This window comes from Janthinobacterium sp. LPB2021202312-11-4 (genome assembly GCF_037049705.1).
Lineage (GTDB): Bacteria > Pseudomonadota > Gammaproteobacteria > Pseudomonadales > Pseudomonadaceae > Aquipseudomonas.
The window spans coordinates 1-48468 of record NZ_JBAGKV010000040.1 but is presented as its reverse complement, the minus strand read 5'-3'; the positions used below and the strand labels follow the sequence as shown (position 1 = coordinate 48468).

The following is a 48468-nucleotide window of genomic DNA, read 5'->3' as shown; positions in this document are numbered from 1 at the left end:
ATTGAGCTCTTTCAACTGGGCCTTGTCGCCGGAATTGCCGGTGAACGTTATGCGCACCGTCACGCCGCTGGCGTAGGTCAATACCTCAATCGGGTTGGTAGCGGGTGCGACCAGCGTCGGTGGGTCCAAGTGCAGTTGCGCACTGCCCACACGCCACACCCGCTCCCGGGAAAACCGTGTCATCTCAACCCCGCGCTTACGGTAGTAATCCACCGTCACCGTGCCATTCACGTTGGGGTGGATATGCTCCGCCCGAACCAGAAAAGGCACTGGCCGGCCAGCAGTTTGATTGGTCAGCGTAAGTTCGTAAGTTGGATGCGCGCCGGTGACCGAACCGACCCAGCGCAGCCCAACGATATCCCCCGCACGGGTGTCACTCGGCACGTTGAACGGAGCGATGATGTTGGCGCCGTTTGGGGTGTTTTCCGGCAGCAGCACGTTGCCCTCGGCTTCGGTGATTTCTGGTGCATTGAAGTCGGGCGCCGCCACGCCGACGTTGAGTTCCAGCGGCAGGGATTCGCGTTCGCTGCGCGCGGCCAGGTCATCGTTGGCGACCACGTAGTAGAGCTTCAAGGTACCGCCGTCCAGCGGTGCGATCTGGCTGCCGGGCAGGTCACGGCTGATCGGCGCCGTGCCGTCGCTGTCGGCGACGATGATGCGAATTGAATAGTAGGTTTCACCACCACCGGGACGCCGGCCCTGGCAGTGGATGGTGATCAGGTCACTGGGTTTTCGACCTTCAAAATACGGAACCGAAATCGTCGCATAAGGCGAGTTGGCCGGCAGGGTGCCGCCCGGGGCCTGGGCCACGCTGGGCGCTGGCAAGCGGCTGATGTCGCCCTTCACGTTGACGCTGGCGTTTTTCGAGGGGCGGTCCGGTTCGCCGTCACGCACCCGCGCGTAGGACACCGTGGCCCAGCCCTGGGCGATGGCTTTGACGGCGGCGTTGGGGATGATGAAGTCATAATGAAACGGCACGGCGTCTACCAACTCCACCAGCGGCCCGACGACGATGGGCGAGCCTTGGGCGGGGGTGCCGGTCCAGGTCAGGCGCAGGCTGTCACCCACCTTGAAATCGGTGGTATTGGTGTAGACCCGCACCTCGACATCGTCGTTGCCTAACTGGTCCAGATCGATGTTGTTGGTGGGCCGGCCGCCCATCAGCACCAGCGGCGCATCCAGCCGATTGCCCCCCAAATCCACCAACACGTAGCTGAACGGCGCCCAGGAATCGCGCTCATCCGGGTAATTACCGACGCAATCGATGACCTGATACGTCACCACCACCCGCGAGCCATCGCCGGCCCGTTCAATGACCTCGCGAGTGAAGGTGATGACGATCGGGTTGTTCAGCGGGTCATTGACCTGCGCCTGGGTCACCGGGTAATGAATCACCTCCTGACTGCCCCAGCGGCAGACGATACGGTCAAACTCGGTCATGTGTTCATAGGGCTCGATGCGCAGTTGCACGCCCTGGTCCGCCATGCCGGCGTCGATGCCGTTGGAAATGTCGGTGAGGAAGGTGTACTGGAGGCCTGAGTGCCCCGGTTCGGGGTTGTCATCGTAGCCGCCGGGGCGGGTGGTTTTGACCAGGTAGGTCAATTTCGGCTCGGAGTCTTCCGGTGTCTGATTGCGGCGTATTACCCGATAAAACACCGGTAGCGCGTCCCCGTCCAGCACCTGGCTTTTCGCGACCCGGAGCACCACCGGCTTATCGACTTCGTCGTCTAACTGGATGGTTTTTGTGGCGACGGGCGAGGTGAGGTTTTGCCAATACAGCTGAACCTCATCGCCGATGTCCATCATCTCCCACGGCGAGATGATGCATCGCAGCCCATCCTCAAGGGCCCGAATCGGAATGCCGCCGTCATAGTTCGGTGGGTCGATCAGGGAGGTGCTGGCCGGAAATAATGGCGGGCGCAGGGCCCGAGGTTTGACGGTCATGCTGGATTCAAGTGCGGGTAAACGGGTCATGGGAACGCTCCTTTGCCGCAGGGCGGAATGGAGGTATCACACGAAAAAGGGCGGGGGTTTGGCTACTGTCAGATCTGACAGTTGCGACGAATGGTCACCGCCCATTACCCCTCTCCCCAGGCCCGACCCGGCCCCTGTAGGAGCTGCCGAAGGCTGCGATCTTTTGATCTTGCCTTTCACAATCAAGGTCAAAAGATCGCAGCCTGCGGCAGCTCCTACGGGGGAGTGTCAGGTTTCATTTTCTGTGTCAGGTCGTGATCACAACTCTGTGGCGAGAGAGCTTGTGGGAACGCCGGGAGCCATCCCGCGCCGTCTGGTTTTGCGGCCGCTCCTACGCCGACCGCGTTCACTCGACTTAACGCGATTCCGGTAGGAACTGCCGAAGGCTGCGATCTTTTGATCTTGCCTTGCACAATCAAGGTCAAAAGGTCGCAGCCTGCGGCAGCTCCTACGGGGGAGTGTCCGGTTTCTATTTTCTGTGTCAGGTCGTGATTACAACCTGTGGCGAGAGGACTTGTCGGAACGCCGGGAGCAATCCCGCGCCGTCTGGTTTTGCGGCCGCTCCTACGCCGACCGCGGTCACTCGACTTAACGCGACTCCTGTAGGAGCTGCCGCAGGCTGCGATCTTTTGATCTTGCCTTTCACAATCAGGATCAAAAGATCGCAGCCTGCGGCAGCTCCTACGGGGGAGTGTCCGGTTTCTATTTCTGTGTCAGGTCGTGATTACAGCTCTGTGGCGAGAGGGCTTGTCGGAACGCCGGGAGCAATCCCGCGCCGTCTGGTTTTGCGGCCGCTCCTACGCCGACCGTGTTCACTCGACTTAACGCGATCCCTGTAGGAGCTGCCGAAGGCTGCGATCTTTTGATTTTGCCTTTCACAATCAGGATCAAAAGATCGCAGCCTTCGGCAGCTCCTACGGGGGGAGTGTCCGGTTTCCATTTTCTGTGTCAGGTCGTGATTACAACTCTGTGGCGAGAGGGCTTGTCGGAACGCCGGGAGCAATCCCGCGCCGTCTGGTTTTGCGGCCGCTCCTACGCCTACCGTGTTCACTCGACTTAACTCGATCCCTGTAGGAGCTGCCGAAGGCTGCGATCTTTTGATTTTGCCTTTCACAATCAGGATCAAAAGATCGCAGCCTTCGGCAGCTCCTACGGGGGAGTGTCCGGTTTCCATTTTCTGTGTCAGGTCGTGATTACAACTCTGTGGCGAGAGGGCTTGTCGGAACGCCGGGAGCAAATCCCGCGCCGTCTGGTTTTGCGGCCGTTCCTACGCCGACCGGTATCTCAGGCGACATTGATTTTGACTGTGCCGACGCCTTCGCGAGCAAGCTTTGCTCCTACGAGGATTGCGGCGGTCAAACCCTCGACTGATCGGCATTGTGCAGGTTGAGTGCCCTGATGTAGGCGCAAAACATATCCGCCATGGCATCGGAGTACACAGCAATGTCGTCATGGGTACGCGGACTCCCCGAGAAAGACTTCCCCACCGAACTCAGCGTGGTGGAGATCAAGTCGCAAGCCAACGCGCGCGCTTCTTCGCCCGCTTCGGGCAACGCTTCAAGGATAAAGTCCTGAAAAATCTGTTGTCCCGCCGCTCGAACCTCATGGGCCTCGGGCGCATCACGGTAGAGGGGCGCGGCGTCGCTGAGCGCGACTCGCATCTGGGCCTCTTCGCACTCTGAGTGAATGAAGGCATGGACCAGCGTGCGAAGCCGCTCAAGCGGCGGTTTACCCGCGTCCTCCAGAATCCCGCGCAGCATTTGCGTGGTCTGCTGCCATTCATCGCTCTGCAGCCGGAACAGGATCGCGGCCTTGTTCGGAAAGTATTGGTACACCGAGCCGATGCTGACGCCGGCCTTTTCCGCCACTCGGGCAGTGGTGAAACGCGCCGCGCCTTCCTTGGCCAAAACCTGAATAGCCGCCTCCAGGATCGCCGCCACCAGTTCGGTTGATCGGGCCTGCTGGGGCTGTTTGCGTGAGGAAATCTGCGAGGTCTGGCGGGTGGTCATGGGGGCTGCGGGCCTCGGGGCGAATGCGAATAGCGAATGTGACGAATGGCTCGCATAATTTTAATGCGACGGATTAGTCGCATCTTAGCCCCGCGCCAACAGGCGCTCAACTTTCAAACGGAAGCTCCCATGACCACCATCACCTCGGCCCCGCTGGCCCCACTGATTGAACGCCTGTACGCACAAGCCAATGCCGCGACCAGTCCGGTTTTCAGTGACTTTTCCAATGAGGAACGCGAGCGCCTGATGCGCAGCAAGACCGACTACCTTGAACTCTATGGGCTGCTCAAAGACATGTGGCTGCCCGTATCGCGCGACACCGGCAAGCTGCTGTACATGCTGGCGCGCAGTTCAAAGGCGCGGGCCATCGTCGAATTTGGCACCTCGTTCGGCCTTTCAACGTTGCACCTGGCCGCTGCATTGCGGGACAACGGCGGCGGAATCCTGATAGGCAGTGAATTCGAATCGTCGAAGGTCGCCCTGGCCCGCCAACACCTTATCGAAGGCGGGGTCAGCGACCTGGTGGAAATCCGCGAGGGCGATGCACTCACTACCCTGGCAACCGACCTGCCCGAGGCCATCGATTTGCTGTTGCTCGATGGCGCCAAAGCCCTGTATGGCGACGTCCTGAGCCTGGTGGAGAGTCGCCTCAAGCCCGGCGCGTGGGTGGTGGCCGACAACTCCGATTACTGTCCGGAATACCTGGCCTATGTGCGTTCGCCAGCAAACGGCTACCTGTCCGTGCCGTTCGGGGAAGACGTTGAACTGTCAGTGCGTTTGGGCTGACACCCATCACTCGAGGATTTAACCCGCAATCGACCTTTTGTCGCCTCCCCACCGGCCACGCCTTTTAGGGTCTCTACTTCTAACTAGACTTTGTAGCTATACGTGGAGCGCGCCATGAGCATCGAGCCGGCGGCACCTGAAACGAAAGGCGTTACGGTGAAGTTGCTGGCAACGATTGACCTCGGTCCCGAGATCGAGGGCATGGCGGGGCGCCAACTCAGAATGCGCAGGGTGACCATCGAGCCCGGAGGCGTCTTCGGGCCGGTGCACAACCACATCGACAGACCCGGCACCGTCTACATATTGCAAGGAACGATCACGGACCATCGCAATGGCGTTGCCACGGATTACGGGCCGGGATTGGGTTGGCCCGAGGACAGGAACACCACCCACTGGCTTGAAAACAGAGGCTCGGAGGTGGCGGTGGAGATCTCGGTGGATATTGTCAGGCAGGCCTGAACACCGGGCTTTCCTGACCATTCGTTCAATCGATAGTCATCATCAAAAAATGCGAGTTCTGTTTTTTCCTCAACGGAGGAGGATAGCGACATACCGATTTCGCTTTTGAAGGAACCTGCGCGATGAGAATCTCAACTGTTTTGGCCCTTGTCGCCGTGCTCACCGGTGGTTTCGCCGCCACCGCCCCGGCTTACGCCGCCGACCCACAAGCCTGTCATTTCCTGCCGATGGGCGACAGCAGCGCCGAGCTGAAGCACTCCCAATCGGTGGGTGTGCTTTACAGCGAAAACACCGTCAACACCCTTGAATACCTTGAGCGTTACCACGAGGTGGCGGTGAATGGTAGCAAGAACCCTGCGCTCGATTCGCGGATCAGCAACGCGTTCGTCAACAGCTCCGATCCGACACTGGCGATCAACTGGTTGAAGGGTTCGTTACAGAAAGAATTCTCCTCGGTCACTGTCTACGACAACCTCGACGCGCTGGTGCAAGCGCACCCGGACGTGGTGGTGATGCTCGACACCTACAGCCGTCTGGTCAGCAAGCGCAACAACCAGGTTGAAGCGCGGTTCATGGCTAAGTTCTACGATTCGAACCTGCAATACATCGGCAAGGCTGAAGGCTCCCGTGCACAGCAGATGCCTTCGGTATGGGTTCACGGTAAAGCGGCGCCGGAGATTGCCGCGCAGATCGATCAGCAAACCGAGCTGCAAGTGAATGCCTTGAAACAGTTCGACGCGTCGCTCAAAGCGCTGGTGACTTCAGGCAATACAGCTCGGGTGGCAACCAACTGATCTACTTCTCGACGATGGGTAACCACACCGACACCCGCAGCCCGCGCTGCTCAGTGGCGTCGGCATACCCCAGCTCAACCCGTGCGCCATTGCGTTGTGCAATCGCCTTGACGATGGACAGTCCCAGCCCGGACCCAGCCTCGTCAGTCCCCAGGCTGCGATAAAACGGATCGAATACCCGCTCTCGCTCCTCCGGCGCAATCCCTGGCCCCGAATCCTTGATTTGCAACAGCGCCGCGCCGTGTTCGGTGGTCACTGAAAGGTCGATCCGGCCACCCGACGGCGTGTAGCGAATTGCGTTGTCCACCAGGTTCTTGACCAGTGTCAGCAGGTCCGTTTCGTTGATCAGCACCTGCACGTCTTGCGTGCTTTCGACGCCAATGTCGAGGTGTTTGATCTCGGCCAGCGGCAGCAGATCCTCCAGCACCTGTCGATAAACGGCATGCACCGAAACCGACGAGGTCGGCGCGCCGCTGTCGGAGTGTGCCTTGGCCAGGGTCAGCAGTTGATCGATCAGGTTGCGGCCGCGCTCGATGCCCCGGCGCAGTGGCACCAGACGCTCATGGGCCACGGGTGACATGTCGGCGGCCGCCAGGCGTTCGGCTTGCAAGGAGAGGGCGGTCAGCGGAGATCGAAGTTCGTGGGCCGCATCGGCGACAAAGCGGCGCTGGGTTTCCATGGCACTCGCCACGCGTGCGAGCAAGCGATTGATCGCCACCACAAAGGGCCGGATTTCGGTCGGCAAATGGTTTTCGTCGATCGGATGCAGTTCCTGTTCGGCGCGTTGGTCGATCTCGCGAGACAGGGCCGCGATGGGGCGAAACAGCTTGCGCACCAGATCGCCAACCACCAGCAACAACACCGGGAATAAAACCAGAAAGGGCAGCAGGCTGCGCCAGGCGCTTTCCCGGGCATCCTTGTCGCGGGCGCCGGTTTCCTGGGCGACGGCGATGCGTTCGCCACGGGCGGTGGTCCGGACCAGTACACGAAAGGCTTCGCCGCCGACGTTCAGCGTGGACAAGCCGTCGGCCAGGGTTGTCGGGAAGGGCAGCGGCGTTGCGTCATCATCGGTTCCGGAGGCTTGGCTGCCGTCGGCCAGGTACTGAATCGTCAGCCTGGATTCTTCATCGTCGCCGGTGATCGTTTTGCCTTGCGGATACTTCAGGGTCATGTGCTGGCGATCAAACAACACAGCCACCTGGCGCAACGTGTCGTCCTGCATTTCATGGGCTTCGTCGAACGCGGAGACGAAGGCGAAGATGCCAGCCACTATCGCCACGATCAGGATCGCCAGCGACAGGGTCACGGACAGCCTGAGTTGCACCGATTCACTCAAGCGTTTTTTGAAACCATCCATCCCATACCCCTGACGTTCTTGATGACGTGGCTGCCCAACTTGCGCCGCAGCGCATGGATCAAAAACTCCACAGCGTTGCTTTCCACTTCGTTGCCCCAGCCATAGAGGCGGTCTTCGAGCTCGCTGCGCGAGAGGATCGCGCCCGGTCGGATCAGCAATGCCTGCAACAGCGCGAACTCGCGGGCCGAGAGCTGGACACCGGGAGACTCAGCGGTCGAGGCTTCTTTGGAAACCAGGTCCAGCGACACCACGCCGTTGTCGAGCACAGACAGGGCCGTGCCGCCCTTGCGCCTTAAAACCGCACGCATCCGCGCCAGCAACTCGGCGATGTCGAAGGGCTTGAGCAGGTAGTCGTCGGCGCCACCATCGAGGCCACGCAGTCGGTCGTCGAGGCTGTCCCGGGCCGTGATGATCAGCAACGGCACCGGGTTATTGTTGGCGCGAATGCGGGCCAACACCTCCAGGCCATCCTTGCCGGGCAGGCCGAGGTCGAGCAGCACCAAGTCGTAGTGTTGTGTTTCCAGTGCCGACAGGGCGGTGAGGCCGCTCTTCACCCAATCGGCGGCGTAACCCGCGTCGTTCAGCGCACCGTGGATCGCATCGCCAATCATCGGGTCGTCTTCGACCAGCAATATCCGCATGTCTCGCTCCGAAAAAAAGGCGCGAGGGTCATGACCCTCGCGCCTGTATTGAAGCACCTGTGCCCGCTTACTGCTTCCCTTTCATCGAGTCGAACGCCTTCATCAGCTCCGCCATCATGGCTTGGCAGTCCGCCTGTTGCGGCTTGTTGGCACGCAAGGCGTCGAGGGCGCGGTCGATGGCTTTATCGACAACATGCCAGTCGCTCGCGGCGCGGGGCTTGAGCCCGGCTTCAGCCGAATCCCAGCTCGTTTCCAGGTCCTTGATCCGCGTTTTCGCAGCCGGCAGATCATTTTTGTCGACGAGGCCGGCAACGTCGGCGGCGATGCTGCGGAACTCGGACAAGTCGCCCAGTTTAGAGCCTGAGCCCTGGGTCATTTCCACCGCCGAGGTCGTGCCCGCCTTGGGCTTGTCCGCCGGTTTCGAGCAACCGGTGGCGATGCTCAGCATGAAAATGGCCGAGACGATGCAAACGTGACGAATAAGGTTTTGAACGCGCTGCATAAGTGATTCCTTGAGTGGCTTTTGAACGGGTTATTGAGTGATGGTTTTGCGATTGCCAACGCTGATTTGCGCCACGGCCACCAGGATGACGATGACGCACAGGAACAGCGCGCTGGTCCAGGTAGCGCCCATGCCGAGGCCGCCATAGGTTTTGGCTTGGGTCAGCAAGTCGCCCAGAGACGCGCCGAACGGGCGGGTCAGGATGTAGGCGATCCAGAAGGTCAGCACCACATTGCCGCCCATGCGCCAGGCCAGCAGGGTGGCGGCGATCAGCGCGCCGAAAATCACGGCGCCGACGGTGAATCCAAGACCCAGTGCTTCAGTGGCCAGGTCACCCGCCGCCGTGCCGAGGGCAAAGGTGCAGAGCACGGTGGCCCAATAGAACAACTCGCGGCGTGGGGTGACGATCTCGCGGATCGACAGGCTGTTTTCCACTCGGTACCAGACCCAAAAGTTGACCGCCAGCAGTACCGAAAAAATCGCTGTGCTGGTGTACAGGCTGACGTCGAGCTTGTCGGTCAGGATGTCGGTGATCTGTGTGCCGACGATGCTCACCAGCACCACGGTCAGCCAATAGATCCAAGGGGTGTAGGCCTTGGTGCGCAGTTGACAGAACAATGCGATGGCCAACAGGGCGGCCATGCCGATGCTGGTCCAGCCCGCGCCGAAGCCGGCATCGACGGCGAGAAAGTCGGCGCCGGTTTCGCCCACGGTCGTGGACATGATCTTGATCACCCAGAATGACAGCGTGACCTCGGGGACTTTGTTGAGCCAGCCGGCTAGCGTCGGGTTCATGTGGGGTGTCTCTCCTGAGCAAGTGCTTTAAGTGCGTGAGGGAGAGGCTACGGGCCGAAACTTAGCCGGGACTGAGGAGCGGGAAATAAATCGGCAAAACGCTCGATTGAGTTTAAGCCGCGTTTTGGCTAATCTCGCACAAACCCGCAAAAACAGGCATAAGCATGCATTCTGTCCTTGAGCTTCCTTCCCTGCGCCGGCAAAAAATCCTCTTGATCCTGGAACGTGACGGCAAGGTCATGGCCTCCGAGCTCAGCCAGCATTTCGCCGTGTCCGAAGACACCATCCGCCGCGACCTGGCGGAGCTGGACAGCGCCGGTCTGGTGCAGCGGGTGCACGGTGGGGCGCTGCCGCGACCCAAGGACACCGGCAAGGACTTTCTCACCCGGGTCAACGAAACCGATGAGGTGAAAACCCGCCTCGCACAACTCGCGGCGCAGCGGGTGCAGGACGGCCAGATTGTGCTGTTCGATTCCGGCTCGACGACGCTGCAAATCGCCCGCTCGCTGCCAGCGGACATCGCCATCACGGCGGTCACGGCCTCGCCAATGATCGCGATTGCGCTGGCGGCCTACAAAGGTATTAAGGTGATTCTGGCCGGCGGCCAGCTCAACCCGGCGACGATGTGCGCCAGTGGGCATGAAACCCTGCGCCTGCTCCAGGGCATCAAGGCTGACCTGCTGTTCACCGGCGTCTGCGCGATTCATCCGGACGTGGGCATCAGCTCCCTGCATTTCGATGAAGTGCCAGTGAAAGCGGCGATGCTCGAAAGCGCCGCCCACGTGGTGGCGGTTACCATGGCGGACAAACTGGGCGCGGTGGAGCCTTTTGTGGTCGCGCCGTGTGAGCGCATCCATACGCTGATCACCGAGCGTCAGGTGGCGCTGGAGATTCTTGAGGGTTATCGCCAGTTAGGGATTGAAGTCGTCCAGTCGGACGTATGACCCGCCTGCTCCCGTCGGACTGCGAAGCAGTCCCAAAACCGGAAAAAACCGTAAACGCTTCCCGTAGGAGCTGCCGAAGGCTGCGATCTTTTGATCTTTCTTTGGTGCGAGTCCTGAAGATCAAAAGATCGCAGCCTTCGGCAGCTCCTACATCGAGTCGGTACACTCGGAGAAATGGCTGCCTTCGCGGGCAAGCCTCGCTCCCACAGGGGATTTGTGACAGGCACAGAAGGTAGGTCACAGGGAGACCAACTGTGGGAGCGGGCTTGCTCGCGAAGAACGATAACGCGGTCTACCTGATGAACACCGACTGTAGCGAGGGAGGCCGCAAGCCCAGGTGAAACACGCGTCGAACTGAGGACGTGCCCCGGCGTCCATGCCTTTGAGGTGTGGACGCTGTGGGTGATCCGCTACCGCAGTAAATGCACCGCCAACCCGACCAGCCCACAACCGATCAACACCTCGATCACCCCGCGCTTGAAGCGAAACAAGGCAATCGCCGCCGCAATCGCAATCAGTAACGACGGCCAGTCGAGGTAACCGCTCAAGCCGCTCGGCCAGAGCACGTGGTAGCCGAAGAAACACGCCAGGTTGAGGATCACCCCGACCACCGCTGCGGTAATCGCGGTCAGTGGCGCGGTGAACTTCAGTTCGTTGTGGGTTGATTCCACCAGCGGCCCGCCGGCGAGGATGAACAGGAATGAAGGCAGGAAGGTGAACCAGGTCACCAGCGTGGCGGCGAGGGCGCCGGCCAGGAATAGGTGGTCTGCACCGAACACTTGTTGCACATAGCCGCCGACAAAGCCGACGAACGCCACCACCATGATCAACGGTCCGGGGGTGGTTTCGCCCAACGCGAGGCCGTCGATCATTTGCGTCGGCGTCAGCCAGCCATAGTGGCCGACCGCGCCCTGATACACGTAGGGCAGCACGGCGTAGGCACCGCCAAACGTCAGCAATGCGGCTTTGGTGAAGAACCAACCCATCTGGGTGAAGGTGCCGTCCCAGCCGAAAAGTGCGGTGAGCGCAGCCATCGGCACTAGCCACAAGATGGCGCCAATCAGGGCCAGGCGCAGCAGTTTTGTGGCGCTGAAGCGTGCATGTTCAGGCGTTGGCGTGTCGTCATCGATCAGCGCCGGGCCGTAGGATTTGTTTGCTGCGCGATGGGCGCCGTTGCTGAACTTCTCTGGAGCGAATCGTCCACCGAAGTAGCCGATCACCGCAGCCCCCAGCACGATCAACGGAAATGGCACGTTGAAGGCGAAAATCGCCGCGAACGATGCGGCTGCGATCCCCCATAGCCAGTTGTTCTTCAGGGCCCGCGAGCCGATTCGATGGGCGGCTTGCAGCACAATCGCGGTCACCGCCGGTTTGATTCCATAAAACAACCCGGCCACCACCGGCACGTCGCCGAAGGCGATGTACAGCCACGACAACCCGATCAGGATGAACAGCGACGGCAACACAAACAGCCCGCCAGCGATCACGCCGCCCCAGGTCCGGTGCATCAGCCAGCCGATGTAGGTTGCCAGTTGCTGCGCTTCGGGGCCGGGCAACAACATGCAGTAGTTGAGCGCGTGCAGAAAGCGCCGCTCCGAGATCCAGCGCCGACGCTCGACCAGTTCCTGGTGCATGATCGAAATCTGCCCGGCCGGGCCACCGAAACTGATAAAGCCGAGCTTGAGCCAAAACACAAAGGCTTCGCGTAGGGGAATGGCCTGGGGTTTTGATTGCGCCGGCTCGGTGGCGGAGTAGGGCATGTTGCTCATGAATCACGGCGTCCCGAACATCGCGGTCCAGTAAATCCCCGCGTCACTCTTCGGGTCCACGGCATACGCGGCGCCCAGTTCGCGGAACTGCGGGTTCATCAGGTTGGCGCAATGTCCCGGGCTGCCGAGCCAGCCATCGACGACTTTGCGCGTGGTGTCTTGCCCGGCGGCAATGTTTTCGCCGATCTGCTGGTAGCTGTAGCCGGCCAGTTCGGCCCGGTCGCCGGGTGTGCCGCCCGTGCGGTCCTTGTGATCGAAGTAATTGTTGTTGGCCATGTCGCGGCTGTGGGCTTCGGCGGCGGTCCCCAGCGTGGCGTTCCAGGCCAGCGGCGTGGTCGCGGCAAACGGTTGGCCACCGCACTGACGCGGTTGGGCTCGGGCGGCGTTGAGCAGTTCCAGGAGTTTTTGGCCTTCGACCTGCGCGTCGGCCAAGCGCCCGCTCAGCAGCGGACGGGCGAGCACGATGCGCCATTCGCTGCCGGCGCGGCTGACCCCGACATCGATGAATTGCGGGTTCAGCACCACTTGGCAGAAACTCTCCTGCACCGCCTTCATGGCCGACTGCGCATCGCGCGGCCCGGACAGGGTGATGGCCTGTACATTAACCATCGGATAGCCCGCACGGGCCATCGACTGTTGCAGGTCAACGAAGCCGTTGGCGGGCAGGATCAGGCGCGGGTCGGCGGCCAGTGGTGGCAACTCGGGCGAGGCCTGGCCGCCGCAACGCTGCACCTGGCTGCGGTAAGTGTTGATCGACTGGACCAGTTCGCTCTCGTCGGTAGCCTGGGCAGAGGTGGCGAACACCAGGCCCGACGACAACGCAGCAACATACAAAACGGATGATAGAACGCGCATGAAAATCCCCCTTGAACGGACTGCGCCCATGATGCGCGATTTCGTCCGGTTCAGGGCAGGGGCTTTTTGCAGTTTTTGGGGCCTTTGAGGGCGTGATTTGCCGACTACAATGAAGCGAAGTCGCCCGCCGACGCCCTACAGAGTCTGCCCATCATGCGCTTTCCGTGGATAGCCACCTGCCTCGCCATCACCCTGTTCGCCGGCCAGGTCATCGCTGATGATCAGGAGCAAAAAAAAGAAGTCGCCGTGGACAAGGCCCAGGTCCTGGAGCAGAAAGCCGCCGATAAGGGCGCTGAGGCTCCGGCGCCGAAAAAAGCCGAGACAATCACGCAATCCGAAGTCCAGGCGGTCGACCCGGCCGGCACCGCGCCGCTGGACGAAGCCATCACCTGCCTGGCCCGCAGTATTTACTGGGAAGCCAAAGGCAAGGATGCCGCCGACATGGAAGCCGTTGCCAACGTGGTGATGAATCGCTTGGGCCACGAAGGCTTTCCGGACACGGTGTGCGGGGTGGTCAAGCAGGGCTCGGAAAAGCATGCCTGCCAGTTTTCCTGGTGGTGTGACGGCAAACCGGACACGGCCCAGGAAGAGACGCCTTACGCGATGGCCAAGGAAATCGCCCGAAAGGCGTTGAACAAACAGCTACCGGATGCGACCCACGGCGCGATGTATTTTCATGACAAAACGGTGAAACCGGATTGGGCGCATGAATACATCAAGACTGCGCAGATCGGGCTGTTCACGTTCTACAAACCCCATGACGGGTCGGCGAAGTAGGTCAGGCGTGACCCAATGCAATGGCAAAGGACACCACGATCATGCACGCGATCGCCAGATTGATATTCATGAGGGGTTCGTCCGGACTGTCAGAAGTGTTGCCATCCTGAACAGGTCAAGGCGAATTGAAAAATTCGCTTTGGTGATTTTTATGATCGAAAGAAATGATGGGTTGAAGGGCAAGATCAAAAGATCGCATGCATCCGTGATCCAGGGGCATACACGATCCCTGTAGGAGCTGCCGAAGGCTGCGATCTTTTGATTCTCAGCCTCTACTCAATAACCCCGCCAATGCCCCGGCACCCACATCCACTGGTTATGCCCCCAACGATAATGCCCGGCCACCCAGTGATAACCCGGTGCAGGCATGACCGGGACGACTTCAACCAGCGGTGGTGGCCGGTGCGGGCGTACCGGTTCGACGATGCAGCCTGAGAGTGTGATCGCCATGAGACTGGCGATCACGGTGGTCTTGAATACTCGTGACATCAATGAGTTCCTTGATTCATAGAGCCGGCACCTGGATGGCGGGCTCACGGGCTTAATTTTTATTGGCGGCCTTACCTTTGGCGTTACCTCGCGCATACAGCGAGTCGGCGAGGGTTTGCCGCTCTTGGGTCGGTAACGTGGCGGCGAAGTCCGCGAGGTTGGCGTCGACCTTGGCCCGCAACGCGATGTCCGCGTCCCGGGCCTTGGCCAGATCGCTGTCCAGCGCCGCGCGGTCGAGCGTCGGCGCCTGGAGCTGACGCACCACGTCGAGCCGGGCCTCGCGGCTGGCGGCGATCAGCGACTGATTGTCGTCACGGGTCTGGCGCAGCAATTGGCGCAGTTGATGACGTTTGGCGGGCGGCAACTGCATCATCACCTGACGCACGCCATGTTGCGGCAACACCAGTGCGGGTCTGGCCTGGCTGTGCCATTGATAGAAGCCGCCGACCGCGCCGCCGATCAGGAACACATTGAGCACCAGCGACACCGCCAGCAGGGCTTTGAAATGCTTGGGTGGCTGGCTCACTGGTCACTCTCCTCGGCGTTGATACTCAGGACGATGTCGGCATCGCTCTGCTCAAAGATGCTGGGCAGGGTTTCGGACGCGGACGGCAGCGGCAGGCTCAGTGAAACCACCAGCATCCCCGCCGCAATACCGGCCAGACCGGCGCCGACAAAACCAAGGCGAGACAACCAGCCAGGATGCCGGCCCCAAAAGGATGGCGCGGGCACCGGGGCCGAGGCGACGATGCGTCGGATCAGTTCCGGCGTTGGCGCCAGCACTTTGTGGCTGTCGAGCAAGCCGTCGAGCCAGCGTGCTTCATTCAGCGCTTCAACCAGCTCGGGATTACCCTCGGCCAGCAACGCCTGGGCGCCGGCGCGCTCGGTGGCGGGCCAGCGTTGCAGGTCGGCGCCGTAGGCGTCGGCCAGGTGAGTGAACCGTTCGGGCGTCATCGTTTTCCCCTCCTTAGGAGCGCTGGGTCGTGGGCATCGACCAGATGAGTGCGCAGGTTGCGCCGCGCCCGCGACAGCAGGCTTTCCAGTGCATCGACGGTAATGTTCATCAGCGCCGCCGCCTCGATGTTCGACAGTTCCTGGTAGTACACCAACACGATGGCTTCGCGCTGACGGTCGGGTAGCGCGGCCAATGCCGCGTCCATCAATTCGCTGCGGGCGCTGGCTTCCAGTTGCTCTTGCGGCAGCGGCGCAGGGTCCACCGACTCGGGTAACTCGTCGTTGTCCGCCAGCGGTTGTTCCTTGCGGCTGCGCAAGCGGTCGTAGCACAAATTGAGCACGACCCGATGCAGCCAGGTGTCAAACCGCGCCTGTCCACTGCGCCAGTTCGCGGCTTGTTTCCAGATCCGCAGAAAGCTTTCCTGGGCCACGTCCTTGGCTTCCTCGGCATCGCCCAGCAAGCGACTGGCGAGTGCCAGCAACCGGGGCAGCTTGCGCGACACCATCTCGTTCACGGCCTGGGTCTCGTGGTTGCCGATACGGGCCAGCAACTCGACGTCCGGATCAGTTTCGTTCAAATGGCAGGTCTCGGTCCGGTGGCAGGATCAGCGTGTGCCGGGCAGGGAAGGGGACGAACCCGGTTCGTCCCGTGCCGTGTCAGCCGTGGGCTCAACGGACCCAATGCCCTTCGATCCAGTACCAGTTCGGCCCACGCGCCTGCCAGTGCCCCGGCATCCAGCGGGCGTTGTGCCGCATCGGTTGCCAATGCCCGGGCGCCCAGACATAACCACGACCATCCCAGCGCCAGTGACCGTTATCCCAGGCATAACCGGGTCGGGCCATGGGCACCGGCTCCATGCGCATGGGCGGCGGCGCCTGGCGAATGATGATCTCGGGCTGAGCAAACACCGGCGTGCTCGCCAGCGCGGCCAGCGCCAGGGGGACGAGCAACAAATGCCGCAACTTGATCAGGGGGCGCACAACGTTCATGACAACTCCTCAGGCATCCGAAAGTGGATGTTGCTGATGAGTTGAACGCCAGATCGAGGAAAGATCCGTCGCGGCCAATATGAAATTTTTTTCAGGTTGGGCGACGACGGAAATTCGAGGGTGCCACGTTCAATCAATAACCGCCCACACAGCGTTTGTACGGGTAGTTACCATTGAGCCATGAGGATTCGACCATGTCCCGCCGTTTGAAATTACTTGCCTGCGTAGCCGTATTCCTGACCTTGAATGGCTGTGTCTTCGTCGGTCATCCGCACCGTTGCTGCTGGCGGTATGACGCTGTCGAAGTGCGTTGAATCAAATGAGTTGAGTGAGCTGAAGGTGTGGCGAGCGAGCTCCCTCGCCACACAAGCACGCAACGGCAGCGATGAGTGTACAGTGCAGATCAGGCCGGCCTGAAAACCCTTAAGGCCACCTTTCCGGTCAAAAGAGGCTGCCGCCATGCACACCATCGGACTCATCGTGTACCCCGGTTTCCAGGTGTTGGGCCTGGCGATGTGCGCCACCTTCGAACTGGCGAACAGCGTCGCCGATGAACCGTTCTACCGCATTGCCTTGCTCTCCGAACAGGGCGGGGCGGTACAGACGTCGGCCGGGTTTGGTGTTGAAACCACGGCGTTCGATCAACGATCCTTCGATACCTTGCTGGTGATGGGCGACAACCTGATCCGGCCGGTATCGCCCGGCCTGGTGGATTTCCTGCGCCACGCCAGCCTGACCACCCGGCGCCTGGGCTCGATCTGCACCGGCGCCATCGCCCTGGCCGAGGCCGGTTTGCTCGATGGCCGGCGGGCGACCACACACTGGTGCCACGCCCGGGCCTTGCAGCAGGCGTACCCGAAGGTCATCGTCGAAGAGGACCGGATCTTCATCAACGACGGCAATGTCTGGACCGCGGCGGGCATGAGTGCTTGCGTCGATCTGGCCCTGGCCCTGGTGGAAAAGGACCTGGGCGCGGAGATCGCCCGGCTGGTGGCGCGGCAACTGGTGGTGTATCACCGGCGTGCGGGTGGCCAGTCGCAGTTTTCGGTGATGCTCGAACTCGAACCCCGGAGCGACCGCATCCAGGCAGCGCTGACCTATGCCAAGCACAACCTCAAGTCCGCGCTGTCGGTGGAAGAACTGGCAGGCGCAGCCCATCTCAGCCCTCGGCAGTTCAGCCGGGTGTTCCATGCCGAAACCGGCCAGTCACCGGCCAAAGCCGTGGAAAACCTGCGGGTCGAAGCGGCGCGGTTGATGATGGAAACCGGGCGACATTCCATTGATGTGGTGGCCACCGACACCGGTTTTGGTGATCGCGAGCGTATGCGTCGGGCATTTATCCGTGCGTTCGGGCAGCCACCCCAAGTGATTCAGCGAGCCAATCGCGCATGACCTAAAAGGTGGTGTATTCGGCATTTAAGACAAAATATGATTGCCGTAATCTGGACCTCGTTGAAGCCCAATCCCTCAATGAGATCGCCACCATGTCCTTCGTCAAAGCCGCCGCCGTCCAGATCAGCCCGGTCCTTTACAGCCGTGAAGGCACCGTCAATAAAGTCGTGCAGAAGATTCTCGAACTCGGTGACAAAGGCGTGCAGTTCGCCGTGTTCCCGGAAACCATCGTGCCGTACTACCCGTACTTTTCCTTCGTCCAGTCGCCGTTTGAAATGGGTGCCGAGCACTACAAATTGCTGGATCAAGCCGTGACCGTTCCTTCCGCGACGACCGATGCCATCGGTGCCGCCGCGAAGCAGGCCAACATGGTCGTGTCCATTGGCGTCAACGAACGTGACGGCGGCACGCTGTACAACGCGCAGTTGCTGTTCGATGCCGACGGCACCCTGATTCAGCATCGCCGCAAGATTTCCCCGACCTACCACGAACGGATGATCTGGGGCATGGGCGACGGCTCCGGCCTGCGTGCCACCGACAGTGCCGTGGGGCGCATCGGCCAACTGGCCTGCTGGGAACATTACAACCCGCTGGCCCGTTATGCCTTGATGGCCGACGGCGAACAGATCCACGCCTCAATGTACCCCGGCTCGTTCGCCGGCCCGCTGTTCACCTCGCAAATGGAGGTCAACATCCGCCAGCACGCGCTGGAGTCGGCGTGCTTCGTGGTCAACTCCACGGCCTGGCTCAACCCCGAGCAGCAAGCGCAAATCATGGCCGACACCGGTTGCCCGATCGAACCGATTTCCGGCGGTTGTTTTACCGCGATCATCAGCCCCGACGGTGAGGTGCTCGGCTCCCTGCAAGAGGGCGAAGGCGAGGTGATCGTCGACCTCGATATGTTCCTGATCGACAAGCGCAAACGCATGATGGACACCCGGGGCCACTACAGTCGCCCGGAATTGCTGAGTTTGCTGATCGACCGCACGCCGACGGCTCATGTGCATGAGCGCAGTGCGCATCCGAAACTCGCAGCGAACGAAACCCCGGAAGAAGTCAGTCGCTGATTTTGATGTCTCGGGAGCCGATCACTCATCGGCTCCCGGGCCCGAAAACATCACGGATCGGTAATTGTCAGAACAGGGGCTCGAAGCTAGACTCCCACCCCATGAAACGCTATCTGCGGTTTTGTCTCATTTTCCTGATCAGCCTCGCGCTTCCCCTGAGTGGAATGGCGGGCGTTCCGGCACCCGCCGAACCCTGCCCGATGAAAGCCATGGGCATGTCGATGATGGGTGACATGGGCAAAGACTGCTGTCAGGACATGGGCATGCCCTCCGATCATGGCAAGCCTTGCAAGCCAGGTCAGGAGTGCAAGACCGGCGGCATGCTGCAAGTGTTCATCGCTAAACCTCCCATCACCATGTTCAGCCCTGTGGTAGCGACGTTCTTTGTCGACGTGCTGCCTGTCCAGACCCCGTCAGGGGTATGGCGACCCCCTCGCACCTGATTCCTGTTCCCCGTTAAGCCCCGTTTCGCCTGCGCGAGATGGCGTTGCTGTGCGCTTTTGAAAGCGCGCAGCGGATACTTACAGGAATCATAAACATGAACTCCATGTGCTCCCGCACAGGGTGGCCGTTAGCGGCTGCCCTGTCGGCAAGCGTACTGGCTTTGCCGTGCGTTGCTGCCCCGTTGACCCTTGATGAAGCCTTGCGGCTGGCCGATAGCAACGCGCCATCCCTCACCGCCGAGGCGGAAAAACTCCAGGCGGCCAGAAGTGCCGCGATCCCGGCCGGTGAATTGCCCGATCCCAAGCTGTTACTCGGTGTGCAGAACTTCCCGGTAGGCGGTCCGGATCGCGGAACCCTGGATCACGATTTCATGACCATGCAAATGGTCGGCGTGAGGCAGGACATGCTCAGCGGCGACAAGCGTCGAGCGCGCACTGACGTCGCTGAAGCCGCGGTTGATCGGGCTGCCGCCCAAGGTCGGGTAGAACGTCTGAATGTGCGCCAGGCCACGGCGCTGGCCTGGATCGGCAGTTATTCAGTGGAACTCAAACAGGCGCTGTTCCAGCAGTTCTACCGCGAGAATCGACTGTTGAGCGACACCGTCCGTGCCCGGATCGCCAGTGGTCTTGCCCAGCCCGCCGATGCCGTCACACCCAGGCAAGAAGCCGCGCAACTGGATGAACAACAAGACCAGTTGCAGCTTGAGCGTACCCAGGCCCGCGCTGCACTCAAACGCTGGATCGGCCCTGCCGCCAATGAGCAACCCACCGGCAATTGGCCGCGATGGCCCATCGATACCCTGGGGTACGCCCACAAGCTTGAGCATCACCCGGCGCTGGCGGCGTTCGGCCCCATGACCCGCGAAGCCCAGGCCAGAATCCGCGAAGCCGAAGCCGACAAACAGTCGGACTGGAGTTGGGAGCTTGATTACCAGAAACGCGGGCGTGAATTCGGCGACATGGTCAGCGTGCAGTTCACCTTCGATCTGCCGCTATTCCCCGAAACCCGACAAAACCCGAAGATCGCGGCCCGGCATGCCGAGCTCAATCAACTGGAGGCCGAGCGCGAAGCTCAATTGCGTGAGCACACCGAGCAACTGGAATCACAACTGGCCGACTACCAGCGCCTCGACCGTGCGGTGCGGCGAACCCAGGAAAGTCTGCTGCCGTTGGCCAGGGAAAAGGCTGATTTGACTCTGGCCAGTTACCGGGCCGGCAAAGGTGATTTGTCGGCCGTGGTCACCGCCCGGCGCGAACTGATCGAGGCGCAGTTGAAGCAGATCGACGTCAACCAACAGAAGGCGTTGACCAGCGCCAGACTCTATTTCGCCTACGGGGAGGCTGGCCAATGAGCCTTTTCAGAGGTGTGTTGTGGGGCGGTTTATTGATCGTGCTGGGAGCGGCGGGAGGCTATTGGCTGGCCCACAAACCTGATGCCGTCGTACCTGCGGCCATGGCCCAGGGCGAGGGAAAGGCCCTCTACTGGTATGACCCGATGTACCCGCAGCAGAAATTCGACAAACCCGGCAAATCGCCCTTCATGGACATGGAATTGGTGCCGCGTTACGCCGATGGCGCGGCAGACACGGCTGCGATTCAGATCGACCCGAACGTGACCCAGAACCTCGGCATGCGCCTGGCGAGTGTGACCCGCGGTGCTCTGGCTTCCAGTGTCGAGGCGTCCGGTGTGCTGGGTTACAACGAGCGCGAAGTGGCAGTGATTCAGGCGCGCGCCCCGGGGTTCGTCGAGCGGGTGTATGCCTTGGCGCCGGGGGATGTACTCAAGGCTGGCGCACCTTTGGCGGACATTCTGGTGCCGGAGTGGGCGGCGGCTCAGGAGGAGTTTTTGGCGCTCAAACGCTTGGGCGATGCCGGGTTGCTGGCGGCGGCACGCCAGCGCTTGCGTCTGACCGGAATGCCGGCGACTTTGATTGCCGAGGTCGAACACAGTGGCAAGGTTCACTTGAATCAGACCCTCACCACGCCGATTGCCGGTGCGTTGCAGGAACTGAATGTGCGCGCCGGGATGACCTTGGCTGTCGGCGAAACGCTGGCCCGGGTCAATGGCTTGAGCAGCGTCTGGCTGTCAGTGGCGGTACCGGAATCGATGGCTGGTGCGGTGCAGGTCGGTCAGGCCGCCGAGGCCAGGCTGGCCACGTACCCGGACGTTGTCCTTCGCGGTCGGGTCAGCGCGATCCTCCCGCAAACCACGGCGGACAGCCGAACCCTCAGCGTGCGGGTGGAACTGCCCAATCCTGAAGGACGCTTGCGTCCGGGCCTGACAGCGCAAGTGCGCATGAACAACACGGATGGGCAATCAGTGCTGTGGGTGCCGAGCGAGTCGTTGATTCGCACCGGCAAGCGAGTGCTGGTGATGGTCGCTGAAAGCGGTGGGCGCTATCGTCCGGTCGAGGTGCAGGCAGGGGCGCAAAACGCTGGCCGAACCGCTGTGCTCAAGGGCTTGGAGGAGGGGCAGCAAGTCGTCAGCTCGGGGCAGTTCCTGCTCGACTCCGACGCCAGCCTCAAAGGTATTGTCGCCCAGCCCTTGGACAACGCCGGGGGCCAGCCATGATTGCCGCACTGATCCGTTGGTCCGTGGCCAACCGTTTTCTGGTGTTGCTGGCGACCCTGTTCGTCACGGCGTGGGGCGTGTGGTCGGTTCAAAGTACGCCCATCGATGCGCTGCCGGACTTGTCCGATGTACAGGTGATCATCCGCACACCTTACGCTGGTCAGGCGCCGCAGATTGTCGAGAACCAGGTCACCTATCCGCTGGCGACCACCATGTTGTCGGTGCCGGGGGCGAAGACGGTGCGCGGTTATTCGTTTTTCGGCGATAGCTTTGTGTACGTGCTGTTCGAGGATGGCACCGACCTGTACTGGGCGCGCTCGCGGGTGCTGGAGTATTTGAGCCAGGTTCAGAGTCGCTTGCCGGCCAGCGCCAAACCGGCGTTGGGGCCGGACGCCACCGGGGTTGGCTGGATCTACCAATACGCCTTGGTGGACCGCAGTGGCGGGCATGACCTGGCACAACTGCGGGCCTTGCAGGACTGGTTCCTCAAGTTCGAGCTCAAGACCCTGCCCAATGTTGCGGAAGTCGCCACGGTCGGCGGCATGGTCAAGCAATATCAGGTGCTGCTCGACCCACTGAAAATGGCCACGCTGGGGATCACTCAGGCCCAGGTCACCGAGGTCATCGGCAAGGCCAATCAGGAAACCGGTGGTGCCGTGCTGGATATGGCGGAGAGTGAATACATCGTGCGCGCGTCAGGCTATCTGAAGAGCCTCGATGATTTTCGTGCCATTCCCCTCAAACTCGGTGCCGGCAATGTGCCCGTGACCCTCGGCGATGTGGCAACGATCCAGGTCGGCCCGGAAATGCGCCGTGGCATCACCGAGCTCGACGGCCAGGGCGAGACCGTCGGCGGGGTGGTGATCCTGCGCAGCGGCAAGAACGCCAGGGAAACCATTGCCGCGGTCAAAACCAAACTCGATCAGCTCAAAAGCAGCCTGCCGCCAGGGGTGGAGATCGTCACCACCTACGACCGCAGTAAGTTGATCGACCGTGCCGTGGAAAACCTCAGCCATAAACTGATCGAGGAGTTCATCGTCGTCGCGCTGATCTGCGGGATCTTCCTGTGGCATCTGCGCTCGGCGCTGGTGGCGATCATTTCGCTGCCGGTGGGGGTGTTAATCGCCTTCATCGTCATGCGCCACCAAGGGGTCAACGCCAACATCATGTCGCTGGGCGGGATTGCGATTGCCATCGGCGCGATGGTCGATGCGGCGGTGGTGATGATCGAGAACGCGCACAAGAAAATCGAGGCCTGGCACCGGCATCATCCAGGAGAAGCGCTGAAGGGCGAGCGGCATTGGCAGGTGATGACCGACGCGGCCGTGGAGGTCGGGCCGGCGCTGTTCTTCTGCCTGCTGATTATCACGCTGTCGTTCATTCCGGTGTTTACGCTCGAAGCGCAGGAAGGGCGGCTGTTTGGCCCGTTGGCGTTTACCAAAACCTACGCCATGGCGGCTGCTGCGGGGCTGGCGGTAACGTTGGTGCCGGTGTTGATGGGCTACTGGATTCGCGGGCGAATCCCGGATGAACAGCAGAACCCGTTGAGTCGTTGGTTGATCAAGGTCTATCAACCGGCACTGGACGCGGTGCTGCGTTGGCCGAAAGTCACCTTGCTGGTGGCGTTGCTGGTATTTGTCAGCGCGCTATGGCCGGTGTCGCGGCTGGGCGGCGAGTTCCTTCCGCTGATGGACGAAGGGGATTTGCTCTACATGCCGTCGGCGCTGCCGGGTTTGTCGGCGCAGAAGGCCGCGCAACTGCTGCAACTGACCGATCGCTTGATCAAGACCGTGCCGGAAGTCGAACACGTTTTCGGCAAGGCGGGTCGTGCTGAAACCGCGACCGACCCGGCACCGCTGGAGATGTTCGAAACCACGATCCAGTTCAAACCCCATGATCAATGGCGGCCGGGAATGACGCCGGAAAAACTCGTGGACGAACTGGATCGGGTGGTTCGTGTGCCGGGGCTGACCAACCTGTGGATTGCGCCGATCCGCAACCGGATCGACATGCTCGCCACCGGTATCAAGAGCCCCATCGGGGTCAAGGTTGCCGGTAGCGATCTGGCGCAGATCGATGCCGTTACCCAGGCCGTCGAGCGCGCGGCCAAAAATGTGCCAGGGGTCAGTTCTGCATTGGCCGAGCGCTTGACCGGCGGGCGCTATATCGATGTCGATATCGACCGTCAGGCGGCCGCTCGCTACGACCTCAATATTGCCGATGTGCAAGCGATTGTCTCGGGAGCGATTGGTGGTGAAAACGTCGGCGAAACCGTTGAAGGGCGGGCGCGTTTCCCGATCAACGTACGTTATCCCCGTGAGTGGCGTGACTCGGTGGGCGCGTTGGAGCAACTGCCGATCGCCACGCCGCTGGGCAGCCTGATTACCCTCGGTACGGTGGCAAAGGTGGTGGTCACGGACGGCCCGCCGATGCTCAAAAGCGAAAACGCGCGACCGTCCGGTTGGGTGTACATCGACGCTCGTGGACGTGACATTGCTTCAGTGGTTGCCGATCTGCGCCGGGTGGTCAGTGAGCAGGTCAAATTGCAGCCGGGCATGAGCCTGAGTTACTCCGGGCAGTTCGAGTTTCTGGAACGGGCTAACGCGCGACTCAAGTTGGTGGTGCCGGCGACCTTGCTGATCATCTTTGTACTGCTGTATTTGACGTTCGCCCGGTTCGACGAGGCGTTGCTGATCATGGCTACGCTGCCATTCGCACTGGCCGGTGGCGCCTGGTTCCTCTGTGGGCTGGGCTTCAATTTGTCGGTGGCCACCGGGGTCGGCTTCATTGCATTGGCCGGGGTGTCTGCCGAGTTTGGCGTAATCATGCTGCTCTATCTGAAGAACGCCTGGGCCGAACGCGAAGACGCTGGCGAGCGTACCGACGCGGGGCTGCTGGCGGCTATCCGCGAGGGCGCGGTGCAGCGGGTTCGTCCCAAGGCCATGACCGTGGCTGTCATCATCGCCGGCCTGTTGCCGATCCTGCTGGGCAGCGGCGCCGGCAGCGAAGTCATGAGCCGCATCGCCGCGCCCATGGTCGGCGGCATGGTCACCGCACCGTTGTTATCCCTGTTTGTCATCCCGGCGGCGTATCGCTTGATGCGTCGCCGTCAGCTGTTTGTTAAACCCACTCTGACTGAAGGAAACATCCAATGAAACTGACTCTGATGGCTGTAGCAAGTACCGTTGTGGCGCTGTCGTTTTCTGCCTACGCCGAGGATATGCCGGGGATGAAGATGGACGACGCCGCGGTGAAACAGCCGGCTACCCAAGCGCCGGTGGCCAAGGCTGCCGGGACGGTGAAGGCGATTGACAGTGAAAAGCACACGGTCACCATCGCCCACGGCGCGGTGCCGGCGGTGCAGTGGCCGCCCATGACCATGGGGTTTCGGGCGACTGAGGTGCAATTGGCCGGGGTGAAGGTCGGGGACCAGGTGAACTTCGAGTTTCAATTGGCGGGATCGACAGCGACGCTCGTGTCGATTGATCTAGCGAAATAACCTTACGTCAGCCAGCGGCGCGAACCGGGTTCGCGTCGCTGGTGGAACGGTCTTAGAGTTCCATACCCAAAAAGATCAGCGTATTGCCATGGGCCTCAACCGATGCGCGCTGGTTGTAGCTTTCGCGGTGCGAGCAGTTGAAGCCATGTTCGGCTTCCGGGTACACGACGATTTCAACGTTGTCGTTGGTGTCGAAACGCTCGGCGATTTTCTCCACGGCTTCCAGGGATATGTGGCTGTCCGCTTCACCGAAGTGCATCAGCAACGGCACTTCGATTTCATCGGCGCGCTCCAGGTGGTTCTGGATGCCGCCGCCGTAATAGGCGATGGCCACGTCAACGAAACCGTTGGCGGCGGTGAGGTATGAAAGCAAGCCGCCGAAGCAGTAACCGATGGAGGCAATGCCGCCATCCAGGCCCGGTTGGGCTTGCAGGGCGTCGATGGCCAGTTTGATATCAGCCTGAGCGGCGTTTACGTCGGTGGCGTTCATCAACTCGACCGCGCGTTTCCAGCCGGCTTCGTCGTAGCCCAGTTCGATACGCGGGCCGCTGCGCCAGAACAGGTCCGGTGCGATCACCAGATAGCCGTCGGCGGCATATTGCTCGGCGACCGAGCGGATGTGTTCATTGACACCGAAAATCTCCTGGATCAACACAATCCCCGGCCCTTTTTGGGTATGGGGAATGGCCAGGTAAGCGCCGAATTTACCTTCGGGGCTGTCGATCTCGATCCATTGGGTGGTCACGCTCATGGTGGCTCCTGTCTTCGCAAGTGAGGGGAAGGTGTGCAGCTTATTAAGCGAGTGTGTCAGTCATTGTGACGGCGCCAGAACCATCGGGCCAGCAGGGCATCGACGCTGAGTTTTCCGGGACCCGCCAGCAACAACGGCATCAGGGCCGCCAGGTAGATCAGCGGCAGTTTGAAGTTGCCGTGTCCTTTGTTACTGATGGCGTACCCTTGGGCAAGTTCCGACAATGTAGACCAATCGGCGGGCCAGTGAACAGCAGCGGTTGCGACGACGGTCACCACCATCAGGCTGATCGCCGAGACCCGCGTGCCCAGGCCCACCAGCAGGGCCAGGGCGCAGATCAGCTCGGCCCACATCGACAGTTCCCAGTTCAATGTGGCCGGCAGGTGATTGAACGGAAACGGGAAGGCGTCCTGGATGTCGGCGAACCAGTTCTGGCCGTTCCATTTTTCCAGGCCTGATTCGAAAAATTCCCAGGCGAGGAAGAGGCGCAGCGTCAGCGGTGCGACCCAGTTGCCGGCACGGTCAAGATTCAGGTGCAGACCTTTGACGGCTGTAGAAATTGAGGTGTTCATGGGCTTGATCTCCGGTGAGGGCTTTGATCGGCTGGGCCAATCGACAGGCATATTTGAGCAACCGGGTGTATCGGCGATGTGTCGTCGAGGTGGGTTTTTAGGCGAAGAGTGTGTCGGGAGCGCCGCTGTACACACTCCGATACGCAGGCCCAAAGACTCATCTACGTGTTTCAAACGTCTTGCGCCCGACACATCACCCCGTAGGAGCTGCCGAAGGCTGCGATCTTTTGATCTTGTTTTTAAAAATCAAAATCAAAAGATCGCAGCCTTCGGCAGCTCCTACCGGGACTTGGGACAGTTCAATCAGGCGTGGGCGCGGTTCTTACCCATTAGCCGCAGGGCAATCGCGGCGCACATCAGGCCGAACGGCAGCACGTACCAGGCACTCATCGGGATGCGCTTGAAGTTGGAATAGGTAAAGACCGCCGCGATCACCCACAGGCCGGTGACGTGCAACACCTTCCAGGCCCTGCCGCCGATCATCCGTGCGGTGCTTTTGAACGACGTCAGCGCCATCAGCAGGATAAACAGATACCCCACCGACCCCGGGATGTTGCCAACGCTGGTGCGCCCCGGCCAAAACTCCGGATTCAGTTGCCCGTAGCTGTAGATCAACACCGCGTGCACCAGATGCGAAAAGGCAAACGCCAAGCCGATAAACCGTCGCTCGCGGACCAGGGATTTGCTGAAGGGCGAGGGCATCAATACCGCAAACGCAGACGCGGTGAACGCCGCCAGAAACAGCGCAAACGAAGTCCGGGCGGTGGCGCGAATGGCCATGCGAGTGGCGTCCAGCAGATCGGGGTTGAGCACCAGGATCAACCCGGTCATCAGCAGCACCAGCAAGGACAGCAAACCGAACAGCGACCAGCCGTGATAACGGGGAATTGAGACAGTCATGACAACACTCCAGAGCAAGGGCCGACACGAGGGCGGCAGACGGCAGGAGTGTTTCAGCCCGGTGTGTGGGCGATATGTCCGAACGGCAACGTCATGTATCAGGACCGGCGCCAGATACATTCCCCTACAAAACTGTGATCCGCCCCGCGCCAGCGGCGTCTAGCGTCTGTGACCCCGCAATCCCATGGGGCGAGACTTCGGAACCCGGCATGCAAGCGCTGTTGAACGAGATTCTTGACGCAGTTCGTCCCCTGATCGGCCAGGGCAAGGTGGCTGATTACATTCCCGCCCTCGGCACCGTGCCGGCCAATCAACTGGGCATCGCCGTGTACAGCAATGACGGCGAACTGTATTGCGCCGGCGACGCGGACACGCAGTTCTCGGTGCAGAGTATTTCCAAGGTGTTCAGCCTGGTGCAGGCCATCGAGCATTCCGGCGAGGCGATCTGGGAACGCCTGGGCCACGAACCGTCCGGTCAGCCGTTCAACTCACTGGTGCAACTGGAATTCGAACGCGGTCGCCCGCGCAATCCGTTCATCAACGCCGGGGCGCTGGTGATCTGCGATATCAACCAGTCACGCTTCGCCGCGCCGGCCCTGTCGATGCGCGATTTTGTCCGGCGTTTGTCCGGCAATCCGCAAGTGATGGTCGACGGCAAGGTCGCCGACTCCGAATACCAGCACCGTGCGCGCAACGCCGCCATGGCGTACTTGATGCAATCCTTCGGCAATTTCCATAACGACGTCGAAGCCGTGCTGCGCAGCTATTTCAGCCACTGCGCCCTGCGCATGAGTTGCGTCGATCTGGCGCGCGCGTTCTGCTTCCTGGCCAACGACGGGTTCTGCAAACACAGCGGCGAGCAAATCCTCACGGCCCGCCAGACCCAGCAAGTCAACTCGATCATGGCCACCAGCGGCCTCTATGACGAGGCCGGCAACTTCGCCTACCGCGTCGGTCTGCCTGGCAAAAGCGGCGTGGGCGGCGGGATCGTCGCCGTGGTGCCAGGGCAGTTCACCGTGTGCGTGTGGTCGCCGGAGTTGAACGCGGCGGGCAACTCGCTGGCCGGGATGGCGGCGCTGGAGTTGTTGAGCCAGCGCATTGGCTGGTCGGTGTTCTGATCTTGCGTGGTCTGCCGGTATTTCGCCGGATTGGACCTTTTACCCGGCGCCGTTCATTCGTATCGTCCGCGCTTTGACGCACGGCGTCGGGTGGGCAGGGGATCAGGATGAAATTCGGATGGCGCAAGAAACCGCTGGCACAGAGCGCCGAACCACAGGCGATGGTCTTGGCACCTGTCGTTGATGACACGTTGCTCAAGGCGCACGCGGCCGATCTGCGTGATCGCGATTTTTTTCGCGGCCTGGCGCAACACCTGCTGACCTGCGGCAACTCGCTGTCGCCGGTCAGCGAATCCTTTTCGATGCTCAACCATCGCCTCAAACTCAATCACGAACGGGCCGAAACCGTGGCCCGTGCGGCGGTCGATAACCGTGAGCGCGTCGGTCATCTGCAAGAGCAATCACGGGTCATGGAGGCAGGGCTTGAAGCGCTGGAAGGGGTGATCACCCATTTGGTGGGCCGGGCCAGCGAGATTGACCGGATCGTTGACCTGATCAGCGACATCGCCCGCAAGACCAACCTGCTGGCTCTGAACGCCGCGATTGAAGCGGCGCGCGCCGGGGAAACCGGGCGCGGCTTTGCCGTGGTGGCTGGCGAAGTGCGTTTGCTGGCGGAGAAAACCGCCGAGGCGACTCGGGAAATCGTCAAGGAAACCTCGGCCATCCAGCAGGAAATCAGCCAGGCCAAACTGGCGATCTCGCAACAAAGCCAGGTCTCAAGTGCCTTCGGCGCGGTGATCGATCAAACCGCCGAGACCATGGCGGGCATGTACGGCGAAGCGCAGCAGATGCAGCGCGAAATCGACCAGTCGCACCTGCTGTCCAACGTCGAACTGGCGAACCTGCAAGAGTTGACGCTGAAGGTCACTGTTTACGACCGCTTGCTCAATCCCAAACCGCATTCACCGTTGACGCTGCCGGATGAAACTGAGTGTCTATTCGGCCAGTGGTACTACGGCGAACAGAATCAGAACCAACAGCGCGACGCTGATTTTCGCCGCATGGAAGTGCCGCATCGGCTGGTTCACAGCAGTGGCCAGGCCGCGCTGGAAGCCCATGCCCGAGGTGAATTGGACCTCACACTCAAGCACGTCGGGCAGATGGAGGAAGCGAATGCGATGGTGATGCGCACGGTCAAGGGGCTGCTGCATTCGCGCCTGCAATCACCTGCCTGACGCGTGACGCTTAGCGGGTTTTGCTATACATTTTCCGGCCGCCCTCTGCATGGTGAAGCCGCTTCATGTCCCTGATGCTCGAACGTCTCGTCGCTGGTACGCCGATTCCTTTTTCCGGTAATCGTGTCTCCGTGGTTAGTCCCGAATTGGCGGCGCGCTTTCAACCCGGTGACCACCTGCTGGTGGAGCAGGTCAGCGGCGAGTTGTTGCTGATCCCGGTGGTGGACCAGCAAGCGGCGGCGGTGGCAATCGAGCGCGCGCAAGTAGCATTCAGCGCGATGTCGGCGGTGTCGGATGACGCCATCAGCGAATTTTTTGATCGCTTTGCCCAACGCCTGGAAACCCCGGAATGCTGGGCCTTGATCGAAGCCGCAAACCTCGCGGACATCGAGCGTGCCAAGGCCCGTGGACGTTCCACCACCCGGTTGCTGGCCGACGAACGCATGCGCCGCGACATGATCGCCGGCCTGCGGGCCTGGCGCGATGCGGCGGCAACGCGGGGCAAAGTCATCAGTTGTGTCGAGCACGACGGCTGGAAAGTCGAGCAAGTGGTGTCGCCGCTGGGCATTGTTGCTTTCGTCTTCGAGGGCCGGCCGAATGTGTTTGCCGACGCCGCTGGCGTGCTGCGCACCGGCAACACCGCCGTGTTGAGGATTGGCAGCGATGCGCTAGGCACTGCGCAAGCCATCGTCAGCCACGCCTTGAACCCGGCGCTGGCCGATGCCGGGTTGCCGTCCGGTGCGGTGTCGTTGGTGGAAAGTGTCAACCATGCCGCCGGTTGGGCGATGTTCGCTGACCGACGTTTGTCACTGGCGGTGGCTCGGGGCTCGGGCCGTGCCGTCAGCCAACTGGGCAGCATTGCCCAGCAGGCCGGCACTGCCGTCAGCTTGCACGGTACTGGCGGTGCCTGGCTGATTGCCGATCAAGATGCCGACGCCACACGATTTGCCGCTGTGGTGCGCAATTCCCTGGATCGTAAAGTCTGCAACACCCTGAACGTCTGCCTGATCCAGCGCGACCGCGCCGCTGAACTGGTGCCGCTGTTTCTCGATGCGCTGCAACAGGCCGGTGCCGCCCGGGGCCAGGGCTGCAAATTGCACATCGTCGAGGGCAGCGAATCGTATCTGCCGAGCGAGTGGCAGGGCGCCACGGTCGAAGTCTACCGCGCCGAAGGCTACGTCACCGAAGCCTTGGCCGAACCCCTGGCGCAAGATCAGTTGGGCCGCGAATGGGAGTGGGAGGAAACCCCGGAAGTCAGCCTGAGCATCGTCGACGACCTGGGCCAGGCGATCGCCTTATTCAACCGCTACAGCCCGCAATTCACCGTGTCGCTGATCAGCGAAGACGCTGCGGCTCACGAGCGTTTCTACAACGCCGTGAATGCGCCCTTTGTCGGTAATGGCATCACCCGTTGGGTGGACGGCCAGTACGCGTTGAACAAGCCGGAACTGGGCCTTTCGAACTGGGAAAGCGGTCGGTTGTTCGCTCGTAGCGCGATTCTCTCCGGGGATGGCGTGTTCACCATTCGCAGCCGCATGACGCAAACCGATCTGACGGTCAAACGCTGAGGCCTCGCGGGCGGACTATAGTTAAGGGGTGTCTGTGTTTGTGTGATGGAGGTTTGCACCATGAAACTTCATTCCTTTGAGCATTATTCCCATGACCTGGCCATGGTCGCTCGCAACGCGTGGATCACCGCCCGGGTCAAGTCGGCCCTGACCCGCGCCGACCCCAATTTTGGGCTGCATATTCATGTCAAAACCCACGGCGGCGAAGTGCTGCTCAGCGGTATGGTCGATACCCATAGGCAGTGTGACCAAGCGACGGACCTGGCCCGTTCGGTTCCAGGCGTAGTTGATGTCGATGCCACCGGATTGCGCACACATGTGTTCAAACCGGGTGGTTTTGACGACGAATGAACCTGACGCCTAGCGAGAAAACCGCCGCGCCCCGGCCACACAAAGGATCACCGCAACGGTGACCCCCAGCATCCCCAGGCTGACGTGTTCGTGCAACAGTGTGGCCGCCAGCGCCAGGCCAAAGAACGGTTGCAACAACTGAAGCTGACCCACGGCGGCAATCCCGCCCTGGGCCAGCCCGCGATACCAGAAGACGAACCCGATCAGCATGCTGAACAGCGACACGTAGCCCAGGCTCAGCCAGGCCGGGGTGCTGATGGTCGAGAACGAGGCGGGCAGGCGAACCCAGGTCAGCGCCGCCATCACCGGTAACGCCAGCAGCAACGCCCAACAAATCACCTGCCAGCCGCCGAGGGTCCGCGACAGTTTTGCCCCTTCGGCATAACCGAGCCCGCAGACCACCACCGCCAGCAACATCAACAGGTCGCCCTTGGGCGAGGCGGTCAGACCTTGGGAAACGGCGAACCCGACCACCCATAAGCTGCCGAGGATCGAGAACAGCCAGAACGCCGGTTTCGGCCGCTCGCCGCCGCGCAATACGCCGAACACCGCAGTCGCCAGCGGCAGCAGGCCGATAAACACGATGGAGTGGGCGGAGGTCACGTATTGCAGCGCCAGTGCCGTCAGCAACGGAAACCCGACGACCACGCCCAGTGCGACCACGATCAGCGGCACCACTTGCTGGCGGGCCGGGCGCTTCTCCTTGAACAGCCACAACAGGCACAGCGCCAGCACCCCGGCGATAGTCGCCCGCGCCACGGTCAAAAACACCGGATCGAACTCCAGCACCGCCACCCGGGTGGCTGGCAGCGAGCCGCTGAAAATCACCACGCCAATGAGTCCATTGATCCATCCGCGAGTGCTGTTTTCCAGCGTCGGGCTGTGCAGGTTCGAGGTACGTTCCATCGGGTCACACTCCAGGCAGAAGGGCTTGATGTGGCGGGTTGCATTGAGCGCATCCTATGACCGAAGATCAGCACAATCAAAAAATTGTCATGGATACATTGGCCTATGCCGCGCTCCCGATACAAATCCCTGGTGGACCGCTTCGCCGCTGACATTCGTTCAGGAACATTGCTGCCCGGCACACGCTTGCCGACGCACCGGCAACTCGCGGCGACGGAGGGGTTGGCGCTGGTCACGGCCAGTCGGGTCTATGCCGAGCTGGAGGCGATGGGGTTGGTCAGCGGGGAGACCGGGCGCGGCACGTTTGTCCGGGAGACGGCGTTGCCACCGAGCCTGGGGGTTCATCAACCGAGCGTTGTCGCCGGGATGATGGACCTGAATTTCAACTATCCGTCGTTACCGGGCCAGGCTGATTTGCTGCGCACGGCGTTGCGGCAACTGGCGTTGTCCGGTGATCTGGAAGCCCATTTGCGCTACCAGCCTCACGCCGGGCGCTTGCAGGATCGGGCCTCGGTGGCGCGGCATTTGCGCATACGCGGGCTGAGCGTGACTGCCGAACAGGTGTTGCTGGTCAGTGGCGCCCAGCACGGGTTGGCGGTGACGATGATGGGGCTGCTGCAACCCGGTGATGTGATCGCCGCCGACGCCTTGACCTATCCGGGCTTCAAAGTGCTGGCCGAAGCGCTGCATCTGGAGGTGGTGCCGATTCCCGTCACGGACACCGGGCCGGATCTCGCGGCTCTGGCCAAACTTTGTCAAAGCCGTTCGGTGCGCGCCCTCTACAGCATGCCGACCCTGCATAACCCGTTGGGCTGGGTGATGCCCGCCGATCAGCGCGAGCAACTGGTGTCGATTGCCCGCCTGCACGACCTGCTGATCATCGAGGATGCGGCTTACGCGTTTCTGGCTGACTCGCCGCCGCCACCGCTGGCTGAGTTAGCACCGGAAAGGACGGTGTATGTTTCCGGGTTGTCGAAGAGTATCGCCACGGGGTTGCGCGTCGGCTTCGTCGCTGCGCCGATGTCGAGGGTGCCGGCATTGGAGCGCACGATCCGGGCGACCACCTGGAACACTCCCGGCGTTATGACCGCGATTGCCACCGCGTGGCTGGACGATGGAACCATCACTTTGCTGGAAGCGCAAAAACGCGCCGATGCCCAGGCCCGGCAGGCCTTGGCCGACGAGGTGCTGAGCGGGCTGCGTTACGTTCGTCATCCTTCGTCGTATTTTGTCTGGCTGCCCTTGTCGGAGGAGGCAAGGGCGGACCAGATCGCCATGGCGTTGCTGCACGAGCAGGTTTCAGTGTCGACCGCTGAACCTTTTGCAACTTCGGTTCATGTCCCGCATGCGATCCGGCTGGCCCTGGGTTCGGTGGACATGCACACGCTTCGAAATGCGCTGATGAAAGTGAAGCAAGTGGTGGGGGCTTATTCATAGCGCTTTGTGACGGTGTTCAAGCGACTTGAGAAGCCTTGGCGTACACCGCGCAGGTAGTTGGATGCTCGACCAGCGACACGAAACGGCGGCTGTCGGCGTCCAGCGCATCGATCGAACCGGTCTCGATGTCGTACACCCAGCCGTGCAGGTTCAACTGACCTTTTTCCTGCGCCAGGCGCACGCTCGGGTGCGTCTGTATATTCGCCAGTTGCGCGATCACGTTCTCGCGCACCATCGAACTGACCTTGGCCGCTTCGTTGGCATGCGGGCGTGATTCGTTGATGACCTTCGCCGATTCGGCGTGTTGCAGCCAGCCGCTGACGGCGGGCAGGTGATCCATGCATTTGCATTTGGCCACGGCGGTCATGGCGCCGCAGTCGGAATGGCCGCAGATCACGATGTCGGTGACGCCGAGCACCGCGACGGCATATTCAACCGTGGCCGAGACACCGCCCGGATGCGGGCTATAGGACGGCACGATGTTGCCGGCGTTGCGGATCACGAACAGTTCGCCGGGCTCTTGCTGGGTCAGCAGTTCAGGCACCACGCGGCTGTCGGAACAGGTGATAAACAACGTGCCGGGGTGCTGGGTGGTGGCCAGGTGTTTGAACAGGTCGGTGCGTTGTGGAAATGCTTCGTTCTGGAACTTCAAAAAACCGTCGATGAGCGCTTTCATGGGGGCTTCCTCAAAAAGTGATAAACCGTGGCGGCTCAGTTCGAGCAGCCGCTGCCGAATTCGCTGTACTGCAAAATGTGGGTCACGCCTTTGGAGTCGAGGTAGGTCATCTCCACCGGCACCGGTCCGCAAACATCGGCGACCGGGGTGATGTGCACCACTTGGGCGATGTCCAGGTTCATGCCGTACTGGTAGGCGACCGCGCCGTCCTGGGCTTGAGCTTGAGCAGCGAGGCCGGCGATCAGCGACAGGGCGAACAGAATTTTTTTCATGGGGCATCCTCCAGTTGAGCTGGGTGAATGAACGACTGATGGGGGGGTGGCCCGCACGCTGAGTGCGGGCCGGTACCGAGTTAGAAAGGACGCAGTGGCAGGAACTTGCCGTCCAGGGTGATCACGGCGCGGGAGCCACCTTCCGGATCTTCGACTTTCTTCATGTCGAGCTTGAAGTTGATCGCGCTGATGATGCCGTCGCCGAATTGCTCATGAACCAGGGCTTTGAGCGTGGTGCCGTAGATCTGGATCATTTCGTGGAAGCGGTAGATGGTCGGGTCAGTCGGTACACCCGACAGGCTGCCGCGCAGCGGGATGATTTGCAGACGGGCGATGCTGTCGGCGTCCAGATCGAGCTTCTCACCGACTACTTTGGCCGCGGCTTCCGGCAGTGGATGCTGGCCGAGCAGGGCGGCGGTGACGTAGGCCAGGCCCAGGCCGGTGTCGTCAGTCAGGTCCTGCCAGGACAGGTTTTTGCGGGCCTTGGCGTCAAGGATCGAAGTGGTCAGGGCCAGACTCTGGTCGTTGTAAACGTGGGACTGTTGCATGGTGTGACTCCTATCGGTTTGGGTGGTTGCTGTGTGTGGAGCAATCTTCTGCCGATTGATCCATAGCGTCCAAGATCGATATACAATGCCCAGCATAAGCACAGCCTATAGATGGAAAGTCCCCCGATGCTGCTTCGCCATTTGCGTTACCTGATTGCGGTCGCCGATCACGGCGGCTTTACTCGCGCCGCCGAGGCGTTGCATGTTTCCCAACCGACCCTGTCCCAACAAATCCGCCAACTGGAAGAGACCCTGGGTGTCAGCCTGTTCGACCGCACCTCACGCACGGTCAAGCCCACCGACGCAGGCGAGGCCTACATCGAGTGCGCGCGGCGGGTGCTGGTGGAACTGGAGGCGGGAAAGCGTGCGCTGCATGACGTGAAGGATTTGTCCCGTGGCACCTTGCGCCTGGCCATGACGCCGACGTTTATGGCGTATCTGGTGGGGCCGTTGGTGCGCGATTACGTGGCGCGGTTCCCGAACATCCATCTGGAAATTTTCGAGTTGTCGATGGACGACATCGAGGCCGGACTGGCGGACGACTCGCTGGACATTGCCATCGCCTTTACGCCGGTGAGAAACCCCGAGATCGAATGCATCCCGGCGTTTGTCGAGACGTTGGGGGTCGTGGTCGGGCGTGGCCATCCGTTGTATGAGAGCCGGGGCGCGCTAACGCCGAGCGAAGTGGCGCAACTGGAATTCGCATTGCTGGCACCGGAGTTCATCACCCGATCATCCATCGACGAATATTTCCGCCAACAAAGCATCACGCCGAAAGTGGCAATCGAGGTGAATTCGGTGAGCACGTTGCTGGAGGTGATTCGGCACACGGCCGTCGCGACCATTTTGCCGGAGCCGATTGCGACTGAGGATCGAGCGTTGCGCAAGATTGCCTTGCAGGGCGAGGCGCCGCAGCGGGGGGCGGCGTTGTTGCGGCGGCGCAATAATTATCACAGCGCGGCGGCGTTGGCGTTTGTTGAACTGGTGTTGAGTTTAGAGCTGAATTGATCGCAACAAACGTCGGGCATAAAAAAGGGCCTGCTCCTTGATGGGAGCAGGCCCTTTTTTCAATTTGACTCAGTAGAACCGATCAATCACCCGAACTTCATTCTGGTTCTGCATCGATGCCCACGCCTGTTTCAGAGTTTGCAGAACATTACCGATGAAGTCCTTGTCGGCCGCGGCTTTCTTGCCGACATAACCCTGACCGCGACGGTACATCTTCAGTCGGGCCAGCAAGTCCTGGTTGTTCTGGTCGAACTCTGCTTCGTGAGCATGGGGCGACAGGCTGTCCATGTGTACCTGGCCCGACTTGCTGATCCACAGGATATGGCTGTCTTGGCTGTCTTTTTGCGCAGCGAACATACGAGCCAGTTCTTCGATAGTTGGTTGATTGTTCAGATTCATATTAAGCCCCTTGACCATTTGGTGATCTTTCAAAGTTGATTCGCTAATACAAGTAGCCCATCGGTTAGTTGATCCCTGGCACCGAAACCAGGACGTCAGCGGTCAGCCGCCAAATTGACGGGGTCTCGCGTCTGTTGCATGTAGTCGTGTTGAATAACTGCTACGCAATAGCGTCACAACGAAGAGAAGCGGCGAAAACCTGGAGGCCACTGCCGACATTTTCAGGGTCGGCCACAAGCTTCATGAGAATGTTTCGCCAGCATTTCTCGTCCTTGTACTGGACGTTCGGGCCAGGTCAGCTTCTTCAATCTGCCTTGTGGGCAGCGTGTATCCGGAAAAACAGCTCGGCGGTCAGACGAGCTTGCTCAAACGTGTTGCCTGTACTCCCGATCGGGGAGACGTCTGCATCATGCAAGGGCAAATCGACGGCGTCAATGGTTATGTAGTGATTATTTTTGGTCACTACATATTGTCGGACAAAGTGGTTTGGGAATTAGCGAAGGATATCTAGTACCCGGCGGCGGGGCTTTCAAAGCGGTAGAGCGTGCAAGGATAGCCGTCCACCGCCAATTGATGCGTTGTGACGTTTCCCTGCGCAAGGGCAGGCATTACATGGGCCCAAAACAGCCGCGCAGGCTGGTTCGCATCGATATGGAAAATTTGCCATTGCCCGGGGAACCGGCTCAAGAGGGTGGAAGCGACAAACTTCGCGACACCTTGGCCACGGAAGCGTCGGCTGACAAAAAAGTAGCCAATGTTGAACTCGGCGCTGGCCATGTGAGTTTCATCATCCACGGTCACGAACCCGGCCAGTTCGCCATCAACCTTGATCAAAAACGGTCGTGTCGCCGGTTTGCGCCAATAGTCCTGCTTCGGCTGGATGCTGAAAAAACCGTGCTCGCCCAGTTTCAGCGGCAGCCACTCGCTGAAATCGTAGGTGTAGAACTGCATCAGGTTTTCAATCGTCTCCAGCTCATCGCGCTGGGCGGCGTGAAGTTCGATGGAGGGCATGGCAGGCTCCTGATGGGCCGGGCCGTCCCTGGCCTGGACATGTTCGATCAATGGGGCGCGAAGTCGTACTTGCCACCGTTCTTCAGCGCCGCCACATAGGCCGGGCGCGCCTGGAAGCGTTCAACCCAGGCGGCCACATGCGGGTAGTCGCGCAGCTTGCCCTGGGCCCGGGCGATCTCGCCGATAAAACTCATCTGGATGTCGGCAGCACTGAATTCATCACCCAGCAGGTAATCGGACTGGCCCAGTGCGGTGTCGAGGTAGCTCAAGTAGTTGGCCACTTCCGAGTTGATCCGCGGATGCAACGGTGCACCGGCCTCACCCAACTTGCCCACATACAGATTCAACATCAGCGGCAACATCGCCGAGCCTTCGGCGAAATGCAGCCACTGCACGTATTCATCGTAGGCCGGGGTGGAGGGATCAGGTTGCAGGCGGCCCTGGCCGTGACGGCGAATCAGGTAGTCGATGATCGCAGCGGACTCGATCAGCTTCTGCGGCCCGTCCTCGATCACCGGGGACTTGCCCAAGGCATTGATCGCTTTCAGCTCTGGCGGCGCGAGGTTGGTTTTCGGATCGCGCTGATAGAGTTTCAGCTCATAAGGAATGGTCAGTTCCTCCAGTAACCAGAGAATGCGCTGGGAGCGGGAGTTGTTCAGGTGGTGGACGATGATCATGGTCGGTGCCTTTCAGAAAGTGGGGCGATCGCCTGGGCTTGAGCAACACTAGACCATTGGCAGCGTGCCGAAGTGCCCTCACGCTTTGCTCGCCGGTTTGGCGGCGCGTTTGGTGCCGGTCGCAGGCTTGCGCGCAGCGGTCTTGCGTTTTTTCTTCCACGGCGTGCCCGTGCGACCCGCCGGGCTGGCTGGGCCGCTGATGGTCAGGTTCAGGCCAGAACAGCGGGCAACTTGCTTGCTCATCCACGCCGCTTGTTTGGTGACGAATTCTTCCAGGCTCATTTCGCCGCTTTGCACCATGTCCAGGGCCTGCTCCCAGATGGCGGTGGTGCCAGGGTCGGCGATGGCGCGGGGCACGGCGTCGATCAGGCTGAACGCGGCCGGCGTCGCGGCCAGGGCCTTGCCGTTCTTCACCAGATAACCCCGGTCGAGCAGGCCCTGGATGATCGAGGCACGGGTGGCTTCGGTGCCTATTCCGGTGGTGTCCTTGAGCTTCTGCTTGAGCAGCGGGTCTTCCACCAGTTTGGCGACGTTTTTCATTGCCTTGATCAGGTCGCCCTCGGTGAACGGCTTGGGCGGCTGGGTCCAGAGGTCTTTGAGTTTGATCTCGGCCACTGCGCAATCGCGTCCTTCGGCCAAGGCTGGCAGGGTTTGTGGCGCGGGGACCTCACGCCCTTTTGCCGGAGCCAAGGCCTCGGGCAGGGCCCGCTTCCAGCCGGGTTCGACAATCTGCTTGCCCACTGCGCGCAAGGCTTCGCCGGCACAGTCGAAGTCCGCCTGGGTGCGGTCGTATTCGTGGTTGGGGAGGAACTGCGCCAGATAACGCGCACGAATCAGCGTGTAGACCGCCCGCTGCTTGCCCGCCAGTCGCTCAAGGTTTTTCGCGGCGGCGGTGGGGATGATGCCGTGGTGAGCGCTGACCTTGGCATCGTTCCAGGCCCGTGACCGGCGCTGGGGCTCCAGATGCTCGTTCAGGGCGTTCAGGCTTGGATCGGCCTGGCGCAGCGCGGCGAGAATGCCCGGCGCCTCGCTGTGCTGGCTCAGGGGCAGGTAGCCGCAGTCACTGCGCGGGTAGGTGATGACTTTGTGGGTTTCATAGAGCGCCTGGGCGATGTCGAGGGTTTCCTGGGCGCCGAGGCCGAGCTTCTTCGAACAAACCTCCTGCAAGGTCCCCAGATCGAAAGGCAGCGGCGCGATTTCACGCATCCGCTCGGTGCGCAGTTTGATCACCCTGGCGCTGGTTGCACCGCTCATGGCGGTTGCCGCTTGCTGCGCCAGGGCCTGATTCAGACAGCGATCCTGATCGTCGCAAGCATCGGCGTTCGCCCGCCACTGAGCGGTAAACGCCGTGCCGTCGTGCAGCAGTTGTACGTCAATGGCCCAATAAGCGACGGGGACGAAATCGGCAATGCTGCGATCCCGATCCACCACCAGCCGTAACGTCGGGGTTTGCACGCGGCCAACCGGCAACACGCCTTGATAACCGGACTGGCGCCCCAGCAGCGTGAACAGCCGACTCATGTTCATCCCGATCAGCCAATCAGCCCGGGAACGCCCCAACGCCGAGTGATAGAGGCTGAACGTTTCGGCCCCAGGCTTGAGCGCCGCCAAGGCCTTGCGGATCGACGCATCATCCAGCGCCGACAACCACAACCGCTGGATCGGCCCGCGATAGCGGCAATGCTCCACCAGCTCCCGGGCGATCATTTCGCCTTCGCGATCCGCGTCCGTGGCGATCACCAGTTCCGTCGCCTCGCCGAGTAAGCGTTTAACCGCTTTGTACTGGCTGGCAGTACGCGGTTTGACGGTCATCTTCCATTTGTCGGGAATGATCGGCAGGTCCGCCAGCACCCAGCGCTTGTAGCGCGCGTCGTAGGCATCCGGCGGCGCGGTTTCCAGCAGATGGCCGATGCACCAGGTCACCGTGACGTTCGTTCCCAGCCAGCAACCGTCGCCCCGGCGCTTGGCGCCGAGCACTGCCGCGATGTCTTTGGCCTGGGAAGGTTTTTCACAGAGGTACAGCTGCATAACCACCATCGTTCAAGTCGGTTTGAAGAAGGTGAACAGAATGCGCAGGGAATGCGATTGGTGCAACCTTTTATCTGTATGGATATACAGATAAAGGGTTGCTCGGGATGTCAGTCCACCACAAACAACCGAGCGCCTACGGCTGTCGAGGATCGATGTGCTTCGGCGTTGTCCGCGACCTGATAGCTCATGCCGGGTTTGAGTACGAATTGCCGACCATCCTCCAACACTGTGAGCAGTTCCCCCTCGAGGCAAAACAGCACGTGACCTTTGGAGCACCAATGATCGGCCAGGTAGCCCGGCGTGTATTCAACGATGCGCACACGAATTGCCCCGAACTGCTGAGTACGCCATAACGCGCTGCCCGTTTCGCCCGGGTGTTCGGTGGGTTCGATGCAAGACCAGTCTGTGGTGCCAAAAGGAATGCCCGCTATTTCCATCATTGCTCTCCAACGTTCGAATCCAGGTATCGGTGCCTGGGCCGGGCACTTTATCCGAAGCTCACGACACACCGACACCCCGGCGCTATCGAGAAATTGATTAGCGCCCCATTTCAAGCTGTGTCAGTTTCACCGAGCCTTTAATGGGGCGAGTGACAGGACGATCTCGCCAAGGGATCGCCGTGGTCTGTCGGAAACTGACTACTTTGAACAAGGACGTAAGCAATGTCTCAAGCAAAATCCAGGGCCAGTGACGCCTATTCGAGCGTCGACACGTTCAGCCATTTGTACGACCGGGGCGGCAGCGCGTTGGTGAACGGCAAACCGTCGTTCACCGCCGATCAGGCCGCCGACCAGATCCTGCGCAAAGGCGCGTCCTGGCACGACCAGAACAGCGACGGCAAGATCGACCTCAGCTACACCTTCCTGACCTCGAAACCGGCGAATTACAACCCGGCCCTCGGTACGTTCGGTGAATTCAGCGCCCAGCAAAAAGCTCAAGCGGTGCTGGCGATGCAGTCCTGGTCGGACGTGGCCAAGGTCACGTTCAGCGAAGGCGCCGGTGGCGACGGCCACATGACCTTCGGCAACTACAGCAACAACACCGGTGGCGCGGCGTTTGCCTATTTGCCCCAGGGCAGTCAGTACGACGGTCAGTCCTGGTACATGATCAACGACCAATATCAGGTCAATAAAACCCCGGGCACCAACAACTACGGGCGCCAGACCCTGACCCACGAAATCGGCCACACCCTGGGCCTGTCGCACCCGGGCGTCTACAACGCTGGCAACGGCAACCCGACCTACAACGATGTGACTTACGCCCAGGACACCCGTGGCTACAGCCTCATGAGCTACTGGAGCGAAAGCAACACGCAGCAGAATTTCAGCAAGGATGGCAGCGGCGCCTACGCCTCGGCACCGTTGCTGGACGATATCGTCGCGGTGCAGAAACTCTACGGCGCCAACCTTGAAACCCGCGCCAGCGACACCGTCTACGGCTTTAATTCCAACGCCGAGCGGGATTTCTACAGCGCGACTTCGGCGGCGTCGAAGGTGGTGTTTTCGGTGTGGGACGGCGGTGGTAATGACACCCTGGATTTCTCCGGTTTCAGCCAGAACCAGAAGATCAACCTCAATGAAGGCGCGTTCTCCGATGTGGGTGGTTTGGTGGGCAACGTGTCCATCGCCCACGGCGTGACCCTGGAAAACGCCACCGGCGGTTCGGGCAATGATTTGCTGATCGGCAACGCGGTGGCGAACATCCTTGAAGGCGGGGCCGGCAACGACATCATTTACGGGGACGGTGGCGGTGATTCGTTGTGGGGCGGGGCGGGGGCGGACACCTTTGTGTTTGGTGCTGCCAGCGATTCGACCATGACCGCGCCGGACTGGATCATGGATTTCACCAGCGGCCAGGACAAGATCGATTTGTCGGGGATTGCTGGGTTTGCCTCGGGTAGTGCGACGTTGAACTTTGTCAGCGGTTTCACCGGGCATGCGGGCGATGCGATCCTGACGTACTTTGCGCAGACCCATCAGACCAGTTTGATGGTGGATTTGACCGGGCATGGTGCGGTGGATTTTGCGGTGGGGATGGTGGGGCAGGCCGTGGTGACGGATATCGTCGCTTGATGTAAAGCAAGAGCAGAAGATCGCAGCCTTCGGCAGCTCCTACAGGGGCGAGCGCAGTACAAACGTCTCGGTTGTACGCGGTCAATGTAGGCGCTGCCGAAGGCTGCGATCTTTTGACTGTGTGGTTCCGTTCGGCTGCGAAGCAGTCGCGGTCGCCAAACATGGGTTATACCTGACAGTCGGGGCCTCAGGTTTTGGGGCCGCTTTGCAGCCTGGCCTACAGGTTCATCAGCGTCATGAGGAACGTATTCCATGAAAAGCTCCGGTCCCAGCCCTGTCATCACCATCGCCGAGCAGCCCGGCTGCCTCTTGGTCAAGTTTCACGGTATTCAGGTGGCCGCGTCAGCCCGGGCGCTGGTGCTGCTTGAGGCCAATTATCCGCCGGTGTATTACGTCCCGCGCGAGGACATCGCCGAGCAGTATTTCGCCCGCACCGATCACACCAGTTATTGCCCCTATAAGGGCGATGCCAGCTATTTCAGTTTGCAGGTTCCGGGGCATGAGGGGGCGAACGCGGTGTGGAGTTATGAGAACCCCAAGGTATCGGTGGATCAGATTCGCAATTACCTGGCGTTCTATCCGGATCAAGTGAAGTTCGAGATCATCGAAAACTTCGAGTAACTGTGGCGCTGACACTGAGCCAGTGGTGAGGGGCTTGCCCCCTCATCTCCGGTTTCATAGCAACCCTGCTATCGAAGCGCTTCTACTAACGTTGATTCATTGATCTGACTGATCGACGTCACGCCGGTCAACGTCATGGCCACGCGCATTTCCTTGGCGAAGATATCCAGCAGGTTTTCCACCCCGCGCTGTCCGTCGGCAGCCAGTGCATAGGCCATCGAGCGCCCCAGCAACACGCCTTTGGCGCCCAGCGCCAACATTCGCACCACATCCAGCCCCGAGCGAATACCCGAGTCGACCAGCACCGTCAGATCATTGCCCACCGCTTGCATGATGGGCGGCAAGGCCTTGGTGGTGGAGAGCACGCCGTCCAGCTGTCGTCCGCCGTGGTTCGACACCACGATGCCGTCGGCGCCGAAGCTCACCGCATCCTTGGCATCTTGCGGGTCGAGGATGCCTTTGATGATCATCGGGCCTTTCCAGAAGTCCCGAATCCATTCCAGATCGCTCCAACTGATCGACGGGTCGAAGTTATTGGCCAGCCAGCCCATGTAATCTTCGAGGGTGACGGCTTTGCCCAGGTACTTCGAGATATTGCCCAGGTCGTGGGGACGTCCCATGAGGCCCACGTTGAACGCCCAGTCGGGCCGGGTCATGGCCTGCAACATCCGCCGCGACGACGCAAAAGGCCCCGACATGCCCGAGTGCGCATCCCGGTAGCGGGCGCCGGGCGTGGGCATGTCCACGGTAAACACCAGGTTCTTCACCCCAGCGGCTTTGGCCCGCTCCAGAGCGTTTTTCATGAAGCCCCGGTCTTTCAATACGTACAACTGAAACCAGATCGATTGTTGGGTGTGGGCCGTGACTTCCTCGATCGAACACACCGACACCGTGGACAGGCACAGCGGGATGCCTTTGTTTTCCGCGGCTTTGACCGCCTGCACTTCACCCCGGCGGGCGAACATCCCGGTCAGGCCCACCGGGGCCAGGATGATGGGCAGGGAAAGCGGTTGATCGAAGAGGGTGGTTTCAAGGCTCAGGGTTTCGACGTTTTTCAGGATGCGCTGGCGCAGCTTGATGTTCGCCAGGTCCGCACTGTTGGCCCGCAGCGTATGCTCGGCATACGCGCCACCATCGATGTAATCGAACAGAAATCGTGGGAGTTTGCGACGTGCCGCTTCGCGATAGTCGGATGCAGAGGAAATGATCATGGGGCCTCGGTCGGTGAAGTGGCGGGGCTGTGCGTTTCGTCGAGCTTAACGAAAACGCCCCGGGTCACGGGGCGTTTTTTGTGAGGTCGATCAGTTGGTGTCCAGATCCACGTTCTTCGTCTCCCGCAAACAGATCAGCCCCACAATCAGGCTCACTCCGGTAATCACCACCGGATACCACAGCCCATAGAAAATGTCCCCGGTGTAGACCACCAGCGCAAACGACACCGTCGGCAGGAACCCGCCGAACCAGCCATTGCCGATGTGGTAGGGCAGGGACATCGAGGTGTAGCGGATGCGCGTCGGGAACAGTTCGACCATCAGCGCCGCCAGCGGGCCGTAGCACATGGCGGAGATGATGATCAGCGCCACAATCAGCGCGACGATCATCGGTTTATTGATCTGCTGGGTGTCGGCTTGCGACGGGTAGCCCGCCAGGGTCACCGCGCCACGCAGGGCCGCTTCGTCGTAACCATCGATTTTCACGTCGCCGACGCTGACCTGCACGGCACTGCCGGCGGGGGCGGCGGCGCTGGTGTAAGGCAGGCCTTGCTTGACCAGGAAGGTTTTGACCTTGTCGCACGGGCTGTCAAATTTCGCCTTGCCCACCGGGTCGAACTGGAAGGTGCAAGTGGCCGGGTCGGCCAGCACAGTGATCGGCGCCTGGCGGCTGGCCTGATCCACCGCCGGGTTGGCGTAGTGCGCCAGGCTCTTGAAGATTGGGAAATACAGCGCGGTAGCCAGCAACAGGCCGATCATCAGCACTGGTTTGCGCCCGACCTTGTCCGACAGCCAGCCGAAAAAGATAAAGAACGGCGCGCCGATGATCACGCTGACAATCAGCAGACTATTCGCCAGGGCCGGGTCCATTTTCAGGAACTGGGTGAGGAAGAACAGCACGTAGAACTGCGCGGCGTAGAAGGTCACCGCTTGCCCGGCGTTGATGCTGAACAGGGCAATCAGTACGACTTTGAGGTTTTCCCATTTGCCGAAGGAGTCGCGCAGCGGTTGCTTGCACAGCTTGCCTTCTTCTTTCATTTTCACGAAGGCCGGCGATTCGTGCAGGCTCAGGCGAATCCAGGTCGAAATGCCCAGCAGCACGATGGAAAACAGGAACGGAATGCGCCAGCCCCAGACTTCAAACTGATCGCCGGTGAAGTAGCGGCAACCGAGCACCACCAGCAGCGACAGCAGCAGGCCGAGGGTTGCCGTGGATTGAATCCAGCTTGTATGGAAGCCACGTTTGCCGATCGGCGCGTGTTCGGCCACGTAAGTTGCGGCGCCGCCGTACTCGCCGCCGAGGGCCAGGCCCTGGAGCATGCGCAGCACCACGAGGATGATCGGCGCGGCGATGCCGATGCTGGCGTAGGTCGGCAGCAACCCGACACAGAACGTCGCCAGGCCCATGAGCACGATGGTTGCGAGGAAGGTGTATTTGCGCCCGATCATGTCCCCCAACCGACCGAACACCAGCGCACCGAATGGCCGCACGATGAAACCGGCGGCAAATGCCATGAGCGCGAAGATAAACGCCGTGGTGTCGTTGACCCGGACCTTTTATAGACGGACAACTTATGTCAAAACGAGTCGTCTGTGTTGAAGGCTAAAGAATTAGGGGCTTACACCTACAGAGTCCCAGAAAAACTGACACCGAGATTGGATTCTTAATGCCCTCCAGGGGCTCGCCACGACGTTGAGCGGATACAAGATCAACCGCCTTGAGCACTCACTGCAAACAGCTGCGCGCGCAGAGGCCGACGGCGCCGATGAAGAGATGGTCGTGGGTGCACTGATACATGACATAGGCGATGATCTTGCCCCATATAATCATTCCCAATACGCCGCATCGATCATTCGGCCCTACGTGCGCGGGGAGGTTGCCTGGATTTTACACCATCATGGTTTGTTCCAGAATTTCTACTACGCCCATCATTTTGGGGGCGACCGAAACGAGAGAGATCGCTACAAAGATCATCCTTTGTTTCAATTGTGCGTGGACTTTTGTGAGCGCTGGGATCAAGCCTCTTTCGATCCCGATTACCCAACCCCTCGCCTTGAGCACTTCGCTCCAATGGTAAAGCGAGTTTTTGCTCGCAAGCCGTTTGATCCAGGCATTGTGGGTACGGAATATTCGCTCGCTTAAAGCAGTAACGTACGGGCCAGGATTTCGGCCATTGGCGTGCTCTTGGAATGACCAAAAACGTCCAAGGCGCGCCAAACGATCGTCTGTCGGGAATGCTTGGGCCAAACGTTCTTGTTACCGCTGACAATTTCCGCCTGCAACACTCATGGCGGCTAGTAAGCGAACCGTATCGAACGGCAACCCCGTCGAGAATTACGCTCAGATCAGCCGATTCATCCATTGATGGACATAGGCTTCAGCCCTTCTGAGATGCAGTTTGCTCAGGCAACAATGGTACGTTTTCCGCGCCTATGAGCGATAACGCCAGCGGTGTTAGGCACGAAGTAATAATGAACGTCGACATTGGCATGTTAGTCGATGTGTGTCGATACCGTTTTCCATTCGGCGTAGACTCAAGAGTGTTGCAACAGCGGTTGCAGCGCAGCTTGGTCGATGCAGCGGCGCACATTGTCCGGCAACGGGATCTCTTTATAGGTGGATCGATTCTGTTATTGGAAATCCATTTATAAGCAAATGCTTCAGTCGAACACTGAATAACTTGGGCGAAGTTCTGTACGTTGGTTGATCAAAGAGTGTAATAACATCAGAAGTCTTTACGTTGTACGTTCACGTTACTGCGCGAGTCTTCCAGCATAGCGATGAATGAATTGGTTTATGCTTGATGGCCAAAGGTCAACTATAAATTCGTCGATTGATTCAGCGTTCGGCTAACAGCCAGTTGGTAAAGCTGACAATTCGCTTGTCGTTGCGCATATCCTTGCGACAAATAATACCCCAGTGTCCTTGGCCTTCAGCATAGTGCTCGACTGGCTTGATCAAACGACCTGCGCGCAGGCCATTGTCGGCCAAGGGGCCATTGACCAGCGCAATACCCTCACCATCCATAGCCATTTCAAGTGATAGCACTAAGGTGTCAACCACTATGGTGGCGGCCGGGTTGGTCATCTGCACTCCAGCCGACTCGAACCAAGTGTTCCAATTCCAAAACTGGTTTTCGGAGTTGACCGTGATCAGTGGATACTGCTTTAGATCTTCCGGTTTCATGTCAGCAGATCGGTTCTCCAATAGCTTTGGGCTACAGACCGGGAAATACCTTGAGTCGAACAGTTTCACCCAATGCAGGTGGGTTGGGGGAGGGTCATTGCGGTAGATCACGGCGATGTCGGCGCCCGACTCGTCGAACTCCCAGCTGGAGCCCAATGTTGACAAGTGCATTTGCATGTCCGGGTACATTGAGCGGAATTGGGGGAGCCGGTGGGCCAGCCAACAAACGGCGAAACTGATGTAAGTTTGCATGCGTAGTGGCGGCAGAGAGTCGCTGCGACGTATGGCTTCGGTGCCTGCCAGCAGCTGTTTCAGTACGGTAAGCACGCAGGAGTAATAGGCTTCCCCTTCAGGAGTTAACACCAGGCTGCGGCCTTCGCGAGAAAACAGCTTTACCCCGAGTCCCTCCTCCAGCGTCTGGATCTGATGGGTGATTGCCGGGTGGGTCAGATTTAGCTCCTCGGCGGCGCGCCTGACACTACGAAGCCGGGCTGTGGCCTCAAAACCCTTCAACGAATTTAAGGAGGGGAGTTTTCTGAAATCCATGCTGCTGGTCATCGCCTGCCCTTGTTCGCTCTGCCTGAAGAGCAGATTCCTACCGACTGAGTAAGGGCTGAATATATCTCGATTCATCTCGTTTCCGGTAAAAAATATTTACCAGTCCTCAAAAAATCTCAATTGTTGCGGGTTTGATTTAGGCATAGCTTGGCTATGCAGTCTGCGGCATTTTCTGAAATATGCCGAATACAAGTGCTCGTTTTAATTAAGTTATTTGCTCTGCGGTGTGGCAACTCCAATGAATACACTTTAATAATTTTGATAAGAAAGAGGGTTATATGAAAATTGGATTTATTGGCCTTGGCAATGTGGGTGGGAAACTTGCTGGAAGCTTGCTGCGTAATGGGTACG

General features: G+C 60.4%; 49 protein-coding genes and 1 pseudogene. 21 read left to right on the top strand and 29 right to left on the bottom strand.

The annotated features are described in order from the left end of the window. A partial coding sequence (locus V5E99_RS28070; RefSeq protein ID WP_499805628.1) for a hypothetical protein occupies positions 1 to 1974 on the bottom strand: 1974 nt, incomplete at its 3' end. Positions 1975 to 3329: 1355 nt separating this feature from the next. After that, the gene (locus V5E99_RS28065; RefSeq protein ID WP_499805627.1) at positions 3330 to 3983 is read right to left on the bottom strand and encodes a TetR/AcrR family transcriptional regulator; all 654 of its coding nucleotides are present in this window, start codon (positions 3981 to 3983) and stop codon (positions 3330 to 3332) included. Between the two features lie 129 nt (positions 3984 to 4112). On the opposite strand from V5E99_RS28065, the gene V5E99_RS28060 reads away from it, so the two are divergent. From V5E99_RS28060 to V5E99_RS28050, 3 genes are all read left to right on the top strand, one after another. After that, entirely contained in the window at positions 4113 to 4769 is a 657-nt protein-coding gene (locus V5E99_RS28060; RefSeq protein ID WP_499805626.1) for an O-methyltransferase, read from the top strand. Positions 4770 to 4883: 114 nt separating this feature from the next. Then, positions 4884 to 5228, top strand: a complete 345-nt coding sequence (locus V5E99_RS28055; RefSeq protein ID WP_499805625.1) for a cupin domain-containing protein — start codon at positions 4884 to 4886, stop codon at positions 5226 to 5228. Positions 5229 to 5350: 122 nt separating this feature from the next. After that, the gene (locus V5E99_RS28050; protein ID WP_499805624.1) at positions 5351 to 6022 is read left to right on the top strand and encodes a hypothetical protein; all 672 of its coding nucleotides are present in this window, start codon (positions 5351 to 5353) and stop codon (positions 6020 to 6022) included. Between the two features lies 1 nt (position 6023). On the opposite strand, the gene V5E99_RS28045 is transcribed toward V5E99_RS28050, so the two are convergent. From V5E99_RS28045 to V5E99_RS28030, 4 genes are all read right to left on the bottom strand, one after another. After that, positions 6024 to 7379: an ATP-binding protein gene (locus V5E99_RS28045; RefSeq protein WP_499805622.1), complete on the bottom strand. Its 1356-nt coding sequence runs from the start codon at positions 7377 to 7379 to the stop codon at positions 6024 to 6026. Then, the gene (locus V5E99_RS28040; RefSeq protein ID WP_499805621.1) at positions 7355 to 8020 is read right to left on the bottom strand and encodes a response regulator transcription factor; all 666 of its coding nucleotides are present in this window, start codon (positions 8018 to 8020) and stop codon (positions 7355 to 7357) included. Before V5E99_RS28040 ends, V5E99_RS28045 begins: the two co-directional genes overlap by 25 nt. A 67-nt stretch (positions 8021 to 8087) precedes the next feature. Continuing rightward, entirely contained in the window at positions 8088 to 8522 is a 435-nt protein-coding gene (locus tag V5E99_RS28035) for a hypothetical protein (RefSeq protein WP_499805620.1), read from the bottom strand. 30 nt (positions 8523 to 8552) lie between these two features. Continuing rightward, entirely contained in the window at positions 8553 to 9317 is a 765-nt protein-coding gene (locus V5E99_RS28030) for a COG4705 family protein (RefSeq protein WP_499805619.1), read from the bottom strand. A 164-nt stretch (positions 9318 to 9481) separates the two neighbouring features. On the opposite strand from V5E99_RS28030, the gene V5E99_RS28025 reads away from it, so the two are divergent. Further along, a complete protein-coding gene (locus tag V5E99_RS28025) occupies positions 9482 to 10261 on the top strand; it encodes a DeoR/GlpR family DNA-binding transcription regulator (protein ID WP_499805618.1) in 780 nt (259 codons plus the stop codon). A 410-nt stretch (positions 10262 to 10671) separates the two neighbouring features. Here V5E99_RS28025 and chrA read toward each other — a convergent pair whose 3' ends face one another. Both chrA and V5E99_RS28015 read right to left on the bottom strand, forming a co-directional pair. Next, on the bottom strand, positions 10672 to 12021 hold the full coding sequence (gene chrA / locus V5E99_RS28020) for a chromate efflux transporter (RefSeq protein WP_499805631.1): 1350 nt from the start codon (positions 12019 to 12021) through the stop codon (positions 10672 to 10674). Positions 12022 to 12033: 12 nt separating this feature from the next. Beyond that, the gene (locus V5E99_RS28015) at positions 12034 to 12885 is read right to left on the bottom strand and encodes a CAP domain-containing protein (RefSeq protein ID WP_499805617.1); all 852 of its coding nucleotides are present in this window, start codon (positions 12883 to 12885) and stop codon (positions 12034 to 12036) included. 153 nt (positions 12886 to 13038) lie between these two features. Here V5E99_RS28015 and V5E99_RS28010 point away from each other — a divergent pair, with 153 nt between their 5' ends. Next, positions 13039 to 13662, top strand: a complete 624-nt coding sequence (locus tag V5E99_RS28010; protein WP_499805616.1) for a cell wall hydrolase — start codon at positions 13039 to 13041, stop codon at positions 13660 to 13662. Between the two features lie 276 nt (positions 13663 to 13938). Here the strand turns inward: V5E99_RS28010 and V5E99_RS28005 are convergent, their stop codons facing one another. The 5 genes from V5E99_RS28005 to V5E99_RS27985 form a co-directional block, all read right to left on the bottom strand. Next, positions 13939 to 14151 (bottom strand): YXWGXW repeat-containing protein, encoded by a 213-nt coding sequence (locus tag V5E99_RS28005; RefSeq protein ID WP_499805614.1) that lies wholly within the window; start codon positions 14149 to 14151, stop codon positions 13939 to 13941. Between the two features lie 52 nt (positions 14152 to 14203). Further along, positions 14204 to 14677, bottom strand: coding sequence for a periplasmic heavy metal sensor (locus tag V5E99_RS28000; RefSeq protein ID WP_499805612.1), 474 nt, complete (start codon positions 14675 to 14677; stop codon positions 14204 to 14206). After that, a complete protein-coding gene (locus V5E99_RS27995) occupies positions 14674 to 15105 on the bottom strand; it encodes a hypothetical protein (RefSeq protein ID WP_499805610.1) in 432 nt (143 codons plus the stop codon). The genes V5E99_RS28000 and V5E99_RS27995 overlap by 4 nt, the downstream gene beginning before the upstream one ends. Further along, a complete protein-coding gene (locus V5E99_RS27990) occupies positions 15102 to 15683 on the bottom strand; it encodes an RNA polymerase sigma factor (RefSeq protein WP_499805608.1) in 582 nt (193 codons plus the stop codon). The genes V5E99_RS27995 and V5E99_RS27990 overlap by 4 nt, the downstream gene beginning before the upstream one ends. 91 nt (positions 15684 to 15774) lie before the next feature. Next, on the bottom strand, positions 15775 to 16095 hold the full coding sequence (locus tag V5E99_RS27985) for a YXWGXW repeat-containing protein (RefSeq protein ID WP_499805606.1): 321 nt from the start codon (positions 16093 to 16095) through the stop codon (positions 15775 to 15777). A gap of 459 nt (positions 16096 to 16554) precedes the next feature. Here V5E99_RS27985 and V5E99_RS27980 point away from each other — a divergent pair, with 459 nt between their 5' ends. The 7 genes from V5E99_RS27980 (at position 16555) to V5E99_RS27950 (ending at position 25068) form a co-directional block, all read left to right on the top strand. Then, positions 16555 to 17487: a GlxA family transcriptional regulator gene (locus tag V5E99_RS27980; protein ID WP_499805605.1), complete on the top strand. Its 933-nt coding sequence runs from the start codon at positions 16555 to 16557 to the stop codon at positions 17485 to 17487. A 92-nt stretch (positions 17488 to 17579) separates the two neighbouring features. After that, entirely contained in the window at positions 17580 to 18554 is a 975-nt protein-coding gene (locus V5E99_RS27975; protein ID WP_499805603.1) for a nitrilase-related carbon-nitrogen hydrolase, read from the top strand. Between the two features lie 101 nt (positions 18555 to 18655). Next, a complete protein-coding gene (locus V5E99_RS27970) occupies positions 18656 to 18997 on the top strand; it encodes a hypothetical protein (protein ID WP_499805601.1) in 342 nt (113 codons plus the stop codon). Positions 18998 to 19092: 95 nt separating this feature from the next. Beyond that, positions 19093 to 20349, top strand: coding sequence for a TolC family protein (locus V5E99_RS27965; protein ID WP_499805599.1), 1257 nt, complete (start codon positions 19093 to 19095; stop codon positions 20347 to 20349). Beyond that, positions 20346 to 21569, top strand: a complete 1224-nt coding sequence (locus V5E99_RS27960; RefSeq protein WP_499805597.1) for an efflux RND transporter periplasmic adaptor subunit — start codon at positions 20346 to 20348, stop codon at positions 21567 to 21569. Before V5E99_RS27965 ends, V5E99_RS27960 begins: the two co-directional genes overlap by 4 nt. Further along, entirely contained in the window at positions 21566 to 24724 is a 3159-nt protein-coding gene (locus V5E99_RS27955) for an efflux RND transporter permease subunit (protein ID WP_499805595.1), read from the top strand. Before V5E99_RS27960 ends, V5E99_RS27955 begins: the two co-directional genes overlap by 4 nt. Beyond that, positions 24721 to 25068 carry a copper-binding protein gene (locus tag V5E99_RS27950; protein ID WP_499805593.1) on the top strand — a complete coding sequence of 116 codons (348 nt, stop codon included), beginning with the start codon at positions 24721 to 24723 and terminating at the stop codon, positions 25066 to 25068. Before V5E99_RS27955 ends, V5E99_RS27950 begins: the two co-directional genes overlap by 4 nt. A gap of 52 nt (positions 25069 to 25120) precedes the next feature. Here the strand turns inward: V5E99_RS27950 and V5E99_RS27945 are convergent, their stop codons facing one another. From V5E99_RS27945 to V5E99_RS27935, 3 genes are all read right to left on the bottom strand, one after another. Beyond that, positions 25121 to 25819 (bottom strand): dienelactone hydrolase family protein, encoded by a 699-nt coding sequence (locus V5E99_RS27945; RefSeq protein ID WP_499805592.1) that lies wholly within the window; start codon positions 25817 to 25819, stop codon positions 25121 to 25123. 56 nt (positions 25820 to 25875) lie between these two features. Beyond that, positions 25876 to 26391, bottom strand: a complete 516-nt coding sequence (locus tag V5E99_RS27940; RefSeq protein ID WP_499805591.1) for an HvfX family Cu-binding RiPP maturation protein — start codon at positions 26389 to 26391, stop codon at positions 25876 to 25878. Between the two features lie 303 nt (positions 26392 to 26694). Next, positions 26695 to 27291, bottom strand: a complete 597-nt coding sequence (locus V5E99_RS27935) for a ferric reductase-like transmembrane domain-containing protein (protein WP_499805589.1) — start codon at positions 27289 to 27291, stop codon at positions 26695 to 26697. A gap of 209 nt (positions 27292 to 27500) precedes the next feature. Here V5E99_RS27935 and glsB point away from each other — a divergent pair, with 209 nt between their 5' ends. The 4 genes from glsB (at position 27501) to V5E99_RS27915 (ending at position 31503) form a co-directional block, all read left to right on the top strand. Beyond that, entirely contained in the window at positions 27501 to 28409 is a 909-nt protein-coding gene (gene glsB, locus V5E99_RS27930; protein WP_499805587.1) for a glutaminase B, read from the top strand. Positions 28410 to 28516: 107 nt separating this feature from the next. Further along, a complete protein-coding gene (locus tag V5E99_RS27925) occupies positions 28517 to 29584 on the top strand; it encodes a methyl-accepting chemotaxis protein (RefSeq protein WP_499805586.1) in 1068 nt (355 codons plus the stop codon). A gap of 65 nt (positions 29585 to 29649) precedes the next feature. After that, on the top strand, positions 29650 to 31152 hold the full coding sequence (locus tag V5E99_RS27920) for an aldehyde dehydrogenase family protein (RefSeq protein WP_499805584.1): 1503 nt from the start codon (positions 29650 to 29652) through the stop codon (positions 31150 to 31152). A 60-nt stretch (positions 31153 to 31212) separates the two neighbouring features. Beyond that, positions 31213 to 31503, top strand: a complete 291-nt coding sequence (locus V5E99_RS27915) for a BON domain-containing protein (RefSeq protein ID WP_499805583.1) — start codon at positions 31213 to 31215, stop codon at positions 31501 to 31503. A gap of 9 nt (positions 31504 to 31512) precedes the next feature. Here the strand turns inward: V5E99_RS27915 and V5E99_RS27910 are convergent, their stop codons facing one another. After that, positions 31513 to 32376 (bottom strand): DMT family transporter, encoded by an 864-nt coding sequence (locus V5E99_RS27910; protein WP_499805630.1) that lies wholly within the window; start codon positions 32374 to 32376, stop codon positions 31513 to 31515. A gap of 138 nt (positions 32377 to 32514) precedes the next feature. Between V5E99_RS27910 and V5E99_RS27905 the strand changes: the two genes are divergently transcribed. Beyond that, positions 32515 to 33846, top strand: coding sequence for an aminotransferase-like domain-containing protein (locus V5E99_RS27905; protein ID WP_499805580.1), 1332 nt, complete (start codon positions 32515 to 32517; stop codon positions 33844 to 33846). Between the two features lie 16 nt (positions 33847 to 33862). Here the strand turns inward: V5E99_RS27905 and V5E99_RS27900 are convergent, their stop codons facing one another. The 3 genes from V5E99_RS27900 to cynS form a co-directional block, all read right to left on the bottom strand. Continuing rightward, a complete protein-coding gene (locus tag V5E99_RS27900; RefSeq protein WP_499805578.1) occupies positions 33863 to 34522 on the bottom strand; it encodes a carbonic anhydrase in 660 nt (219 codons plus the stop codon). Between the two features lie 35 nt (positions 34523 to 34557). Next, complete coding sequence (locus tag V5E99_RS27895; protein WP_499805576.1) at positions 34558 to 34794, bottom strand: DUF2790 domain-containing protein; 237 nt, start codon at positions 34792 to 34794, stop codon at positions 34558 to 34560. Positions 34795 to 34874: 80 nt separating this feature from the next. Further along, positions 34875 to 35342: a cyanase gene (cynS, locus tag V5E99_RS27890; protein WP_499805574.1), complete on the bottom strand. Its 468-nt coding sequence runs from the start codon at positions 35340 to 35342 to the stop codon at positions 34875 to 34877. Positions 35343 to 35468: 126 nt separating this feature from the next. On the opposite strand from cynS, the gene cynR reads away from it, so the two are divergent. Beyond that, the gene (gene cynR / locus V5E99_RS27885) at positions 35469 to 36350 is read left to right on the top strand and encodes a transcriptional regulator CynR (protein ID WP_499805572.1); all 882 of its coding nucleotides are present in this window, start codon (positions 35469 to 35471) and stop codon (positions 36348 to 36350) included. Positions 36351 to 36419: 69 nt separating this feature from the next. On the opposite strand, the gene V5E99_RS27880 is transcribed toward cynR, so the two are convergent. From V5E99_RS27880 to V5E99_RS27860, 5 genes are all read right to left on the bottom strand, one after another. Continuing rightward, the gene (locus V5E99_RS27880; RefSeq protein WP_499805571.1) at positions 36420 to 36749 is read right to left on the bottom strand and encodes a hypothetical protein; all 330 of its coding nucleotides are present in this window, start codon (positions 36747 to 36749) and stop codon (positions 36420 to 36422) included. Between the two features lie 507 nt (positions 36750 to 37256). Further along, positions 37257 to 37760, bottom strand: a complete 504-nt coding sequence (locus tag V5E99_RS27875) for a GNAT family N-acetyltransferase (RefSeq protein ID WP_499805570.1) — start codon at positions 37758 to 37760, stop codon at positions 37257 to 37259. Between the two features lie 47 nt (positions 37761 to 37807). Further along, positions 37808 to 38437 carry a glutathione S-transferase family protein gene (locus V5E99_RS27870; RefSeq protein WP_499805569.1) on the bottom strand — a complete coding sequence of 210 codons (630 nt, stop codon included), beginning with the start codon at positions 38435 to 38437 and terminating at the stop codon, positions 37808 to 37810. 78 nt (positions 38438 to 38515) lie between these two features. Next, positions 38516 to 40465: a DNA topoisomerase III gene (locus V5E99_RS27865; RefSeq protein ID WP_499805567.1), complete on the bottom strand. Its 1950-nt coding sequence runs from the start codon at positions 40463 to 40465 to the stop codon at positions 38516 to 38518. A 110-nt stretch (positions 40466 to 40575) separates the two neighbouring features. Continuing rightward, the gene (locus V5E99_RS27860; RefSeq protein WP_499805629.1) at positions 40576 to 40905 is read right to left on the bottom strand and encodes a DHCW motif cupin fold protein; all 330 of its coding nucleotides are present in this window, start codon (positions 40903 to 40905) and stop codon (positions 40576 to 40578) included. 225 nt (positions 40906 to 41130) lie between these two features. Between V5E99_RS27860 and V5E99_RS27855 the strand changes: the two genes are divergently transcribed. Then, entirely contained in the window at positions 41131 to 42540 is a 1410-nt protein-coding gene (locus tag V5E99_RS27855) for a serralysin family metalloprotease (RefSeq protein WP_499805565.1), read from the top strand. Positions 42541 to 42792: 252 nt separating this feature from the next. Beyond that, the gene (locus V5E99_RS27850) at positions 42793 to 43161 is read left to right on the top strand and encodes a DUF427 domain-containing protein (protein ID WP_499805563.1); all 369 of its coding nucleotides are present in this window, start codon (positions 42793 to 42795) and stop codon (positions 43159 to 43161) included. A gap of 68 nt (positions 43162 to 43229) precedes the next feature. Here V5E99_RS27850 and lldD read toward each other — a convergent pair whose 3' ends face one another. Beyond that, positions 43230 to 44372 (bottom strand): FMN-dependent L-lactate dehydrogenase LldD, encoded by a 1143-nt coding sequence (gene lldD / locus V5E99_RS27845; RefSeq protein ID WP_499805562.1) that lies wholly within the window; start codon positions 44370 to 44372, stop codon positions 43230 to 43232. 90 nt (positions 44373 to 44462) lie between these two features. Continuing rightward, positions 44463 to 45920 (bottom strand): annotated as a pseudogene (locus V5E99_RS27840) (MFS transporter); the annotation flags it as partial. Between the two features lie 145 nt (positions 45921 to 46065). Between V5E99_RS27840 and V5E99_RS27835 the strand changes: the two are divergent. Next, entirely contained in the window at positions 46066 to 46515 is a 450-nt protein-coding gene (locus tag V5E99_RS27835) for an HD domain-containing protein (protein ID WP_499805561.1), read from the top strand. A gap of 696 nt (positions 46516 to 47211) precedes the next feature. Here the strand turns inward: V5E99_RS27835 and V5E99_RS27830 are convergent. Both V5E99_RS27830 and V5E99_RS27825 read right to left on the bottom strand, forming a co-directional pair. Beyond that, complete coding sequence (locus V5E99_RS27830) at positions 47212 to 48117, bottom strand: LysR substrate-binding domain-containing protein (protein ID WP_499805559.1); 906 nt, start codon at positions 48115 to 48117, stop codon at positions 47212 to 47214. Positions 48118 to 48233: 116 nt separating this feature from the next. Then, the coding region (locus V5E99_RS27825) for a hypothetical protein (RefSeq protein ID WP_499805557.1) at positions 48234 to 48468 on the bottom strand (235 nt) is incomplete at its 5' end.

Coding starts and splice junctions, on each gene's coding strand:
- V5E99_RS28065 (WP_499805627.1), bottom strand. CDS start 3,983: ATGACCACCCGCCAGACCTCGCAGATTTCCTCACGCAAACAGCCCCAG.
- V5E99_RS28060 (WP_499805626.1), top strand. CDS start 4,113: ATGACCACCATCACCTCGGCCCCGCTGGCCCCACTGATTGAACGCCTG.
- V5E99_RS28055 (WP_499805625.1), top strand. CDS start 4,884: ATGAGCATCGAGCCGGCGGCACCTGAAACGAAAGGCGTTACGGTGAAG.
- V5E99_RS28050 (WP_499805624.1), top strand. CDS start 5,351: ATGAGAATCTCAACTGTTTTGGCCCTTGTCGCCGTGCTCACCGGTGGT.
- V5E99_RS28045 (WP_499805622.1), bottom strand. CDS start 7,379: ATGGATGGTTTCAAAAAACGCTTGAGTGAATCGGTGCAACTCAGGCTG.
- V5E99_RS28040 (WP_499805621.1), bottom strand. CDS start 8,020: ATGCGGATATTGCTGGTCGAAGACGACCCGATGATTGGCGATGCGATC.
- V5E99_RS28035 (WP_499805620.1), bottom strand. CDS start 8,522: ATGCAGCGCGTTCAAAACCTTATTCGTCACGTTTGCATCGTCTCGGCC.
- V5E99_RS28030 (WP_499805619.1), bottom strand. CDS start 9,317: ATGAACCCGACGCTAGCCGGCTGGCTCAACAAAGTCCCCGAGGTCACG.
- V5E99_RS28025 (WP_499805618.1), top strand. CDS start 9,482: ATGCATTCTGTCCTTGAGCTTCCTTCCCTGCGCCGGCAAAAAATCCTC.
- chrA (WP_499805631.1), bottom strand. CDS start 12,021: ATGCCCTACTCCGCCACCGAGCCGGCGCAATCAAAACCCCAGGCCATT.
- V5E99_RS28015 (WP_499805617.1), bottom strand. CDS start 12,885: ATGCGCGTTCTATCATCCGTTTTGTATGTTGCTGCGTTGTCGTCGGGC.
- V5E99_RS28010 (WP_499805616.1), top strand. CDS start 13,039: ATGCGCTTTCCGTGGATAGCCACCTGCCTCGCCATCACCCTGTTCGCC.
- V5E99_RS28005 (WP_499805614.1), bottom strand. CDS start 14,151: ATGTCACGAGTATTCAAGACCACCGTGATCGCCAGTCTCATGGCGATC.
- V5E99_RS27995 (WP_499805610.1), bottom strand. CDS start 15,105: ATGACGCCCGAACGGTTCACTCACCTGGCCGACGCCTACGGCGCCGAC.
- V5E99_RS27985 (WP_499805606.1), bottom strand. CDS start 16,095: ATGAACGTTGTGCGCCCCCTGATCAAGTTGCGGCATTTGTTGCTCGTC.
- V5E99_RS27980 (WP_499805605.1), top strand. CDS start 16,555: ATGCACACCATCGGACTCATCGTGTACCCCGGTTTCCAGGTGTTGGGC.
- V5E99_RS27975 (WP_499805603.1), top strand. CDS start 17,580: ATGTCCTTCGTCAAAGCCGCCGCCGTCCAGATCAGCCCGGTCCTTTAC.
- V5E99_RS27970 (WP_499805601.1), top strand. CDS start 18,656: ATGAAACGCTATCTGCGGTTTTGTCTCATTTTCCTGATCAGCCTCGCG.
- V5E99_RS27965 (WP_499805599.1), top strand. CDS start 19,093: ATGAACTCCATGTGCTCCCGCACAGGGTGGCCGTTAGCGGCTGCCCTG.
- V5E99_RS27960 (WP_499805597.1), top strand. CDS start 20,346: ATGAGCCTTTTCAGAGGTGTGTTGTGGGGCGGTTTATTGATCGTGCTG.
- V5E99_RS27955 (WP_499805595.1), top strand. CDS start 21,566: ATGATTGCCGCACTGATCCGTTGGTCCGTGGCCAACCGTTTTCTGGTG.
- V5E99_RS27950 (WP_499805593.1), top strand. CDS start 24,721: ATGAAACTGACTCTGATGGCTGTAGCAAGTACCGTTGTGGCGCTGTCG.
- V5E99_RS27945 (WP_499805592.1), bottom strand. CDS start 25,819: ATGAGCGTGACCACCCAATGGATCGAGATCGACAGCCCCGAAGGTAAA.
- V5E99_RS27940 (WP_499805591.1), bottom strand. CDS start 26,391: ATGAACACCTCAATTTCTACAGCCGTCAAAGGTCTGCACCTGAATCTT.
- V5E99_RS27935 (WP_499805589.1), bottom strand. CDS start 27,291: ATGACTGTCTCAATTCCCCGTTATCACGGCTGGTCGCTGTTCGGTTTG.
- glsB (WP_499805587.1), top strand. CDS start 27,501: ATGCAAGCGCTGTTGAACGAGATTCTTGACGCAGTTCGTCCCCTGATC.
- V5E99_RS27925 (WP_499805586.1), top strand. CDS start 28,517: ATGAAATTCGGATGGCGCAAGAAACCGCTGGCACAGAGCGCCGAACCA.
- V5E99_RS27920 (WP_499805584.1), top strand. CDS start 29,650: ATGTCCCTGATGCTCGAACGTCTCGTCGCTGGTACGCCGATTCCTTTT.
- V5E99_RS27915 (WP_499805583.1), top strand. CDS start 31,213: ATGAAACTTCATTCCTTTGAGCATTATTCCCATGACCTGGCCATGGTC.
- V5E99_RS27905 (WP_499805580.1), top strand. CDS start 32,515: ATGCCGCGCTCCCGATACAAATCCCTGGTGGACCGCTTCGCCGCTGAC.
- V5E99_RS27900 (WP_499805578.1), bottom strand. CDS start 34,522: ATGAAAGCGCTCATCGACGGTTTTTTGAAGTTCCAGAACGAAGCATTT.
- V5E99_RS27895 (WP_499805576.1), bottom strand. CDS start 34,794: ATGAAAAAAATTCTGTTCGCCCTGTCGCTGATCGCCGGCCTCGCTGCT.
- cynS (WP_499805574.1), bottom strand. CDS start 35,342: ATGCAACAGTCCCACGTTTACAACGACCAGAGTCTGGCCCTGACCACT.
- cynR (WP_499805572.1), top strand. CDS start 35,469: ATGCTGCTTCGCCATTTGCGTTACCTGATTGCGGTCGCCGATCACGGC.
- V5E99_RS27880 (WP_499805571.1), bottom strand. CDS start 36,749: ATGAATCTGAACAATCAACCAACTATCGAAGAACTGGCTCGTATGTTC.
- V5E99_RS27875 (WP_499805570.1), bottom strand. CDS start 37,760: ATGCCCTCCATCGAACTTCACGCCGCCCAGCGCGATGAGCTGGAGACG.
- V5E99_RS27870 (WP_499805569.1), bottom strand. CDS start 38,437: ATGATCATCGTCCACCACCTGAACAACTCCCGCTCCCAGCGCATTCTC.
- V5E99_RS27865 (WP_499805567.1), bottom strand. CDS start 40,465: ATGCAGCTGTACCTCTGTGAAAAACCTTCCCAGGCCAAAGACATCGCG.
- V5E99_RS27860 (WP_499805629.1), bottom strand. CDS start 40,905: ATGGAAATAGCGGGCATTCCTTTTGGCACCACAGACTGGTCTTGCATC.
- V5E99_RS27855 (WP_499805565.1), top strand. CDS start 41,131: ATGTCTCAAGCAAAATCCAGGGCCAGTGACGCCTATTCGAGCGTCGAC.
- V5E99_RS27850 (WP_499805563.1), top strand. CDS start 42,793: ATGAAAAGCTCCGGTCCCAGCCCTGTCATCACCATCGCCGAGCAGCCC.
- lldD (WP_499805562.1), bottom strand. CDS start 44,372: ATGATCATTTCCTCTGCATCCGACTATCGCGAAGCGGCACGTCGCAAA.
- V5E99_RS27830 (WP_499805559.1), bottom strand. CDS start 48,117: ATGACCAGCAGCATGGATTTCAGAAAACTCCCCTCCTTAAATTCGTTG.